The sequence below is a fragment of the Niabella sp. ZPM-14 genome, from assembly GCF_055693045.2.
In genome coordinates, this window is record NZ_CM181148.1 from 631054 (window position 1) to 686836 (window position 55783).

Sequence of the window (55783 nt, forward strand, 5' to 3'; positions counted from 1 at the left end):
TCTTGTATGGTTTTATGTGTCTTAACATGTCTGAATCAATTTGGAATCGATTGAATCAATCTGAATCGATTTTAAAAAAATCGATTCGTTATAAATACTATCTAAATCAATCTCTTATAAAAGACGGAATCAATGAATCGATTTTTTGAGAAAAAATTTTTTCCGCCGCGAAAAAAAATATTTGTGAGAGTAAAAGAGTATAGAGGCAAAAAATCGATGTAATCAATTCGGAGAACCCAACCAGTTGATTTTCAACACTAACTTTGTAATCCATTTTTATATTTTTTGATTCCAAGCCCATTTTTAATTGATCCCAACCTCCATTTTTACAAAAAGCTGCCTACTTGCGTCGATATTTTTGTCGTCAACAATGGTCCGTCCGAAATATTTTGCCGATGTCCTTAGGGCTTTGGAGAACTTTTTTGAAGAATAAATCTTGCTGTCTAAATCAAACTCCATTAAAAATTGCTCTCTCATGTCCTTAAAATTTTTGAAAGTCGTGCACCCGTTGTCCTTGTAATGCTCGAACCATTCCGCGAATTCTTCGCCAAACTGCATGCGAATTTTTTTGTACTTGTAGGTTTCGCTTTCTTGGATATCGACGATCCCGTTTTTTAGATAATACCGGATGCAGAAAAACATAAAGTTGTAAAACCGGTTCCATTCGTCTTTATCCCAGTCGTTAAAAAGAAGGTGCCCGAATTCGTCCTGCGGAGTGTGCCCCGGATGAAAGTATCCTGAGAATTCGATTACTTTAATGCGTCGCTTTGTGTGGTTCCCTTCGTCATTGACTGCATAGTTCGTAGTGACAATCACCTTTGGACTGTCCTCAAAAGGGATAAAAAGCTCATCCTGGTTCTTTTTCTCAATGGTGGCTCCTTCGGTGATCAAGTTGTAGAGCGAATGGAAATCAAAGTTTTTTACCACATCTTGTATAATCATTGCCCGGGTGTTGAGCTTTAGCCGCTGGTAAGCAAAATTTTTCTTACCGGGGCTGAATGTTTTTCCGTCCACCGTGACCACCGGCATCATATGATCAAAGGCTTTTGTAAAAATCCCCTTCCCTGTTCCTCCTCCTTTGCTCTCATCTTCCGTTTCCTCACCTAATATTAAGGCGTATGGCCGAGCCGGGTCTTTAAACCGGTGTAAAGTGTAGCCGATCAAAGAAATTGCCTGTAATAGGCGATTCTGTTCGCCTCCGGCTATTTTCTCAACGAATGTTGCGAACTCGCAATCATCCGCGCTATTTTGGTCCACATCTATATTAAAGTCAAGTAGCTCTGATTTCCATATCACTTTGTGTATACTCCCGTGACTCTTTAGTGTGATATCGTCCGCAGTAATTTTAACTATTCCGTTTTTAAATGGAATGTAAGCTGTGTCTTTATCGTCTTTGAGGAAGTCTATGTCAATGGGTTGCAAATACTCCATAATGGAGTCAGAAAACATTTTATCGTTTCTGTAGATCAGCTCTAAAAGCATTTCCTCGGTGTACTGCACGCCTTCAATATGGGCATCCTTTATGTATTCCTCAACCATTTTTTTAATCCGCTCAGTTGAAGTTTCTTCAAGTATTCCGTCTTCAGAGCGCACAATCTTGAAAATAGGACTAGCTTTATCGTAGAAAAACAACCCGATACCCTGGCGGTTCATAAACTCAACAAAACGTGTAAATACTAATGACAGCTTTTCTTTCTCTGTGTCCCATGACCAAAAGGATTCCTCACTCTCCTGCCGGTTTACGGTCTCAATTGCGGCTTTGGCATCCTCGGGTAAAATGCTGTGGGTAATTGATACCTGGTTGATTAAGGCGTCATCTTTAAAGCCTTTTTCCTGCATTTTTACAATGTATGACCTGACGTCCCGGCTCACTTTCTTAAAGGGCTCACCGAACCCGGCATCAAGCAATTTTTTAGCGGCCACCTTCCAGTCATTACCGCACTCCAACATAGCGTACACAGCAGCCGGCTTATATCCTTTATTTGGCTCAAACTCTGACGAGGTCGTGAACACGCTAAACAGGTTCATATCTTTATTGTAATCACCTGAGCTTTTGGAGGTAGTCTCACCAGGGCGAAGCATTACAGTTTTTGCGCCTTGCTGCTTTACAATCCTCCACCCGTGTTGGGTAAGTAGCCCTACCACATCGCCGCGATCATTGTAATCGCTGAAAGGAGACTTTTGAAAAGGTTTCTTTTCAGTATATTCATGGTGCTTATATTCTTCGATCACTTTATTGAAAGACCGGGCTATTTCAAGAATTAACCGACGTTCCTCGGTTGAAATTTCAGGCAGGTTCATTAAGTCACCCTGAGTGATTTTATAACCGGTTGTGGGGGGCGCAATCACATACCCGCTTTGTCCTCGGGTCTCAATCAATACCTTTACTTTTTCGTGTGGGTTTTTCTCGCGCTCTTCCTCGGTAGTGAATCGCTGAGCCAGTTTTTTATTACCTTCAATTTGCTCGCAACGATAGTAAAGGTGATAGCCGCCTGACTTTGTTTTCGCTATAACAAGCCTTTGAGCCAGGTCTGAGTTTGCGTCGGTAATTTCTTGTATAAAATCCTCGAATAATGAACCGGTTAAATCATACTTAGTATCTACGTCTATTACTTCCAGGTTGCCAGACAACTTTCCACAAAGAATTGCAATTCCGTCTGTCTTTGGATGATCGAACATTTCTTTTAGTTCGTGGTCATTCGCGTAATCCTGTTCGTACTTTTTCCAAAGGGTTACGGCCCTTTTATTTGAATCGGTAGCGATAACACTAATTCCGGCCCCGATATACTTTTTCGCTATTTCAATTCTTTTGCTCATTACAGATCGTTAAATTCTTTATCCAATTGACTTAATTTTTTCTTTAGCTCTTTTTTTACTACATCTGCAATCTTACCCCGAAGGGTTTTCTGCAGGTCAACATCTAATTGTGATAAAGACTTGTCGTCGATCTCATCGCGGCTCATAACCGATTCGATGAGATTCTTCAGCCGGATAATATCCTGAGCTTTGTAATACTTTTCGATCTGCATAATATTTTACCTCCTTTTTATATTTTATCTAAAACCAAAACTTCAAACCCTTGCGTTCTTAATTGCTTGTGCCGGTGCTCCTGCAATGGCGTAGGTCTTTTACCTGGCTGCTTTACTTCGATAAAAATGGTCCTTCCATCTTTCAGGCACATTAAATCCGGTATGCCGTTAAAATTGCTCTGAATGATCTTAACCACTAGCCAGCCAGCCTTTTCGTAGGACTTAATTATTTTCGCCTGTATTTGTGATTCCAACATAACACCAGTTTATTTCACAACTATTATCGCAAATGCCGCATTCGCCGGCGCATTTAATTTCTTCTTTCATATGAATTCCTTCAACGTTTTCAAATCAGCCAACCTATTAAACACATAGGTTTCATCTCTCCAATATTTTTTAACCAGCTCGAATGATTTAGTGATAAAATCTTTTTTTATTTTGCTGCACTTAAACACGATGGTATCAGGCAGGCTTATTTTGTCGTAGTACTCTTTCAGATCCTTTGCTGCCTCAAACTTTGATTTGTAGGGGTAGAGGTAGAAGTACTCCACATCATCGCTTACTGAAGCAATAACCGGTTCCCGGACCACCTCTTTCACTATATGCACTACTTCCATCTTAGGCGGCTCAACCGGCGGGGGTTGGTCCAGTAATGATTGCAAACTTTTAATCGAACTCACGCCACTACTTTATTTTCTGTTAAACCAAAATCTTTACGAAACCATTTAAGAGAATAATCCATTTTGCCAAGTACTCGTTCATAAACTTTATGTTCAATACCATCTTTTGAGAATATCCAATAAAGCAGTGCTGGCTTTGTTCGATCTTTAGACTGCATGCGGTCTTTCCCCTGCAAGTACGATAGCGCGCTAAAATCAATATTCATCATAATTAGCGCATCAGCGGTGCTTAGGTTAACTCCTTCGCGTCCGGATTGTATTTGTGAAATGAATACCAGGTTATCCGATGCGTTGAATACTTCCGGACTTTCGGTAATACTGCTACCAAACGCGCGGCGCAACATTTCGCCTTCTGCCTGAAACTTGTAAAAGATTGCTATCTTTTTCCCTTTGAAGTATTGCTTTATGAATGAGGCTTTACTGATGTCGAATATGATCGATGACCCATCCTCACACTTAACTGTTCCGCTGTAAATCTGGTGCAGCTTATTTTGCAGTTTAACCTCGGTATCAGCTATCACTTCCTCGCCTTGCTTTCCGATAAATACACGATCTTTTAATAATTTATCTGCTAACCAGTAAGTCTTTTTATCCATCTCTAATAACAATACTTCTTCTGCAATCTCCTGGTTGAATCCGGCTTGCTTCTGTGTATAAGTCAAAAACAGGTGCTTGATCGCGCTCTTTACTTTCTCTTCATTAGCGTGGCTGTAATCATTTGTCTCCCGGTTAAAGAAGTAACGCTTTTTTAAATACACGTAGTCTTTTGCCCAGGCATAGAAGTTTTTATACTCTATAAATGGTGAATGATTACTAACTGATAACTGGTGATAAATTTGGCTGTAAGATTCAGGCGTAAATGTTCCTGACAGCATTATAACCGGCTTATCCTTGCAAATCTTTTTTAACTGAGTTGTGCGTAAAGAAGGTTTAGGAAACGCTCCGTTCGTGTGTGACTCATCAATGATGATCAGATCAAAGTTTATATCATCAACATACTTATGCAACTGCTCATAGTTAGTTACAGTCAACATTTCTATCAGGTTCGACTTTTCATTATCCGCCTCAATACTGCTTATTGCTTTCTTCTTGGTAACGAACAATACCATTTTTGCGCCGTATAGGTTGGCTGCTTTCATGGCAGTTAAAGATTTGCCAGTGCGGGTTTCCATCGACAAACACGCTATCATGTGCTTTTGTAGTAACTCGCACGCCTTAATAGCTAAATCTTCCTGGTAGTCTCTTAGTTGCATAAGGTAAAAAGTAAGCGGGGCTGGAACCCCGCTAGGTTATAAAATATTAAAAAGGCGCCTCGTCACTTTCTTCTGCATCACCAGCATGCGCCGGCTCTGCTTTTTTAATCTTTGGTAAGATTTCGGTGTTTACCATGTTTTCGAGGAACTCCATCATTTCGCCGTCATCCCAAACCATTTGTCCCTTTACTTTAACTTGCTTCATTGGTGGCAAACCTTTTGGGTCATCCTTAGTGTAGAAGTGCTTTAGAGCGGCGCCATCCTGGCTGATGAATAAGGTAACGCGTTTCTTATCGCCGTCCATTTTCATGTAAGGAATAAGGGTTACTTTTTGCGTTAGGTCAGCGTTTGGCAATGCCTTCAAAAAAGATGAAGAATAACCGCTTGAGTAATTCATTTGTAGCAAGAAAGCCTCGCCAGCGTCTTCAATTTTGATGTTCCACTTTTTACCGTACTGTTCGTGTGTGGTCACTTTAATGTCGGTGATCATTCCGGAAACTTTGTCAAATATTTCCTCATGGATAATACGACCTTCTTTTGTGGTACGTTGTACACTTGAGCTAGTTTGCTCTTTTACTCGCCTTGTGATTTTGCCGTCACCAATTGACAGAAATACAGCATTGTTGTTTGTTTCGAGTCCCATTTTTTAAATTTTTATTGAATTGATATTGATTACTTCCTTTTCTGTAGCCCACTTAATATATGACCCGCATGATCCACAATTGATAGTAGCGAAGTGAGGCCCCTTACCATCGGCAACAACTACATCGTCAACCACCCCACACTTTTTACAAATAAGCGCAGCGGGCTGTGCTTTTTCCGTAGGAGATTTTAAGGAAAGCGAATAGGTTAGTTGTTTAGGCTTCATGGATCCATTTTCAATATTCCATAGGTGCTTAGTGGCTTGGAATGCTTTGAGATCGTCAGTCGTGTCGATCTTGGTTAACAGTTGACAACCGGGGCCTTGCAGGTCCTTTGTTGTCCTCGTTTTTGCGTTCAGCCAAAGAATACCGACCTTATCAATTTTTATATTTAGCTCCGTCTCGGCCATCTTTTTATAAGCAGCTACCTGAAGCCAATAAGATTGATAAATAGCGTTGGATGTTTTTATGTCAATCAACCATATTTCACCATTAATCTCTATGATCCTATCGATTGTTCCAGCAAATCCGAGAGCATCAGACACAATGTTTTGTTCACTATAGATAATGCTAAAGCCTACTTGGTCCCTGAATTCAGCGTATCTGGATAGCATCGTCCATTCTGACAATTTATATCCGATATTACCGTTGTTATCCAGCAGGCTAATCTCTAGGCCTTGGTCGTACATTTCGGTTAGCTCATGCACCACAGAGCCGCGACGCCCGGCTTCGTCTCTTATTTCGTCACTATCCTGCCCATTCTTTTTAAGCCACTCATAATATTGTGCTCCTTTCGGATACGCCTCCAATATAGTTGTGACAGATGGCAGGAAGTTTCCGGCAGGGCTGTAATAGAACCTGCTGTCCAGGAAGGTGATTTGCTTACCATCGATTCGGTAATTCTTATTGTTGTGTTTTATTATTGCTTCCATGATTACTTAATTAATACTGCCTACTTAACGGCTTACTATTTACGAACCTGGTTACTTTGATTCGCCACCTGTCGCTTACATCTTTTTTCACTTCTTTGTCCTCACAGTCTCTTAGGAACGATGCGACTTTTGGCCGTGCGGATTCTAAACTTTCGTTGTCGTTCACCTTTTCGATGATTGCTTTTATTTCGGTTGTCATGGGGTTATGAGTATTTCTATTTCTTTAATATTATTCTCTAGTGATTCTAATTGCTTTTTGAGTTTTTCGATTTCATCCCTTTTCTTCTTCACATACTCACCATACTCATGGTTCTTGCAATCTTTCTCACTGGTGAAATATCTTCTGTCGTTATGCCAGTAGTATTGCTCATTGTCTTCATCCTCATCAAGCATCTGCACATATTCAAAATAGTTGGCATTATCATGCTGCGATACGATAAGCCTGCAATTAGCATGGTCTTTACATTCTAGGCACTCCACTTCATATAAAGTATTTTTTTCGTATTGACGAAGTCCAACGACTTTATATTTGAATACGCCTCTAAATGGAACGTATTTATATAGAATGTCTCCAATAGATAGATTTATAATTTCTTCCTTTCGCATACTTATATTTTTAAATGGTTGTTGCGCGGGTGATGAGATCTTCATAGTTCATGCACATATTACCAACTGTTTCGACATACTCTGATGGAGTGGGCATCTGTTTCAGGATTTCAACACAGTGCGATAAGGCTTCGAGCAACGCAGGCGCGTGCGCTATAAGTTGGGCGTTGGCTTTATCTTCTTCCTTATTCCCGCCGGATATGTGCACCAATTTAGATCCAGCATACACAGCGGAACATATTTGTGACCTATTGTATCGCTCCCACGTTCCTTTGGTTCCTTTGAACTCCATAATTATTTTTTTAAAGTGCCGGTATAACGCTACCGGCGGTCGCCCGTTAGATTATGCTCTCTGGACTTTATGGGTAAGCCCTGATATCCGTAAGCATTTCGGCTGATCTTCAACTCAACTACAACCTGAGATCAGTTTTTCTTTTCGTTGTAGCCTTGCTATGCTTCCGAGGCTGGATTCGAACCAGCGACCAGCATTTCTGCTGCGCTCTAGCCAACTGAGCTACTCGGGAACCAAACAATTAATAAAGAACTACGGCTGTTGACAGGTCAGCTCCTGATTATGATGTACAACAGATATACCGTCACGATAGCGCAACACGCGTATATTATACAACCCCATCTCATTTTGTAACAATTAACACTACGAAAGCAATAAAGAATATGATCAAAGCAAACCATTCTAAAGCCGACATCGGTTTTGGCTTATAGCCTTCGTCTAATAAAGAGTACAAGTAAATAAGGTTGTGATTCTTTGTAATGATCTCATTAGTTATGTCGTTCGTCTCTTTCTCGAATTGGTAGCTACAGCCTCCTTCGTAGTCATGAAGCTTTCGCGCAAGTTCCATTTTTTCTGATTTCTCTTTGCTGATTTGCAGCAGGATTTCGTTGCGTGTCATGGGATTAAATTTTAATTCCAGTAATTGAAAAAAATATTTCTGCGTCAAAGTTTTCCAGGGTGGTGAAGTGCGCTTTATTCTCATCAGATAGATTGTGCCAGAAATTTGACCATGCCTCCTTAATGGGAATGGTTTTCAAATACCCTTCTTGTAACTCATACTTTGGATTTGCTTTTCTTTCATCTTCGCTCATCATTGACCACGGTATCCATAGTGTAGTTTCAATTCTATACATCAACTCGCACGCAGGATGATCCTCCCATTGCCTGACAGTCATGGACGACGGCTTGTCAAATAACATTAGCACAGGGTTGGAATCTGTACAAAATGCGCCGCTATTCCTGTAGCCGCTGTTACTGTCGCCGCTGTTCCTGTCGCCGCTGTTCCAGTTGCCGCTGTTCCAGTTGCCGCTGTTCCAGTCGCCGCTGTTACAGTCGCCGCTGTTCCTGTAGCCGCTGTTCCTGTCGCCGCTATTCCTGTAGCCGCTGTTCCAGTTGCCGCTGTTCCAGTTGCCGCTGTTCCAGTTGCCGCTGTTCCAGTTGCCGCTGTTCCTGTCGCCGCTGTTACAGTCGCCGCTATTCCAGTTGCCGCTGTTCCTGTAGCCGCTGTTCCTGTAGCCGCTGTTCCTGTCGCCGCTATTCCTGTAGCCGCTGTTCCAGTTGCCGCTGTTCCAGTTGCCGCTGTTCCAGTTGCCGCTGTTCCAGTTGCCGCTGTTCCTGTCGCCGCTGTTCCTGTAGCCGCTGTTCCAGTTGCCGCTGTTAGAATGTCCCGTATTACTGTGTCCCGTATTGACAATCCTCAGCACCTCATCCCAGGGTATTTCTCTGATGAATTTGATCTCGCTGCACACACTTTTGTCGTCACCATGTTTGACGATGCCCGACGCTTCAATTTCGAAAACCCTGTTCTCGGTGTTGAAATTATAGTAGGTAAAGCAGTGTTGCGGCTGCTGGCAAAAATGGAACCCTTCGTCGCAAAGCTCAACATCTCCGTTGTGCGTAAATGTTTTATTGAGTTCGTATTGATACCCTCGACATTGCATCTCAGGGTCGGTGACTTTGAATCCTTTGGTCATGATCGGTTATTTGGTGGTTAATAATTATTACGCCGCTATTTCAGGTTTAAGAATGGATTTTAAACTCTCGAAAGCAGCAGTCAGGTTTGGTAACTTGGCCCTGGCTAATCTCTTCCGGCGCTCGACGGCTTCAACCTCATGATCAATGAAGTGAAAGACAGAGTCAAAATTGTTGTGTGGCCCCCGAATGTCGAATGACTCATACTCCGCTTGCTGGCTGTCTTCGTTGCCTTCATAATCCTTTACAAATCCGTCGTTCTTTAAGAACTCGTAGTACTCATCTTTCGGAAACTGCAGCACTTCGTCAGATCCTTTTATGTAGACCTCGATCATGCGGCCGTTGATGATGGCTTCTTCGATCTGAGTATTTTCCACCACTGATTTCATTAATTGATAATTATTCATGGCTTTAAGATTTTGTTGTTAAGCTGATTTTTTATTAAAGGTTCTTTTGGAAAAAAAATTATTCCAATCTGACTGCTTTACATACCAGTCCCTCCCGATTTTCGTCGCAGTCAATCGACCATTTTGTATTTCACTCCATATGACCTTCTTTGGAATATTAGTGTCTGAGTGTATATCTCGTATGGTGATCATTTTTGCCATTATGCTGCCGGTTTTAACTCTTTGTAGTGAATGAATGTGTTGAATGAAATAACCTTCGCTGCTTTAACAGGAGCTGGTTCTGTCGGTGTCTTTCTGATCAGCCAAAAGTTAAGCTTGTAATACTTGCTTGAAAGATCTATTTGGCTCACCGCATTGAACTTTCTTCGAATTTTAGACAAGTGATTATTTACAGTATTCTCACTCAACTTTAAGTAGTAACTTATTTGTCTCGCCGTCATAGCACCCTCAATATGCATTTCAACAATCTCTTTTTCCCGTCTCGTTAAACCAGGATCGTCGTTCAATTTTGAATTCTTCTTCATTTGGTAATATTTAATGGTTAATGGTTTTTTAAGAAGGGGCTTTTTGAAGTGAAGCCCTAAAACACTATTTTTGAATCGCCAAAAACAAAAATTATGTTAACCCGATTTGCCATTGGGGATGTTGTTAAGCATAAAGCACATCCTGAACAAGAACTCACCATTCACGCTTTCACTAATAAAGGAGACGCGTCTACTATTGATGACTTAGCGACAAGCGCATTTCCTATACCCGGAGCCGATGACACGGAAACTTGGAAAAATCTACGATTCGTTATATGCACCTACTTCTATAAGGAGAAGGGCTTTTTTAATAAGGTCTTGCTGAGTATTAATGAGCTCGAATACGTTCGATCTTAATTTTTCACACGCCTTTTTAAAATCTTCTTTCACCAACCCCTCCCCGGTTTGCTCTAGTAAATCTGCCTGATCTATCATTCCCTTTATGGCGTGGTTTATAAAAACTTATTTGTTCTTGTATTTTTTTTCATTGCCTGATATTTTAATTTGTTCTTTTTAAAAGGGAGGGAGTAAGACTAAACCCTCCGTTTCCTTTTCATGACCTAGTCCCAAATATTAGTGTAACCGAATTCTAAAAATGCCTCCTCGATTATATCAGCATCACGGTTGTTGGATATCACCTCTCCCCTCATGCGCGCATAGAAGGCTGGAGAGCTAAATGGAATGCGACTTTGAATTAATTCCCTCAGAGGCTTCATGTCAATGTTTTTAACAGCGCCCCAGCCTTTTTTAAATCCTCCGCGTACTTTAGTTGATGTGGTCATTTCTTACTATTTTTTAATAAATGCTTTATATTTATCTTTGATTCGCAATTGTATTGTAATGATACAGACATCTTATCTGTATTTCCAAATATTTTACAGATAATTTATCTATTATTTTAGCAACAATGTTGCATTTTTATAAGAGTTTAGTGTAAATCAATTAGTTATAATGTATACCAAGCGTGACGTTAAAGTGATGGATATGCTGTTGCGTATTTTGGCATCTGCGCCTCCAGAGCATTATATTGACGTTCCTGAACTTCACAATCAGGTAAAGGGCGAGGCTACAATTGAGGAGGTAAGGCATTATGTTGCCGAGTTGAAGAAATACTCACCCTGCGTCGTTGATACTTATAAGGGCTTTAGTGAAGATCTAATACCGACTAGCTACACTGCGGCGTTTATAAAGGAGGGAGGTTTCATGCGCTTACGTAAAATGCAGTGGCGCAAATGGTTTTACGGAATTTTGCCCGATTGGGCCGCAGTACTCATAAGCTTGGTTGCTTTAGGGGTATCAATACTTTCATACCTCAATTCAACCGGAAAGTTATAATTGATATTATTAAAGCTATGATAGATATGCAGAGTGGGCCGAGCCAACAGATACGCTCTTTTGGTGTCTTCTCAGACCATACTTCTTTTAGGGACTGAAGTAATTCCTTCATGTAATATAAATTTTAAACAAAAATACAGAAAACTTATCTGTACAACATGAATAGTTTCAAGGATAGATTACTGCAATTTATTGACACTCTACCTGGGGGGCAAGCGGCATTTGAAGATAAAGCCAACCTGTCGAACGGGGCGGTAAACAATGTGCGACGTGGAATGAGAGAAGAAACGATTCAAAAAATAGTGAATGCATTCCCCCAGTTAAACAAAGTTTGGCTCCTTACAGGTGAGGGAGAAATGCTGAAGCAAGCCCAAAAAGTCGAAAAGGGGTCTTCCTCTAGTATCGACCTTTTGATACAGTCCATTACACAAGCTATTGAAAGCAATAAAATGCTAGCTGAAAGCAACCGTATTTTAGCTGAAACAAATAGGGAACAATGGCTTGCGCTTAGTTCCGGTGGATTCGGCAAAGCTTCTTCACACGATCAGAAGAAAGAAACAAATATTTACGACGCGGCTCGCGGTGAAGAGTTTCAGCTCTCGGGCAATAGTGCACCTCCTTCAGATGATCAACAGAAGCGAGAGAAAAAGGGCAAAAAGTCACATGCGGACAGTTGAGGCAGATTGATTTTGTGTTGGGGCTCGTAGTGCTCATTACTTACTTAATACTTTGGTTGAATAATACTGGAACGAATATAAAACAAAATTAGAAATACTAAAACAATTAGCAAATATTTTAATTAAATGAAATCATTATTACTATTCCTTTTACTACCGACGCTTTGCTATTCTCAGGCAAAGCCAAACAAAAACGATAATATAATTATTATAACAGGGAAACACGACATTAATAGCTTTGCAAGGTTCCTTGTATTGAATAACTATGAAATAGACAAGAAAGATGAAGAGTTGGGCTATTTGACAACCCCACACATAAAGGTGAAAAAAAGAACCTCATCTACGTTTAGAATTAAAGCAGTTTTTACTGATCAAACAATTGAGCTTGTCGGGCTTGTGCAAATAAGCACCTTCGATAAGTCGCAAAAGAATGCTAAAAAATTCGTCGAAGAGTTAGCAAGAGTTACCGTTCTTCCTTCTTTTAATAAGGACGCATTTGAGCAAATACTGGCAGTTGCGGCCAAATATGCCAAAGAGCATGGGGCGGAAGTAAAAACTGAAAACCGATAATTAATATGCTTAAAACAATCTTCTTTTTAGCGTTATTGTCGCCAACTATCTGCTTCGCGCAACTGAACGAGCACAGTAAAATTATCAAGGAAAAATTCCCAACCGTATACTCGTATTTTAAACAGAGAGGAGAAAGGGAGTGGAAAGATGACTATAAGATGATTATCTATGAGATCAATATACAGGCTGATGCGTTTTATTATTTTCTGACTAATAAAGAGGTGAACAATTACTACACCATATTTCTAAAAAGCTTACAAACATGGCTTGACCCAAGTGAAGACGATTACAATCTCAGAGTTTTGAAATTAGCAAAGCAAGAAAAAACTATCACCGAGATTGTCACGATGCTGCTTTTGTGTAAAGCAGACTGGCGGATGGTTAAGTATGAATACGATAATCAAGTTAACGCGCACAACGAAATATAAATGCAAACGCCCGAAGGAACAAAAATAGCTTTACGATTTATTAAGATGATCAACCAGCTCATCAAGGAGGGTGAATTGCGCAGTAAATATCAAAAGTCGAGGGAAATAATAAATCCGTCAGAAGAACGAAAATAAAATATCTAATATAGATGAAATTGCTAGTTTTAATAGGCTTTACAATATTGCCTTTTTGGGGCTTCAGCCAAACCTTCGCTATCAAGGCCAAAGACAAATACAGTTATAACCAAATAGCAGAGAAAGTGAAGGAGTTAGGGTACGCCGTCTTGGATACCTCTGCGGACTACACCTTATCGTTAGATGTGTGGGTGACCAGCAAATTTAATAGCATGTACAAGGGGCATCTGATTGTATTAGATAAGCTCGGCAAAGAACTTGCCAGGTCTAAAGACATTCGCCGAGGGGCGGTAGCGGTGAACGGCTACAATGCGTCTTATAATATTGCAAAGGTGATTGCCGACAAGGAGTTGTCCACAATGATCCATAAGGTTTTATCGAAGTAAACAAATTTGCAAGAATGACGATTTTAAGATACATAACGATCTGCAAGGAGGCTTATCCGGATGACCTCGTAAATCTAAAAGATGTTATGCAAACGTTTAATATTATCAAAAAGGAAATAAAAATTTAAACTTGTGAAAAAACTAATTTTTTTAATTGCTATATATACACCGATTATTTGCTTCTGTCAAAAGTTCAGTAAGAAGATGGAGGTGGATAGTATTGTCACAAAGTCGGGATGGGTGATTCATAAAGGGGATTCAGTTTATCTGGGATCGGGTAAGAAAGATGATGGCACATTCAAAGCCGTTAAAGGTATTGGCTGGATGGACGACTCAAACAATACCGGACATCAATCCTTAGCAAACGGATATTACAAAGTATATCAAGTTTTAAAAGACGGAACCTTTCTAATGACCCGTAAAAATAAATACGGCATCGGAAATGATAAACTTCGAGTGTACTATGAGCAAGCAATAGAAATTGGCGAACTTATCCCCCCTACAGAACAACTAGCGACAAAACCATCCTCACCCACCCCATCCAAGGCCGACGAAATAGCAAAACTGAAAAAGCTTTTAGACGATGGAGCGTTGACCAAAGAAGAGTTTGAAGCGGAGAAAAAGAAGGTGCTGGAGAGGTGAGAGTTGATTTATGAATAGATCAATGGTTGCATATCCAAAAATATATTATATGATTACCTACAACTTTATTCACAAGCCCATTTTCGAAGATCCGTTTGGATTAAAAAAAGGTATAAACGAAAAGTTGGAAGAGGCCATGAAGGCTAAGATACAAGAGAAGGTTGAGGCAATTCCGGATATTGTAGAAAAATATGACCTAACTTTTACATATGACGCTATAAACCAAACTTCAAACATTGGGCTTGAAGATAACATACCTGAAGATATTAAAGTAAAAATTCTGCAAGCTCTAGGGTTAAAATAGGAAAATATCCGGCTTATGTATTTGATGTACGTTGACGAAAGTGGCGATGTTGGCAAAATCAAATCCCCAACAAATTACTTCATTCTCTCAGCGCTTATCGTCCATGAAAATTCATGGAAGAACCTGCTAGATGATATAATTACGTTGAAGCGGCAATTAAAGACAATTTTCGAGCTATTGATTAAAGAGGAAATACACGCTTCCGAGTTCCTTCAAAAGCGGATTAAGTTCAAGAGCACAATATCTAGGAATCAGCGGCTTGATTTATTGAAAAAATGTCTCGATTGGTTAAATCTTAGGACAGATATATCAATTGTTACAGTTCGAATTGATAAGTCAAAACATGCCGACCCATTTGCTTATGCATGGGACATCCTGATTCAGCGATTTGACAATACACTCGCTGATAAAAACTTTCCTGGAGGATCAAATACTTCAGACGATAAAGGGATGATTATTTGCGACAATACAGACGGGGAGAAACTAAAAAAATTACTTCGAAGAAAAAGAAGATACAATGAAGTCTGGAATAGAATGGATGTCGATATGGGAACTCGAAACATACCTCTTAGAGCTGTTATAGAAGATCCTGTTTTTAGAGACTCTAGGGATAGTTTCGTTTTACAATTGGTGGATGTTGTCGCTTACTTCGCCCGACAAATTTACGAGCCGAATAAATATGTAAGGCAAAAAGGAGCAAAAACGTTTTATGGCAGGCTTTCAAGTGTTATAAATCCACACGTTACAAGAAATAGCAAAAACCACTACATTGTCGAGCTATAAAAAAAGGGGCGGTATTAACCGTCCCGGGGGAATCCTACTTACTTATGGGGCGTCAGCCCGACCACTGGGGTGTTTCAGATTCAAGACAAATATACAACAAAATGAACGGATATCCCAAAAACGCTAGGCCCCATAAATCTTATTAATTTCATCATTGATCTTTTTATCTGAAAGGGACTTAAGATAGGCGTTTGTCGTACTGAGGTTTGTGTGACCTAAAGATTCCTTAATAACATCTGTACTCACGCCGGCTTCGTAAGCTACGGAGGCGAAAGAGTGCCTACTATTGTGAAAGCTAATCTTCTTTTTTATGTTACAAAGGCCAGTGACTATAATTAAGTATCTGTTCATTAAGCTATTTGCCGAACTGATCGTTTCTTTTTTTGTCCATTTGCTTGTCACCTCCTTCTTCACTACCGGAAAAAGATAAATGCTATCGTTGGCTATGTATTTATCGATTATGGCCCTTAGCTTCGGATGAATGACAATTTCGCGGTGCTTCATACCTTTATTCATTTGATAGGCCAAAATGCCGTCTTTTATCCATTCGCGCCGAAATGTAGCGACGCTTTCAAATCTGGCTCCATGTGTGTAAAAGGCGAAAAGCCACATATCCCGGGCCACATCTTGCAATCCGCCTAGCTCAATATTTTCAATTCTAGTGATTTCTTCTAAGGTTAATTTTTCACGCTTCGCTGGTGGCGCTACTATGCCTGTAGCCTTCTTGAAGAAAGGATCTATGCCAGTGAATCCGGCAAATTTTAAAACCGTAGATATATCCTTTAGGTTCTTTTTTATCGTAATCGCCTTATTACCTTTTCGATATCTGAATTCTACATATTTTTCTACCGTTGCTGCATCAATGTGCGATAGTTTGATATCATTTGGAAAAACCTCTTTTAGGTAGCCTAGATTAGTCAGGAGCCGATTAAATGTTGCGGCCTTGCCTGATACCTCCAGCTCATTCAACTTCGCTTTGACGGCGGCAAATAGCGTTATATCATTGACCTTCTCCCCCAATATATCGGCCTTGTAGTATTTCTCCATCAACTTAGACCTCTGAGCCTCCAACGCCTGGTTTATCATATGAGCGTCCACGTGCTTGATTACCTGCTCTCCCTTAAATTGATCCTTAGTCACATAATAACCAGTCTTATGATATACTGGTTTTCGTCCGTCGATAATCCTGATATAAATCTGACCTTTCCCATCAGACCGGAGATGTTGCATCACAAATTTTACGCTTGGCATAGATCTAAGGTAAAAAAATGTTTAGAATTTTTCTAAACGACTTCTAAACAAATGTCGGCATAACTGGAAAAACAGGCATATTCCGGAAAATAATTTTTTGCATAAAAATAGGCTATAACCCTTTTCTGTATTGGATTATAGCCTATTTAGTTAGTTTCTAAGGACTCTTAAAAGTCGGGAAGACAGGATTCGAACCTGCGACCCCCTGGTCCCAAACCAGGTGCGCTACCGGCCTGCGCTACTTCCCGGATTAGCATATTCAGCTAATGGGTTGCAAATGTAAAGGAAATTATTTTAATTATCAAAAAGCAGGCAACTTTTTTATCGCTTTTCAGGACACCCGGGAAAGCTTTTCTTCTTTCTCCATCAGCCTGTCTAACAGGATCTTTTGATTGGTGGCGCGCACCAGGTTGTGCTTCGGATATTTTGCACCATAATAAATATCATCGTTGATATAATCCGTCAGAAATCTCAGGGCCTGCATGTAGATCATGAATTTCCCCGAGTAGAAGAAATGCTTCTTTTCCGCCTCCGTCAGTTCACTTTCCATGAAGGTTTTGTAGCCCTCAACAATCGCGAAGTAAAAATCGTCCCGTATCTCGATCTTTGAAAAGTCAGACTCTTCTTCACTTACCGGGCACAGGTAAGTACGCATCATATCTCCCACATCGCTGATAAAGTAGCCGGGCATCACCGTGTCCAGGTCGATCACACAAATGCCGGCATCGCTTTCATCAAACAGCACATTACTGATCTTGGTATCGTGATGGGTCACGCGGAGCTTGAAGTCCGGGCTGCTTTTGATCTTGTGGAATTCATCTACGATATCAGACCGTTTCTTTAATTCCGCGATCAGCTCAGACACTTCCTTTTGCCTTTCTGCATTGCCGTTCCCGAGCGCCTCCAGAAACTGTTGATAACGCAGGCCGAGATCATGAAAATTAGGTAATGTAATATTGAGTGTATTGATATCAATGCCGGATAATACTTTGGTAAACTTTCCAAACTGCTTGGCCGCTTCAAAAGCCTGTGCGGGCGTTTGCACCACGTCGATGGTATGACTATTTTTTACAAACGGAAACACGCGGTAATATCCGCCATCCATTTGCACCATCGAGTCTCCCTGCAAGGTATAATGAGGGCTCGTAAAAAAATAATCATTTTGGTGCGCAGCCAGGTAGGCTTCAATCTTTTCTATATTGTCCGAAATAAGAAGAGGATTGGTGAATACTTTGTGGTTGACTTTTTGTAAAATGTATTTTCCTTTTCCGTTTTTTACAACGCAAGTGTCATTGATAAGCCCGCTGCCGAATTTTTCAATAGTATAGCTGCTTTTCTCAAAACCATAGTTGGCAAGCACCTTGTGCATAAAATCCATTTTGCAATTACATTTCGAATAAAGGTAGAACTTACTCCGTTAGTAAACTTGCGCAAACGATTGTATAAATTTTCACATGGCCTGAAATGCGCAGACTGCGGCGGTCTCTGCCAGCCGGCACACTGCTTTCAGCTTCAGGCCGCTCCTAACTGTATACAAGCGTTATGGGCACTTCGATCTTCTCAAACTGGTCTTCATCGCCATTTCCGGATTGTTTCTTGTCCAGTATGTTCATGAGTAAATTCATCGCCAGTTGCCCTTGCTGGTAGGGAAACTGATCCAGCGAAACAGCCGGCGGAAAGGCCGCATGCTTGTTCGCAGAAATATTAGCATAGCTGGCAAACAGGATATCATCATTCACATTAACGCCTTGCTGCAAGGCATACTTCACGGCATCGAGGTGCACATAATCGTTAAAGCTGATGATCGCATCCGGTGGCTTCCTGAGGCCCAGCAGTTTTTTCATGGCCAGTTGTGTCCCTTCTTCCGACAGATCGGTCTTTTCCACCATCTGCATATCAATCTTCAACTTTTTCTTCGACACGCCGTCCATATACCCCCGCAATCGTTCTTTACTGGCCGCTATTTCATCAGGTCCGTTGATAAAGGCAATCCGTTTACGACCCTGGCGGAACAACCATTCAATCATTTGTTCCGTGCCCTTGTAGACGCTGCAATACACTTTATTCGCCTTTTCAAAAGAAGGCACCCGGTCAAAATAAACGATCGGGATATTGTATTTATTAAGCGACACCAGGTGGTCATACTTATTGGTCTCTTTAGAAAGAGAGATCAGCAGTCCATCAATGCGCTGTTTGACCATCGCTTCAATAACCGTCTTTTCTTTTTCAATGCTGTCGTGGCTTTGGCCAAATAAGATCGTGTAGCCATGTTCCATAGCCACATCTTCAATGCCACTGATGCTTTTGGAGAAAAAATCTTCAGATATCAAAGGAAGGATCACGCCAATGACAAAGCTCTTTTTTTGTTTAAAGAAGATCGCTTTGGGATTCGGTTCATAATTCAATTCCTTGGCCAGGTTTTGAATCGCTTCTTTAGTTTTCAAACCGATCCGCGGATGATCGTTCAAAGCTCTTGAAACAGTAGAAACAGAAACATTAAGTCTTTTTGCAATTTCTTTGATAGTAGGGATATCGCTCATAACACAGACGCTTTCGAAAATCTAAGATGACTAAAGGTAGACAAAAAAACGAGGCAACATTATATTATGATTAATTTTTTATGAGGCAAAACATCCTGCCGCAATTAGCAAAGACAGCTGTTCCACGCCCTGAACACCGCACAGGCCTTGAATTGCAGGCATTTCCCTATATCGAATCTGACGATCGGATATATACCTAAAAAATAGCGCGCGATACAATGAATGGCTCTCCTGGTGCGCTAATCGCGGATCAGATCTCTTTCGATGTCTTCCAGCGAGACACCTTTAGTTTCCGGCACTTTCACCAACACCCATATCAGCTGAAGCAGCATCATGAAAGCAAAGAAGGAAAAGATCGGCCAGGGATTGTCACGAAAAATGCCGCTTTCGCTATCCAGGAAAACCGGCGTGATCAGGGTAATGATGGCCGCAAACACCCAGTGCACACTGGCACCAAAAGCTTGTCCGGCGGCCCTGGTACGGGTCGGAAATATTTCAGAGATAAAAACCCATATCACCGCGCCTTGTCCGATCGCATGCGCTGCGATAAACAACATCAGAAAGATCAACAAAGGCGTGGCACCCCAGCCCGCGTAAAAGGCCAATGCCACCATGGCCAGACTAACGATATAACCGATGGAACCCAACAGCAGCAAGGTTTTCCGGCCAAGGCGGTCAATGAGGTACAACCCCACAAAAGTGAAAATCAGGTTTGTCAAACCGATCAGAATAGAGTTGCCTAACGAATCTTTCGCGGCTAAACCGGCGCGCTCAAGTATTTCAGGCGCGTAGTATAATATAAAATTGATTCCGCTCCATTGATTGAAAAAGGCGACAAAAAAAGCGAGCCACAAGACCACGCGATACCGGGAAGAAAAAAGTCCTCCCGTGCCGGCCACCGCTCCTTCCCTGCTTTCCGCCTGGGCAATAGCCGCCACTTCTGCTTCGGGATCGGCAACACCCAGCCTGGACATGATGCGCTTGGCGGCCGCTTCATCTTTTTGTACCGCCAGCATCCACCGCGGACTTTCGGGAATGCTAAAGACCATAACGGTATAGATCACAGCAGGCACCGCCATCACTCCTAGCATCCATCTCCAGTCATTGGCCCCGTCTACACCCTGTAAAAAATAGTTAGACAAAAACGCGATCAGGATACCGAATACAATGTTGAACTGGTACATGGCGCCAAGGCGACCCCGGGTTTTCGCGGTGGATATCTCAGAAATGTAGGTCGGCGCAGCTACGGAAGACACGCCAATCCCCAATCCTCCGATAAAGCGGAAGAAGGAGAACGTGTAAGGATCCTGTGCTACTGCGGTACCGATGGCAGACAATGAAAACAAGACCCCGATCCACAACAATACTTTCTTACGACCATAACGCTGCGTAGGGATGCCGCCAAAAATGGAGCCTGCTACGGTTCCCCAAAGGGCCATGGACATAATAAAGAAGCCATGAAACAAGGGCGATGTATGCCACAGCTCTTTAATAGGAAGGTTGGCACCGGAGATCACAACGGTGTCGAAGCCAAAGATAAAACCGGCCAGCGCCGCTATCAATGAAATGCCAAAGAGATTGCTTTTTGATGTGGCAAGCGGATCGGTAGATGAATGAGATTGCATATATATCGACGTTTAAGTTATTGAAGGATCCCGGAAGTTAAAGTGTTTCGCTCTTCACCAAAGGAATTTTGTGATATGGCCATTGACCGTTTTCTATCGGATAGGTCACCAGCTTTTGCGGATCGATTACTACATGTTTGATCCGCTTCCGGTGCCAGGTATACACGATATGAACCAGGCCATCCTGGCTTTGAATGACTGCCGGATACGAGAACTGCATTTCTGGCTGATCGATATAATCCAGTACCAGAGCGGCCTCCCAGCGTTTCCCATCCTCGCTTATCGCAACGTTCAAGACGCCGCGCCCTTTGTGACCCATGCCCTTTTGGGTACGCGTAGCATGATTGTATACTAATAGCTGGCGTCCATCCCTCAGCGTTACGGCGTCAATACCTGAATTGTTATTAGGGAGTGTGGTAGCCGTCATTTCCGACCAATGCAGGCCATTATCTTCCGACCAGCTCTGCGCGATATAACCGTTCGCTTCATAGCGGGTACGCGCCAGGAGCTGAATACGTCCGTCTTTATAAGTAAGCAAGGTGGGCTGTATAGCGCCGATTCTCTTGCCGTCATTCAAAGGACCAATAAAGCTCCAGGTCTTCCCCGCATCGGTGCTGCGCTCTATATGACATTTCCAGCCATCTTTCTCCGAGCTGGAACCGGAGAGGATGGTACCGTCTTTCAGCCGGATCGGTTTGTTCTTAACTGGCCCGACGATGGGAAGCTTCAGGCGAGAAGCAGCGCTCCAGGTGGCGCCGCCATCGGTGGAGGTTTTATACTCACCCCACCAATCCCTGGGGTTTGGACCCACTTTATAGAAAAGCGTTAACATGCCGCCTTCAGCCTGGAATAACACGGGATTCCACGTAGGTTGCCGGCTGCCGTCGGGTTGCACCCCGTCAGCGACACTTACCGGGGCCGTCCAGCTGCCTCCCGGTTTCTTGCGACAGAGCCTGATCTCCACGTCGGGATGTCGTTCCCGGGTACCTCCGAAAAAAGCGCATAATAACTCACCGTTCGTCAGCTCCAATATAGTAGCTGAATGGGACTGCGGAAAGGAGGCCCTGGTGTACACAAATTCTTCCAGCACTACGCCCGACCGGTGCAGTCTGGTTTGCGCATGAACCGGTGCAAGACTGATCGTCGTAGCAATACAACCTGCAAAAAGGGCCTTGATTATTTTTTTCATCTGGCAATATCTTTGATCCGGGGTCAGGCAAACATAAAAAAATATACTGGTAACTGCGTGCTACTGCACGGTTCAATCTATAAACGCAATCACTCCCAGGTTACCGGTAATGTAACGCAAAATTCCTGAACACAGCCTGCTCGTTATCCTTGCCTGAAAAATGCAAACCGCCTCTGGAGCTGCGATCCCAGGGCGACAGATCGCTGAAGGATACTGATTCTTTTAATGACAAATGCTGCCAGTCTCCTTTCTGACGATACGACACCTGCAAGGCATCGCCTACCACCATCTTCAGCCGCACAGGACCGCGGTTCACTGTTGCACTGCTCAGGACGGTACGGGTCTCGCCTTTCACCTGCCACAGCTCTACGCGATCATTGATCACGCCCAGCCCAACCGCCATGTTGGCATCGCCATAGACCGTTAATCCTTTGACCGCGGCATTACTGTTTTCTACTGTCACTTCCATTTCGTAATGAGGCAATGCAGGCCGTAGTGTAAGCGCCACGCCCGATCGATTCGAGCCCTTACCAGTGCCTGAAAGATAGAGTTTGCCGTCTTTTTGTTGGATCACCGGTGTAGCGTTGCGAAAATCCCATTGCCAATGCAAGGCCGGAACACTACCCGCAAAGTCATCTTCAATACCCTTCGGATAGGCCGGCCCGGAGACCTCCTGTAATGCCGGCCATTGCTGATGTCCCGGCCAGGTAAGCCGGGCCAGCATGCCCTGGCGACCGGTACGTACCATGGATGCGCGATTGTAGGCATGGTACAGATAATAAGTGCTGCCATCTGGCGCATCCACAAAAGTGCCGTGGCCCGTGCAGGTCCAGTCAGCATTTCCGCTTAGCAAAGGATTTTTTTCATAGTCTTCATACGGACCTTCAAAGCGCTTCGCTCTTGCCACGCGCACATTGTAGTCGCACTTTACACCACAGCAGGCACCGGCCGAATAAAAAAGATAATAATGTCCATCCTTTTTGAGAACGCTTTGTCCTTCGATGCCCACACGCCTGGTATCTTTCAGCAAAGTAAACGCCTCCCCTTCCAGGCGAAGTCCATCATCTGACAATTTCGAAGCCACCAGTTCTATCGGCCGGTCGTCCAGCCCGTAGGCTTTCCAGCTGATATATAGCTGTCCGTTGTCATCGAACACAAAAGCATCGATGGCTTCTTTGCCATGCTCGATGATCATCCCATGATCCACGAAGTCGCGGTCGGGATGGGAAGACGTTGCCACGCCGATACACGAAACATTATCAGATGCACGCCGGGCCGTATAATAAATGAAGTAAGTATTATTATGATAAAAATACTCCGGCGCCCAAAAGGATGAAGAAGTCCACTCCGGCGCCTTTTTAAAAAGATAACCCGCTTGCTTCCAGCTCCGAAGATCTTGAGAGGAAAAGATGGGAAAGTGAGGCGCCCATTCAGAAGAGGTTCCCACCGCAAAATACCGCGCACCTTGCCGGACAATAGAGGGATCAGGAAAATCGCCGGGGATGACGGGTGTGACTTGCTGCGCTTGAAGCCGGATAGAGAGCAGGCAGAGGCAACTCAATTGCAGCATTCGTTGTTTAACTGTCATTTCTTACATTTCTCAGCCAAAGAAAAGACATTTACCCCTAAACCGGTTGAATAATTTGCACGGATTCCCAATGCCGGATCCGGCCACTCACGCCAGCGCATGTAATGTTATTCATACCAGGCTGCAACCTGATCACCGATAGTGTTCACGAATTTCTGCGGCTTCACGCCGGTCATGCGCCAGCCTTTATCCGTACAACGAAGGATCCCCAGGTGCTCATCATTCAAGGTGACGTCCAGATCCCGGCAGGCTCCGTCGGCACAAGCGGTAAACATAGGCACAGCGCGGCCCTGATAGCGCTTTGACTGAAATTTAAAATCAAGCGGAACTGTTTCGAAACTTTCCGGCTCCTGTTCCAGACCGGCTATAAAGTCTTTTAGCATTTTGATCAGCAGTTTCCGCTTTGAAGCTTCGGACCTGCTCCATTTATCTTTGTCCGCTCTTTTGTGAGCGATCTTCAGTTTAATGCCCGTCATCGCTGTGCTGTAATCATCTTCATTCAACTTGTGAACAAACTGGTGCGATAAAATAAACCAGTGATACCCTGTTCCTACCGGTACCCCCGACCCCTTCGGTGCTTTACCCGCACGCCGCTTCACCACGGAATAGGTGATATCCCATTGATCCGGGCTGATCTTTCGTTCGCGCCACACACCCTGGTCATAATTCCATTTGTGACTGCGGCCTACTTTCATACCTGTATAAAACTGTCCTTTAAATTCTTTAAAGGAATTGTAGTCCTCCACTTTAGGCTGAACCTTGGTTCTTTTCGTAGCTTCTTTTGTTGGCATAGCTTTTTGGACGATATGGCAAAAATGCTGCCTATAAGCATGTTTGTCGTCACAAGGTATGGTGAGGTTTTTGAAGGTCCGACCTTATGGGCGCAGGAAAAATATATATCGGAACATCCGGATGGCACTATAAGCACTGGAAGCAAACGTTCTACCCGGAAGCTGTCAGTGAACCCGAACAATTGTCCTATTACCAGCAGTTGTTCCATACGGTAGAAATCAATAACTCCTTTTATAAATTGCCTGATGCAGAAACGTTTGAGCATTGGTCAGCGACCGTTGCTCCAGACTTTATCTTCGCCGTCAAAGCAAGCCGATATATTACGCACACCAAGAAACTGAACATGGACAGGGCTTCCATGGAGCTGTTTTTTAAAAGCGTCCGGCATCTGAAAGATAAAACGGGTCCGATCCTGTTCCAGTTGCCGCCTCAATGGAAGATCAATGCCGAACGTCTTGAAGCGTTTCTGAAAGAGCTTCCTCCGAAACACCGTTACTGTTTCGAATTCAGAAATCACACCTGGTATGACCCTGCCGTCTATGATTTGCTCCGCGCACATGATTGCGCATTTTGCATCTATCATCTCGAAGGCCATTTATCTCCGGTCATTTCTACAGCCGGCTTTGTCTACATTCGTCTGCACGGACCCGGTGGCAAGTACCAGGGCAGCTACCACCATAATACGCTGAAACGTTGGGCCACACGCAGCCGCGAATGGACAAAGGAAGGGAAAGACGTGTATATCTATTTTGATAATGATGAAAAGGCATACGCACCCAGGAATGCACAAAAACTGATGGACATACTAAAGGATTAACAACGCTCCGGCCGCGGCTGATGGGCTTATTCCTCAGGCGCAACGGAGTCGTGGCATTTTTTCCACAACTCTGATTTTAGAAGCGAGCCATCTGCTTTTATTTACCATAAGCATCAATAAATAACTGTCCCTGTCATATCCGGCACAGCAATTGTTTCATATTAGAGAACGAAATAAAAGCATACTGTTAAGTATGCCCTTTTTAATCACTCTAAACTCTTGACCAATGAAACGATACTTTACAGCCTGTATCTTATTAGCATTAAGTGTGGCTGCCTGCGAAAACAGGCAAGCTGAAACCGATCCCAAAGAAATGGCGGAGGAACAGAACGAAGCCAAATTTGACAAAGCGCCTACGGAAGACGACGCGGAGTTCGCCGTGAAGGCAGCCGACGGAGGCCTGATGGAGGTAGAGCTGGGAAAGCTCGCACAATCCAAAGGCGTTGACCAGCAGGTAAAAGATTTCGGAGCCATGATGGTAGCCGACCACTCTATGGCTAATGAAGAACTGAAGAAGCTGGCGCAGGCAAAAGGCATTACGCTTCCTGCCACGCTCAGCGAAGACAAGCAGCGCAAATACGATGAGCTGAATAAAAAAGGCGCCAAGGAATTTGACAGTGAGTATATCTCTTTTATGGTAAAGGATCACAAAGAAGATATTGAAGAATTCAGGGAAGAAGCGGAAAAAGGCAAGGACGCGGAACTTAAGAGCTTCGCCGCTTCCAAAGTACCAAAGCTGGAACACCACTTGGCCGAAGCGCAGAAAGTAGACAGCTTATTGTCTAAGAAAAAATAGTCACACGGTTACACAAATACACTATTGTATCATTAATAAAATCAGAAAAGATCATGGAAAAAAATAGCAGCTTACCAGGCATGGAAAACAGTGAGTTCCACCAGTTTTTTGTAGAAGAACTGAGAGACATTTATGGCGCAGAGTTATCGCTGGTCAAGGCATTGCCCAAAATGCAATCCGCCAGCACCAGTGAAGAACTGGCCAGTGCTTTTTACAAGCACACGAGCGAAACAGAGCAGCATATTGAAACCCTGGAGCGCATCTTCGATCTGCTGGATGAAGAGTCTGACAGCAAGAAGTGCGAAGCAATGGAAGGGTTGATCGAGGAGGCCGAAGAGATCATCAGTGACACCGAAAAGAATACCTACACCAGGGATGCCGCATTGATCCTGGCCGCCCAGAAGGTAGAGCACTACGAGATCGCGACCTACGGTACGCTGCGCACTTTTGCCCGCCTCATGGGACACACTGAAGTGGCCGAGCTTCTTGAAAAAACACTGAGCAACGAGAAAGCTACTGACGAAGCGCTCACAGAAGTAGCAGAAAGTTTTGTAAACAATCAGGCGGTCGCTGAATAGGGATATAATATCCCTGCCGCATTATTTTCATCCCCGTTTTTTGCCGAAAAAACGGGGATATTCTTTTGGTCCATACAAGCTTGGCCGTCTCAGCTTTGTTGGTGCCTGCTCTGCAGGATGACTTCCAGCGCTTCCGCCGCGGTTAAAAAACCGGTGGGCAGAAACTCGCGTCCTTCTCCGCGGTTATAATTGATGAAGAATTCTGAAAGCTCTTTAAGCACCGCCGCCGGAACGTCCGTAATATTTGCAATGACCTGCTCCGCATGATGCGCCAGTGGCACAAACAGGAAACGATCATTTCTTATCTTCTGTCCTTCATGATGCATCTGCTCCGCTTTGATGGCGCCTACCAGCCGGCAATCGATCAGACAGCCCGGAAACGTTGCCAGGTCAGAAAGCACACAAACATCGAGAGGGTCCCCATCACCTCCTTTTGTTTCCGGCAAAAAGCCGAAGTCGTACGGAAACACCATGCCTGCAGGCAGGATCTTTTTCAGATAGAAGCGACCCGAGCGCTGGTCATAATTAAATTTTTGGCGGCTGCCTCGCGGCGTCTCCACGGTAATCGTTGTTGTAAACATTGTATTGAAGCGAATTATATGAAAAATAGATCCTCCTACTCTTTGCATATTTCGCGCCAGTTCCTCCTGTCGTAGCCGTGCGCATCGCCAGTCGATCACGGTGGCTTAGTCTTTGCTGTACACAGGTGAAAATTTAGCTACGGCCTTTATTATAAATTTGCTTAAAGCTCTGATCTGCATTTTCGAACCATGAGCGCGTCCTTCCCATGAACAACTTAAATCCCACGCCTCCGGAGAATGATCCCGTCCATGCGACGGGGAGTCACGCCGATCCGCAGTCCGGCTCTGATAAAGAGTTGAGCAATGCGCGCGATGTGGCGCTGCTGGCGGAAAATTACAAGGCTATCGTGAATCAGAGCATCGCAGGGATATTCAAGATCGACCTCGAGGGGCGGGTCATTTTTGCTAATGATCACTTTGTGAAGATGCTGGGCAGCACCCTGGAACATGTATTACAATTAACGGTAAAAGACCTCGTCCATCCGGATGACCTGAGAAAGACGCTCCAGGCTTTTACCCGCCTCGTCAAAGAAGGCACACCTTTTGAGATCGAAAAGCGGCTGGTTAAGATTGACGGCGGAACGATATGGGTGACCAATCATATTGCTCCGCTTTATGACTATGACAAGCTGGTGGGCGCGGTAGGCGTATCGGTAGACATTTCTCGGCAGAAAGTGGTGGAACAGCAGAAGGACGAGTTCATCAGCGTGGCCAGTCATGAATTAAAGACCCCGCTGACCAGCATCAAAGCCTTCGGACAGCTGATCAGCCAGGCCCTGAAGGACGAGGATAACACGGTCCTGGCGGGCATTACAGACAAGATGAACCGGCAGATCGACCGGTTGGTGAGCCTCGTGTACACGATCCTGGATACCACCCGGATAGACCGGTCAGAGTTTGTCCTCAACCTGTCCGCATTCGACATTGTTGATCTGCTGGATCAGACCACCAGGAAAAGCAGGATGATGGCCCCGGGCTATGAATATGTGCTGAACACCTGTGCACCTACTGACGTTGTCGCCGACAAAGTAAGATTGGGACAGGTGATCCATCATTTCATTTCGAATGCCGTGAGATTTTCTGAGCCAGGCAGCGTCATTTCCATTTCCTGCAACACTTGTGAAAACGATGTGCAGATCATGGTATGCGATAAGGGCACGGGTATTGAAGAGCAGGAACAAGACAAGATATTTGATCGCTTCTACCGGTCGCCGGATGCCGAGCGTGATGTTCGCTCAGGGCTGGGGCTGGGACTTTATATCAGTTCGCAAATTATTAAAAGTCATAACGGAATCATTGGCGTTGACAGCAAGATCAACGAAGGGTCCTGTTTTTATTTTAAAATTCCTACGAGCAGTATTAAGCAACAATGAAAAAGCTAATTTTTGTAGAAGATGATTACGGCATTCTTGAAGTGGCCCGTTTTATTTTCAAAAGAGCGGGTTATGATTTAACACTTTTTCCCGACGCACACAGTTTGCTGAACGACGGGCCGCCGGAAGCAGACCTGTTCATTCTTGATAAACAACTTCCAGATATGGACGGCATAGAACTTTGTAAATTATTGAAAAGTGGTGAACGAACGCGGGCTACGCCTGTGCTCATGTTATCCGCTAACCCCCAGATCAAGTCACTGGCTAAGGGAGCCGGGGCGGATGGCGTGCTCGAAAAACCCTTCGAGATCAGTGATATCCTTTCCATGATCGCCGCGCTTACCTCCACTAAAGATTAATAAATACACCTCATCCTGTGGAAAATATTCCACAAGAAGAAAGACCAAAGAGCGGCTTTAAAAGGCACTGAACTTTTTTTAGCTGACAGTTATATAGAGGTTATAATACCTTCGCCAAGAGATAACGCATTGATAAAAAATATCTTCTCTCTACAAAAATTAAAAGCATGCCTCAAAAAGAAGCCCGCCTGGAAGAAAAAGAGCCTTTAAGTCTTCTGTTCCATGACATTAAAAACTGCCTGAACAATATTGCGCTGGCCACTTCCCTGCTCGAGGTCGAGATCGCGGCTGCAGAAAACTGCGAAAGCTATATCAAGGAGATCAAGGATAATTACCTGAAAATAAAAATCTTGATCAGCCAATACCAGGACCGTCCGTAACCGGCTTTCACAATCATTATTAATACGGACACCAATCATTCATACTCCAACACGAGAGACTAAGTGATGAAGCCGTGGCATGTCTTTTTTCCAAACGGTATCAAGTTTGTGTGAAGTATATAGTCACATGCTGAACAAGTAACATAAGTATTTTAAGATTTAGAGTAAATATCCGCCTCCTGTTTCCACAGGAGGCGTTTCGTTTTTCACCAACATGCCTTCGTGTTGTTGAAAGGTTCAGCTGTCCTTAAAGATCCATGCTGAAAAATATTTGGTTCTTTTTTCTAAAAACCGCTGCGCCAACATTTTTTGGTATACTAATTGAACTTTTATCACCACTAAAGAATTCTTTACCCTCCAATTTATTTAACCTCTAAAGACTCTAAACATGGAACACGCAGCTTGTATCAGCGCTTTGAACGACCTTATCAAAATAAACAATGACCGGATTGCCGGTTACCAGAAAGCTATAGACGAACTAAAAGATCATCAGGACTCAGATCTGAAAGCATTTTTCAGTGGAATGATTGCAGACAGCCAGGAGTATAAAAGAGAACTGGAAGACCTCGTAGTAGAATATGGCGGCACTCCCGCCGACGGCACCACAGTATCTGGCAAACTTTACCGCGGATGGATGGACGTGAAGGCACTCTTCACGGGAGGCGACAGGGAAACTGTGCTCAACAATTGTGAAGCCGGCGAAGACGCTGCGCAAAAGGCCTATCAGATGGCGCTGGACGATGAAGACCTGATGCCGAGGACCAAAGAGCTGATCAGAAGTCAGAAATCAGCACTCCTGGTTTCCCACGACGGGATCAAACGATTGAGAGATGTGGTGGCACAATAGCCACTGCGGGCAGCAGCGACACCATGAGTTCACTGCTTTTTTATTACCCTGAAAAAATACGATCATGAGAATCTTCAATACCGATTCCAATTTTAACAGCGAAGAAGGCAGAACCATGCCCGTCCTGTTTACAGGCAGCGCTATCGCGTTTCTTCCTACAGTAACCGCTTCCATTAACTTTTCTGAATGGCAGTGGCATGAAGAGCTGGTCAACGGCCGGCGCACCAGGATCATCACTGATAAGAAGACCAGCGACTACGATGGTTTTACCATGGAAGCTTTTTAATCTTGTTTTTTAATCATTATCCTTAAATAAATTCTATTGTATGGCAAAAGCAAAATCGGCACCCAAAAAGGCCGCTTCCAAAAAAGCAGCTCCTAAAAAAGCAGCCGCCAAGAAAGCCGCTCCTAAAAAAGACGCAGCAACTCAATTGGCAGATCTTCTTGAACACGGTTTGAAAGACATTTACTGGGCTGAAAAAGCGCTTGCAAAAGCATTGCCTAAGATGTCCAAACAAGCGTCATCTCCCGACCTTAAAAATGCTATCGATACCCACCAGAAAGAAACAGAAGGACATGTGAGCATGCTGGAAGAAGTATTTGAATCGATGGGTAAAAAAGCACAAGCCAAGAAATGCGACGCGATGCAGGGCCTGCTCGAAGAAGCGGAAAGCATCATGAAGGAAACCACACCCGGCGCTGTAAGAGACGCAGGTATCATCGGCGCTGCACAGAAAGTAGAGCATTATGAAATTGCTACTTACGGCACCTTGGCCACCTACGCCAAGGCGCTGGACATGAAGCCCGCCCTGGATCATCTCCTGAACATTTTGGAACAGGAAAAGAATTGTGATCAGCTTCTTACCGACCTGGCCAAACAAGATATTAACCTGGAGGCTATGTAGCCAGCCCGATGTATTCAGTAGAAAAGCCGTCTTCGAAAGCATGGTTTCACACAACAGATAATAAACAACAGAGGGATGCGGTAAATCACTAGCTTTGTGCCCCTTGTACCCGTTGCAGTAGTGTGAAAATAACAGGCTTTCAGGAGACAGCTTTTTTAGCTTTATAGTAAGTGAAGGGACTGCTTAACTGCCATTTAAATTGACATTTGTATGAGTAATGATCCACAGTATTCTCACTCCGCCACGAAGACGATCGCTCTGTTTGATGACGATCGGGCGCTGATTTCCATATGCCAGCGCATCATTAGTGAAAACGGATGGCACCTGCAAACTTTCACCGACAGTAAAAATCTTCTTCAGAAAGTGAATGATTGCCAACCCGCTTTGATCCTCATGGACAATTCTCTTCCCGGTGGCGGAGGCATGGCCGCAACGCTGCAGCTCAAAGACAATGACCAGTTAAAGCATATCCCCATCATTTACCTGTCGGCCGATGACAACATCGCCGGGCTGGCTAAAAAGGCCAAAGCAGAATATTATTTGCTGAAGCCTTTCAGCATCGAAGAGCTCTTGTTCACCATTACCGGGGCTACCGGTAAAGCGCTTGCCTGAGCCTTGTGGGCCGGGCAACATACTTCTTTAAAACGACGCTTCCTTAAATGTTAACCATCGTGCGTGTGTGAGTCACTCACCAGGTCTCAAAAGAATGAGTATGAAATATGATGTAGCTATTGTAGGTGGAGCATCGGCAGGCCTGTCCGCTGCACTGACATTGGGCCGTTTCAATGTCAAAACCGTGGTCTTTGATCATGGTAAGAATCGCAACCGTTTTGCCAGCATGGCCCATAACATTTTCAGCCGGGACAGCATTGCTCCTGCAGCATTATTAAGCACCGCCAGAGAACAGGTGAAGCGTTATCCCAGGGTTACCTTACAGGAAGACTTTGTAATTGAGATCCGTCAGACAGATACCGACTTCCTGCTTCAGACCGCAGCAGGCTATGAATACAAGTCCCGCTTTGTCATGCTGGCCACAGGCGTGACTGATAAACTACCGGACATTCACGGTCTCCGGGCGTTGTGGGGCAGCGAAGTGATTTCCTGTCCCTATTGTGATGGATGGGAATTGCGCAACGATGCAATGGCGGTGATGATGAATGGCAAAGAGTTGGAAGAAACGCTGCCACTACTGCATTCGCTGCACAAAAATCTTTCCGTCCTGAGCGATGGTGCCTTACAGGTATCTGAGCTGTTTTCAAAGTGGCTGGATCAAAATAACATACAGGTGTACACCGCGCCGGTGAACGAGATGATCAAAGCAGATAAAGCAGTTGAAGTACTCTTTGATAACGGGCAAAGCGTTGTCGTCCGGGCCGTTTACATCAAGCCTGAGCTGCAGTTCAACAATCAGCTGGCAATCGACCTCAACTGTTTGCTGACGCCCCACGGATCCGTTGAAGTAGATCGCAATTTCAAAACCACTGTAGATCGCGTGTATGCTATCGGCGATCTGGCAACACCTCATATGCACCAGGTCATCTTCGCCGCTTCAGGAGGCACACGCGCTGCCATGTCTTGTCTTACCGAGCTGGTCAGGTACCAATTACTCCACATGAAGAATGAAGATGAAATTTCTCATTAGCACAAGAGAACCAACCGATGATCTACCTACGAAAATGAGGCTGGCACTGACTTTAAAAAAGATCAATATGTTGAAAACACTGGCTTGCAAGGCAAAGTACACCTGTCGTTGGTCACTGTTCAAACACTGATCATCGGTCGATATAAACCAGCAAATTTTCGCAGGTAATCTCAGCATCATTTCTTTCTTAGACATTTGTTAATAGACGCCTTTTAATTTGTTTAATCGACAATTTTTGCGTTACTTACGGTTTAGTACTGAATAAGTAGAACCCTCCAAACCCCATCCATAATGAAGAAGATATTGATCATTGATGATGATGTCGCGACCTGCAAGTTACTTTCCACGTTTCTCACCAAGCATCACTACGAAACAACAACGGCACTCTCCGGGAAAGAAGCGTTGCGGCTGTTGCAAACCAAAGAATTTGATCTCATTTTTTGCGACTATGTTTTGAATGACATACAGGGCAAAGAAATGTTTGAAAAGATCAAAGCAGTTCAGCCCAACACTTCTGTCATCTTTATCACCGGCTATGCCAGTGTGCAGGTGGCAGTAGATCTGATGAAGACAGGCGCTTTTTATTATCTCGAGAAGCCATTGCTTCCCGAAAAGATCCTGGAATTGATTGATAATGTATTTACGCGCAAAGCCAAGCCTGTAGCCGCTTCGCAAGCCAGGCGCACAGAAACTACGGAAGCGACTTACGTAAAAGGGAAAAGCCAGGCTGCAGAGATGCTCTATACCAATCTCAGCCTTATCGCTCCCACCAATTACAATGTTATCATTATTGGCGAAACCGGTACAGGTAAAGAACGCCTGGCCCGTTTGCTACACGATGAAAGTACCCGGGCATCCGGGCCTTATATTGCCGTTGACTGTGGCAGCTTGTCCAAAGAGCTGGCAGCGAGCGAATTGTTCGGGCATGAGAAAGGCGCCTTCACCGGCGCTGATCATGTGAAGGCTGGCGCCTTTGAGCTGGCTAACAAGGGCACCTTATTTCTTGATGAGATCGGCAACCTTTCCTACAACGTGCAGGCCTTGTTATTGCGGGCCATACAGGAACGTCGTATCCGGAAAGTCGGCAACAGCAAAGAAGAGCCTGTTGACGTACGTATTATTGTCGCTTCCAACCAGAATTTATACAGTCTCGTAAAAGAGCAAAAATTCCGGGACGACTTATTTCACCGGCTGAATGAATTTACAATCATTGTTCCGCCGCTGCGCGACCGGGTTGAAGACCTGCCGCTATTCGCCAATTACTTTATTGAAATGGCAGAGAAAGACCTCGGCAAAAAGATAGAACCACTGTCTGATGCGGCGCTGGAGATCATACAGGAGTACTCCTGGCCGGGCAATGTGCGGGAATTGAAAAACATTATCAAGCGATTGTGCCTGTACACGCCGGAAGGCGCGGGGATTGATCCCGATCTGTTAAAAAGTGAATTGATGTTGCTCAAGGATGTAGCTGCATCAGACCCTGACGCTTTAACCGTGTCAGAGAGCGATGCTAATGCTACCAACCTGAAAGTGGTAACGCAGAAAGCAGAGTTCACTAAAATAATGGAAGTGTTGAAACGCGTCAAATACAATAAAACGAAAGCAGCAGCAATCCTGAATATCGACAGGAAAACGCTGTACAATAAACTGAAAGTGCACTGATCCAGTGCCTTTCAGCTTTTATTCGGCTTTGTATTGATCAACGTCCGAATTTATCAGCCGCCTGCGTTGCCTCCTGGCGCTTATCGGTGATGATGCAACAGGGATATCCCTCTACCTGCCCTTCATGCCACTCCCACTCTTCCAGCGAAACCGGCATTTTCACTTCTCCGAGATAATCTAAACTCTTTCCGGTAAACCATACTTTAGGACCAACATCCGGCTGACTTTTTCTTTCATGGCTAAGCTTGTTCATAACAAATTGTTTTTTGTTAAGTATTTTTTTTTGTGAGTCCTGGGCTGTCAGGATCTCAGCTACAATACAGATGCCGGAAAAAGAACGCCCTATATTCAATCATTTATATCTTTCAACTTTTACCGCATTGTGGAACTTTTTCCCCATCGTCCCGGTCCTCCACACATAGTCCACATAAATCAGTCCGCGTCCGGAATTTGCTTCGCATGCGTTGGTATAGAAATTGCCATTAACTCTATCTCGAAAACAGTGAAAACGTGCTGATCTCTAACCCATAATGATCTTCATTTGTCTTCGTCGGGAATCCCGTTATCGACCTGTAGAATATTATGATGCTTTAATTGATTGTAAACGATACATGGCGTTATCACCCCATCTTTCATTTTTTAATTTGTAAACTATGCCCAAACAAAAACAGCCACAGAAAGTAGCCAATGAAAAGATCCTGGATCTTTCTAAGCATACCAGTGATGCCACGGAACAGATCATGACCACCGATCATGGTGTCAGGATCAACGATGATCATAACTCACTGCGTAGCGGTGAGCGCGGAGCCACTTTGATGGAAGATTTTATTTTCCGTGAGAAGATGACACACTTTGATCACGAACGTATTCCCGAACGTATTGTACATGCCCGCGGCGCCGGAGCTCACGGCGTCTTTAAATTACACACCTCGCTGGCGCCTTATACAAAGGCCGGATTCTTAACCGACACCCATCGAGAAACGCCGGTGTTTGTGCGGTTTTCCACAGTGGCCGGTTCCCGGGGCTCTACCGATCTGGCGCGTGACGTGAGAGGATTCGCCGTAAAATTTTATACGCAGGAAGGCAACTTTGACCTCGTAGGCAATAATATTCCTGTCTTCTTCATACAGGACGCGATGAAATTTCCGGATCTCATCCATGCAGCAAAACCTGAGCAGGACAACGAAATGCCACAAGCCGCTACCGCACATGATACGTTCTGGGATTTTATTTCCCTGATGCCGGAAAGCACGCACATGATCATGTGGGCTATGAGTGACAGAGCGATTCCCCGCAGCCTCCGGATGATGGAAGGTTTTGGTGTGCACACTTTTCGCCTGGTCAACGAAAAAGGAAAAAGCACCTTTGTAAAATTTCACTGGAAACCCTTGCTGGGCGTACATTCCGTGGCATGGGATGAAGCACAGAAGATTTCAGGTAAAGACCCGGACTTTCATCGCAGAGACCTTTGGGAGGCCATCGAGCAAGGACATTTCCCCGAATGGGAATTAGGCGTGCAGCTGGTGCCTGAATCAGACGAACGTGAATTTGACTTCGACCTGCTTGACCCGACCAAGATCATTCCTGAAGAGTTAGTACCGGTTCAACGTGTCGGCACATTGACGCTGAACAGAAATCCGGATAACTTCTTTGCAGAGACCGAACAGGTAGCGTTTCATCCGGGGCATATCGTTCCCGGCATCGATTTCACCAATGATCCCCTGTTGCAGGGAAGGCTCTTCTCTTATACAGATACACAGCTGTCCCGCCTGGGCAGTCCTAACTTTCATGAGATCCCCATCAACCGCCCTGTGGTTCCCGTACACAACAACCAGCGTGAGGCACATATGCGGATGCAAGTCAACAAAGGGAAGGCCAGTTATACGCCCAACAGCATCGGCGGCGGATGTCCTTATATGGCGAAAGCAGCTGAAGGCGGCTTCACGAGCTTCCAGGAAAAGATCGACGGTCACAAGATCCGCGGAAGGAGCAGAAGCTTCTTCGATCATTTCAGCCAGGCTAAACTTTTTTACAACAGCCAGAGTGAGCCGGAGCAACAACATATCAAAGATGCGCTGAGCTTCGAGCTATCAAAATGCACGATTCCCGCGATCCGCGAGAGAATGTTGAACAACCTGTCAAATATCGATCTGGACCTGGCGGGCTATGTGGCAAACCAACTCGGTCTGCCCAAACCCAAAAAGGCAATGCCCGTGCAGAACGGCGCAATACCGGCCGATGGCAAGCCTAAAGATTTTGAATCGATTAAAAAGGAACCTTCTATTCCACGATCCGAAGCTTTAAGCATGGCGGGCACGGTAAAGAACACGATCAAAAGCCGGCAGATAGCGGTCATTGCCACTGATGGCGTGGATATATCAGAGCTGAACAAATTGAAGAAAGCGTTGGCAGACGGCGGCGCATTGATGAAGCTGATCGGTCCAAGGTTAGGCACGATCAAGGCCAGCGACGGCTCGGCTGTAGCTGTGGACATGACCTTGTTTAATACGGCTTCTGTGCTTCATGATGCTGTTTATATCCCCGGTAATGAACAACATGCCCAGGCGTTGCTGAACGAACCGGATGCAGTCCATTTTGTAAACGAGCAATATCGCCATTGCAAAGCGATTGGAGGGTCCGCCCAATCCCGGGTATTCTTCGATGCCACTTACGTAAAGGATGGTCCAGGTGTTTCACTGAAAGGTGATCCCAAAGCCTTTATCGCGGATATCGCAAAGCATCGCGCATGGGAACGCGAGATGGAGCGCAAGGTTCCGGCTTAGTCATAACCAGTCATACTTTTCAAGAGCCTGTTCTGACGTCTGTAGTTTCAGACCGAAGATACACGCTCTTTTTTACGGAGGTCTGAGACTGGCAGTAATATTGTCAATATAAGAAGAGTTGAACGACCGGTTCAACAGTTAATAAAAAATTTGTACAGGCATATGATGAACGACACCCTTCTGATTTTAGTAAAGGTCCTGATCGCCGGTGTAGTCAGCACATTGGCCATGACCCTTTTCATCAGGCTGGTATCCACAGCAGGTCCCGAGACATTTAATGTACCGAGAATACTTGGGAATCTTTTAATGATGAAAACACCCGCGCTTCAGAAGGCTTTTGGCGTGGCCATTCATTATGCCATCGGTGTGGGCTTTGCAGCAATTTTTTTCTACCTGTGGCATTATTTCCCCAATTCAGACCGCCTGGAATATGGCCTGCTGATGGGGGCTATATGCGGCGTCCTTGCTGCGTTGGTTTGGCGCGTCACCCTCCTCGCGAGCGCCCACAGGCTGGTAGTCCACAAGACGCGCTACCTCTTGCTGATCTTTTTGGGACATGTCGTGTTTGGCCTGGTTTGCTGGTGCTGCCGGCACTGGATGGTTCGCTGATGCTGCATGCACCTCGGCACACATGTTGCAGTAGCAACGGGGAATTGATCCGCACTATGCCTTCGACCGTCATAGCCAAATTCGAGTATGATGCCTCTACCCTTTCTTTAAGGATACAATATGTGTCCGGGTCAGTATACCTCTATAAGGACGTGCCTCCCGGGGTGTACGAAGAAATGAAAAAAGCCTTTTCCAAAGGCCAGTACCTGAATAGCCGGATCAAGGGAAATTACGAATACGAAAAGATCGTCTGAAGCACAACAACACAGACGTGCGACATACATCACATCAGGCAGGCACGGGGCTGCTGAAGTAACAGTTATGCCGGTGACCGGTACAGGTAAGTGTGTTCAGCCTTAAGATAGCTTTTTATCATTAAAGCCAGAATATATATGCGTCGAAGCAGTTTCTTTTATCGGAATAGTCTGAGCATTGTACTGCTCACCTTGATGTTACTTTTTTTAGTAGCCCAGTTCATTTCCGGCTGGAAGACAGACAATGAGCAACGCCGCGAAGAAGGACGACCGGTGATAGCACTCCGCGAATACGCGACCAGCGGGCATTTTATCCAGGCAACGTTTGAGAACTGGGAGAGTGAATTCTTACAAATGGCATTGTATGTAATGCTGACCGTTTTCCTTCGCCAGAAAGGTTCCAGCGAGTCCAAAGGATTAGAAGGCGAAGAGGATGTAGATAAAGAGCCGGAACCTCATCCCAATGCACCCTGGCCGGTTAAAAAAGGAGGCTGGTGGCTGGCGTTATACAAGCACTCTTTGTCTATCGCGTTTGCCCTGCTCTTCATCATTAGCCTCTGTCTGCATTTTGCAGGAAGCCTGAAAGATGCTAACGAGGACCGGTTAGAAAAGGGGCTGTCACCGGAAACCTGGCAGCAGTACATTACAGGTCCCCGTTTCTGGTTTGAGTCTTTTCAAAACTGGCAAAGTGAATTCCTGGCGGTGGCGTCTTTAGTGTTATTATCCATTTGGCTCAGAGAAAAAGGGTCTCCCGAATCGAAGCCCGTCGATATGCCGCATAGCGAAAATCCCTAATCGAATCACCTAAAATATATGATATGAATGATCTGAAAAAATATGTACTTATTACCGGAGGCAGCCAGGGCATTGGCTTTGAGCTGGCCAAACAGTTTGCCATCAACGGGCATAACCTTGTGCTGGTAGCCAGGCATGAAGCCGAGCTGAACCAGGCGAAAGTGCAGTTGGAAACCACCGGTGTGGATGTCGTAACGATCGCGAAAGACCTGTTCAACCCATCGGCGGCATTTGAACTTCATCGCCAAACAAAGGAGCAAAATCTATACATCGATATTCTCGTGAACAATGCCGGCCAGGGACTATACGGTTTGTTTGAAGACACGGATGTAGACCGTGAACTCGCTATTGTGCAGTTAAACATCTCTTCACTGATTGTATTAACAAAACTGTACCTGCAGGATATGTTGCTGCAAGGCAGCGGCAGGATCCTGAACCTGTCCTCTATCGCCGCGAAAACACCCGGTCCCTGGCAATCCGTATATCACGGCACGAAGGCATTTGTGCAATCCTTTACAGAAGCGCTCCGCAGCGAGGTGAAAGATAAAGGGATCGTAGTGACCGCACTGCTGCCGGGCGCAACGGATACCGACTTTTTTAATAAAGCAGAGATGACTGAATCCAAAGCGGTTCAGGACAAAAGCAAACTCTCCAATCCGGCAGATGTTGCACAAGACGGGTATCGCGCATTGATGAACGATGACGACAAGGTGGTATCCGGCTTCAAAAATAAAATGAACGTCGCGATGAGCAATATGATGCCGGACAGCGCCGCAGCCGACAACATGAAAAACACACAAAAGCCTGCAGACACATAGGCTTACTATAATAATTTTCATCACCCTCTAAATGACACTATCCCATGAAAGCAGCAGTTATACATGGACCGGGATCTATAAAATTCGACACCGTCGATGATCCCACGATACAAACCGAGCGAGACATTATATTAAAAGTAACCTCCACCGCCATCTGCGGATCAGATCTGCATATCTATTCCGGAGGCATTCCTCAACCACGAAACATGGTGCTCGGGCATGAGTTCATGGGCATTGTAGAAGAGGTCGGCAAAAACGTGAAAAACCTGCAGCGCGGCGACCGCGTAGTGGTTCCATTTCCCGTAGCCTGTGGCCACTGTTTTTTCTGTGATCATCACCTGCCGGGACATTGCGAAAACAGCAACCCGGAAAACTACGGACCGGAAGGCGGCCTCGTCTCAGAGAAAGGCGGCGCCTTATTTGGCTACACAGATCTGTATGGTGGTTATGATGGCGGACAAGCGCAATATGTAAGAGTCCCTTATGCAGACTATGGTCCGCGGAAAGTGCCGGACAACCTGACGGACGAACAGGTATTATTTCTCACCGATATATTCCCTACAGGTTATACCGGCGTTGATTGGGGCGAGTTGAAAGGCGGTGAGAGCGTGGCGATTTTTGGTGCGGGGCCTGTGGGCATGATGGCACTGAAGTCAGCACACTTACGCAATGCCGGGAAAGTGATCATCGTAGACACCGTCGAGTACCGTTTAAATAAAGCGAGCCAGGTCGCTGAGTGTGATACCGTGTTATGGAATGACGGCTCTAAAGACGTGGTACAACAGATCCGCGATCTGACTGAAGGACGAGGTGCCGATGTATGTATTGATGCGGTTGGTTTTGAGCCTGATCGGAATATCTGGGACCGGGCGAAAGCCGTAGTGAACTTTGAAAAAGGTTCACCCAAAGTACTGGAAGCTTGCATGAGCGCTGTACGCCGCGGAGGTATTGTATCTGTGTTGGGCGTATACCCTGCACATTACGATAACTTTCCGGTGGGGCAATTTTTTGATAAAGGTATTGTGCTGAAAGGTGGGCAAGCGCCTGCACACAAGTACATCGATACGCTATTGAATTATGTGGTGGAAGGAAGAGTGAAGCTGGATGATATCATTACGCATCGGTTGTCCCTGTCGCAGGTGGATCATGGATACGAGATCTTCAAGCAAAAAGAGGACGGCTGTGTAAAAGTGGTGATGGATCCGTGGGCATAGCAGCGCATAACAAATCGTAGCGATACAAAGAAGCCAACCTTTTTGGTTGGCTTCGCCTTTATGTCAACACTTGGTGTCTGTATCGGTGTGTAAGTGATCCTGGTTGAAATGCATGATGCGGAAACAAAGATCTTTCAATATATCCGGCAAACTGGTGGTGGTGGCGGGTTCCTGCACGGCGACCGCTTCCGTATTATTATCAACGATGATGTCTTCGTAGAAATAATATTTATGCAGGAGGTCTTTAATTTCCTGGTAGTGATTGTCTGAAACATCTTCCTGCTCCATCACTTCTATCTCTGATAACGCCTGATCAAACCGGTTCTCTGAAAGATAAGTGAGAACGTCCTGGCAGATTTCAATTCCGTATTTGTAGCACATAATCGTTTATTTTAAATAGGTTTAGAGAACAACTTATGAATCGCCCATTGATCACCGCCTGCATGATACTGTCTCCTGACTGATATTACCAAACACTGTATAATTTGTATGATTGTAGGTTATTGATTCGTCCATATCCAACAGACATGATACTTTGTTTAGGGCTATTAACAGATGATAGGCAAGGATTATGCCATTTGCGGCCCCTAAACATAATAGCGACGCATAAAAAATGCGATCAATGCCACGGATGGCCGGATCATATGCCTGGTCTGACCCTACCCGAAAGGTACAGGCGAGCGTCCCGGGTCTGACCAGCAAAAAGCCACTCGCGCTCGTACAAGTACCAAAAGGTCCTTCTAAATAAAATCTCCCCGCGTGTGTAAACGTTAGGGCGAACTGTAACGACGAAGGCAATGCACGTATGACCCAATAGCGTAGTTGATGATTCGTCCTCTCATCAGGTAGTTCGACGCCTGTATAATATGGGTAAGGAAGTCAGACAGCAAATTTGGTCATGTTCCTGGTTGAGCGCAGTTCACTAATTCATCGAGGATCTTGGTATAAAGTTCTAAGAGCAGCGCTTTGGCTTTGATCCTGTAACGGAGCAGGTCATCCATGGAGGGGCTTGATCATTGCCGAAAGCGCAGACTATCATTGACGCAAAATAACACCCCCGATCTTTCGACCAGGGGACAAAGCATTCGAGCGGAGGGCAAAGCAGAAGACCGGGTATAGATAGGGAAGTATTATGAAGTATGTGTAATTGTATCTGCTAAAAGGTGGTTTTCGCAGGCCCAAACGATTGGTGAAAGTGTTCGCATGAAGAAAGCATAATATATATTTACAATGTCATTTCCAAAACCATTAACTGTGACCAATGAAACAATCTGCTTTTTTAAATCAAAATTCAAATCAAGATGAAAAATGCCATTTTGCTCGTCAGCGCTGCTTTTGCAGTGTTGTTGATAAGCTGTAATAAATATGAAAATGCTCCGGTGGAGCAACCGGTACAAGCGAAGACCGGAGACTATCAAAAAGGAGATTTCGCATTTAGTTTGTCGAATCTTCGCAAACTTACCTCAGCTCGTTCGGTGACTGGCGGAGAATCGCAAATCGTGCCTTCACATCTTTACATGCGATTTAAACCGCAGACTCAGGCACATATGGATGCCCTGGAATCGGCCCATATTCCCACTTATCCATATCCTCTCGCGACCGATTCATTGGACATCAGCAAAATCGACTATACCTCCCTGTATACCTTTTTACCATATCATAAACTGAAGCCTAACTGTCCTTATGAAATTTTGGACACGGTGATGATGTTGGATCTTGAAAGCCGTGGTGCTCAAATGGCGTTTGCGGCCGCTGGTAAGGATATCAACTTGCTTTCCAGCGCTGGTGAGGCCACAATACCAAGAAATATCAATATACCTCTATTGCCGGCATATTGTGATCAATGGAATGATGCTCTATACGAAGATCGCACTGGTGTAGGCAACCAGCAGCTCATTAATGACATTGACTGTCAGGGCACACCCCCACTACCACCACCGCCACCGCCGCCACCACCACCAGCGCCCACTCCCTTGCGGCCGGCTGACCCGCGCCCTGTACCCAATACGGTTACTTATAATAGTTGTAGCAGAAATACGGACGTCAATTACCCGAGCGGAAGGATTACCGTTGAAGAAACGCAATGGGGCAATGGCGGAGTGGCTTACGAAGGTGTGGCAGACGTTAAGGTAGAAATATTGGGTCCAAATGGTCAACGGGTAATCGCTCAAACCAACCGGTTTGGCTGCTTCAAAGCTACCGGATCAATTAGAGGGTTTAGATTGCCCTTTGGCATTCGCCTTCCCGTAATTCAAAATGTTGTTTTTACAAGCGACAGAAAGGAAATAAGAGGAATGAATCGGACAGTTATAGATCAATATACCAAACCGCTGTTACATATTTACGGCAATATTGCTGAACGAATGAATAATGCTGACATCTCCTATGAGCGGCACACGAGCAACGATGGAGACGATACCAAGTACTATGTAGCTGCTACAGTAAATAACGCGCTGTATGAATTTGACGAATACGCGGCTGATGATGGCATACTTCCTCCACCTGACAATATCAAGATATTGGTAACACCCTTTGCGGAGGCTGCCTCGACGCCTATGCTGAATGACTTAAAAAACAGGAATATCTGGGATGCGGCTGCGGTGACCAACTATCTAAACACCCGCGTGGGTGGCCTGGCAGGTATTTTAGCGCCCAGCGCACCGGATGTTATCATCGGATACAAATGGGCCGGTACAACAACATTAGGAGATTTTGCGACAGATAAAATAAAGGAAATTGCTTATCATGAGTTTGCGCATGCCAGCCATTATCGAAAGACGACTACCGAAATGTGGATAAACAATATTAAGTACATTGCAGACTATGGAGTTGGAAGGGGAAATCCTTATGGTCTCGCCGGTGATCCTGGCGTCGAGCGCACCGATTTAATAGAAATGTGGGGATATTTTATGGGGAGGGAGTATGCGCATAGGAGATATGGTCCCAATGCGCATAGTCAAATCACCGAATTTTTTGGCAATCACGGAGCGTCAGTTTTTAATAATAGCTGGTATGCCGTAGGTGAGAACAGAGGAGCTGAGACGCGAAGTATTTTCGATTGGCAGCATATTCCAGCAGGCTTTTTACATGATTTGCTCGATAATAACGATTACAACCAGGCTGCAGAATCAGTATTGAATGAGACTATTACAGTTCTTGATACAGTTAGCGGATATTCAATCGGAACAATATATGGGTATTTGGATGGCAGTACTTCCTCACCAGCTACTTTGATAAATAAACTTAGAAATAATTTGCCTAACAATACTACTCCGATTAATACGTTGACCGGCTATGATGCATTAAGAGCCTCCTATGGATATTAAAACTTCAAAATATGAATAAGCCTGTTATTGGAATTTGCCTATTAGTTTCTGTTTTGTTATTTGCTTGTGATAAATCTTCAAACTCAAGGAAGATAATTCAGAATTCTTCGACAAAGAGTATTAAGGTTTTGATATTTGATAAACCTTACTCCGGAAAAGAAAGGGAAAGTTATACTATCGAAATGAATAGTGAAACTGTAATTGAAAATCTCACGTCTAAAAGCGGACCGCTCTATGCAAGTTCAGAAAATTGCATTTTTTCAAATAACGACTCTGTAGCCATCGTTATTCCAAACAATAACAACTTGAAAGTTACAAAAAACGCTTCCAACAGTAACAATTGGGTGTTCTCGAAAAAATCAAGCTCTAACGGTATTGATGTAGAATGTAAGTTAACAATAACAGACGCCGACATTGCAACTAAGTAGTTTCAGCGATTTCCATCTGGCAATACATTGCAAACTTTGATTTATTAAGAGCGTCCTACGGATATTAATTCATATGTAAAATACTTTTATGAAAGCATACATATTCAACATTCTTGCTATTACTCATTGACATTGATTGGCTGTAGTCGAGACTTTAATTCTAAAAAAATCGTTGAAAATGATCGACGCATGAGCTTAAAATTAGCTTGTTTGGTGAACGACCTTCTAGAAAGCTTAGGGAAGTTTTTTTGGTCTCTTCAAATAGTCAGGCCACTATTTTTGAGTTTAATTCTTCAAGTGATCTTTTCTACGCAGAAGGGCAATGTGCTAGAATTGAGGTAGACTCCCTTTCCGTCGAGATTGTACAACGCAATGTTAAAAGTGGCAAAAGATTTAAATACAGATGCAAGCTGGACTTCCAAAAAGGATGCGGGCGCACGTAAAACAGAAATTGAATGTCGTACGGTAATCACAGACGCCGACATTGCACCTAAATAAGTTTACCGATTTTCATAGGTAATTAGTTTAGTAAGGATTCCTGGTCCATTAGCGGATATTTTCCTTGCGAGCTGCGAACCTTTGATAATGAACATATTCCTCCCGGTTTTTTACAAGATATTTGCGATGATAACGACTATAACGAAGACAATAATCTCAATGATAACCTAACGGACAATATTCAAGGGTATTCAATTGGTATCATCTATAGTCAAATGGATTGAAACACAACGACTGCAGCATCATTGATGGCAAAATTGAAATCTTTTTTGCCGTCCGGCTTAGGTAATACTTCAGCAGGATATGACTCATTACGAATGTCATATGGTTATTAATAATACTTAAAAATATGAAAATAAATCGGTTGCACCTTTATTTGTCAGTAATCTTATCTTTCGGTTTCATTTCATGCGATCCTTACAATGACTATAAGATGATCGTAGAGAATGAATCATATTACGAAATCCTTGTGAACCAGAAGGTACGAGTTCCTTCAAATAGTGAAAAAATTATCTATGAGTACGGTGGGCTAGGTGTTTCAGGAGCGAATAAATGTGAGCCGCCGTTGGGAGATGGGCAAATTTCAGTTGAAATACCGTCCCGGGAGGATTTGAAAGTAACTAAGAATTTAGCGGACATGAGTATGTGGAGGCACCCAAAGACAGGTAATAAATGGAAAGGATATAAAGCAATTTGCACGATCGCCATCACAGACGCCGACATTGCACCTAAATAAGTTTACCGATTTTCATAGGCAATTAGTTTAAGTAAGGATTCCCTGTTTCAACGGGGAGCCTTTTTGTTATTTCACAAAATTATTTCCAACGTACCTCTAAAACGCTCTCACCTCCCAATCTCCCTCAACCAGCCGAACGGAAATAAACCGGAACGGAAAAATCTCAGTAGCCGTTTTGATCTTGACGAGCGGTAAGAACGGAATACTTGAAGGTTTTGAACAAGATGGATCAATATAATCCTTGAGAGTTTTTAGTTTAGTCAGTCGACTGATAAATTCACCATGAAGTGATAATAATTTGGAGATTTAATACTCGTTGCTTATTTTCATGTCTCGAGCCCAAACTTATATGCCTTCAACCTTAAATTAATTACTTCAATGAGTTCTACCAACTTACTTGTGAGAATACTATTCTTTTTTTCATTATTGGCCTGTATTGCGTCTTGCCGACGGTATGACGTCAGTTCCAGCCCTCAAAATCTCACTAATGTGTCGGCTGATGCAGAAAAGATTCGGGATTGGCTTCATGCTTCTGGAGGTGTCTATAAAAATGAAACGATGGCGATTAATGTTCAAGGAGGATCTTCAATCGTTAGGCTCGATTGGAGTCAGGCAAAGCAAATCGATTGGCAAGGCAAAGTGTTCCTTGAAATCCCGTATTGAAGACAACATAACGAAATGCCCTTTGAGACAACGGGTACCTGTCTATAAAAGGTCTAGTTTATGATGAAAAAGACGATCTTAATTCTTTTGCATATGCGCCTATTCAGCGATATTATTTGCGCTCAAACGGAAGCAGCACAACAAGCGCAGCAAGAATGGATCTACCAACATCGTAGTGATTATATAGGTAAACCTTTTTCTTTGCTGTATAGTGCGTTGACGCTGAAACCACAATCAGTGCGGGGAGGGATTGCTCATTCTAACAGGTCTATTGAACCTGATCACCAGTTTTTTTACAGGGATACGGCTAATTATCAGGATACTGCTTATTACTTTTATATAGAATGGCAAACTCCTATCGCTAGAACGGAAGCCCAAAAATATCAAAAACATTTGTTTCGTGCTTTTAATACACAGGAGTATCCAGCCTATAAGGATTTAATTATTGAGAAGCTCGAAGTATATAGAAAAGTGGGCGAACCCTGGTAAACCACGAAGACTAAATTAATATTCGATTCGAAAAGTCGCGTTTGTTAACCTTCGGGTTTTTGGACATCGGTATGAGTCGGCTGCACACCGATCGCTATCGGTCGCAAGCGCCCGTTTGAAATAGCTAAAAAGTGCTTAAAAAAACCATTAGGAAATGCCCATTGAGACAACGCGTATCTATCTATAAATTCTGGTTTATGATGAAAAAGACGATCTTATTTCTCTTGCAAATGCTCCTGTTCAGTGGTATTACTTGGGCTCAAACGGAGGCAGCGCAACAAGCGCAGCAAGAATGGATCTATCAACATCGTAGTGATTATATAGGTAAACCTTTTTCTTTATTATACAACGCGTTAACACTTAAACCGCAATCAGTGTGGGGAGGGATTGCACATTCTGATATGTCTATTGAACCCACTCATAAATTCTTTTATCGCGACACAGCGAACTATGATGATACAGCCTATTTTTTTTATATCACTTGGCAAACTCCCATCCCTATAGCAGAGTCTCAAAAATATCAAAAAGATATGTTTCGAGCTTTTAATCAACAGGAGTATCCAGCCTATAAGGATCTAATCATTGAGAAGCTCGAAGTATATAGAAAAGTGGGCGAACCCTGGTAAACCACGAAGACTAAATCAATATTCGATTCTAAAAGTCGCGTTTGTTAACCCTCGCGTTTTTGGACATCAATACGAGTCTGCTGCACACCGATCGTTATCATAAACAATGTGGTCGCAAGCGCCCGTTTGAAATAGCTAAAAAGTGCTTAAAAAAACATAACGAAATGCCCCTTGAGACAACGGGTCTCTATCTATAAAATTCTGGTTTATGATGAAAAAGACGATCTTAATTCTCTTGCACATGCTCCTGTTCAGTGGTATTACTTGGGCTCAAACGGAAGCAGCACAACAAGCGCAGCAAGAATGGATCAACCAGCATCGTAGTGATTATATAGGTAAACCTTTTTCTTTATTATACAACGCGTTAACACTGAAACCACAATCGATATGGGGTGGTATTGCACATTCTAATATGTCTATTGAACCTCATCACCAGTTTTTTTACCGGGATACCGCAAACTACGATGATACTGCTTATTATTTTTATATAGAATGGCAAACGCCTATCACTATAACAGAAGCCCAAAAATATCAAAAAGGTATGTTTCGAGCCTTTAATACACAGGAGTATCCGGCATATAAGGATTTAATTATTAAAAAACTGGAAGTGTATAGAAAAGTTGGTGAGCCCTGGTAAAACTGGCATTTCAGAACTCTTAAGTCAATCTCCAGAGCAGCCACAACGACGAGAAGGCAATACCACGAACCATACAACTGGCCTGACCGCCCCGCCCGCCTGCACCTTTCGGGCAGAGTCAGACGAACCACGCCCCCCTGCCCGTACAAAGGCTGCATATGTTTCCTGAACAAAATCCCCTTGCAGTCTACAGGCAACAGGGCGCATTCGTGCATAAACACATCTGCGTCTGCGCCGCCACAACCCCTTTAACTTTTCAACTTCCGGCGTCTTTCTATTTTCTATGATTGCCAATGCCTTTATGGTCTGAATTTTGAAAGTTAATACAGCATGAACAACACAAGAAAAGAACATCGGCTGAAAGGCGCGACGGTAGTGATCACCGGCGCTTCCAGCGGTGTAGGCAAAGCCACTGCACAGGCATTTGCTAAATGTGGCGCTAACCTGGTGCTGGCAGCAAGAGGGAAAGAGTCTTTAGAGTTCGCAGCTTCTATCTGCCGGCTGTCGGGCGTAAAAGTGATGGCAGTACCTACCGATGTATCCGTCGCTTCCGAAGTACAACTATTGGCGACAGAGGCTTTGAAACTCAATAACCGTATCGATTATTGGGTGAGCAACGCCGGGGTATTATCCTTCGGACCTTTTGAAGACACGCCTATCGAGGTGATCGATCAGATCATCCGGATCAACCTGATGGGCTATGTGCATGCAGCACATACAGTGTTGCCTGTTTTCAAGAAGCAGGGAAAAGGCGTATTGATCAATAATATTTCGATTGGCGGATGGATGCCTGCACCATATGGCACTGCCTACACCGCATCGAAGTTTGGCATACGCGGATTGGTAGAAGGACTACAGGCAGAGTTTTCGGCCTATCCTGATATTCATATCTGTGCGATGTATCCGGGCTTCCAGCAATCAGCGGGCATCGAACATGCAGCGAATTATTCGGGCATTAAATTAAGCACGCCGCCACCGGCGTTTGACCCCCACGATCTGGCCCATGCCATAGTAAGGGTGGCGCTTCATCCCACGCAGGCAACGTACCCTGATTGGTTTTCTTTTATTTCTAAAAGGCTCTACCAGTTTACCCCGGGCCTGATCCGCGGACTATCTGCGATGGCCATGAGAGGCATCATGAAAGTGGCCAACAAAGACGAAGACAGCCCGGGCAATGTACTACAGCCATCGGGCGGCAATATGGGCGTTCATGGCAAGACCCTGCTTCCTAAGATCCCTAAAGCCGTCCCCACGGCCCTAATGATGCTGGCGGGCCTGGCAGTATGGAAGCTGCTGGGACGTAGTAGCAGCAGGTAATCCACCTATTATCAGCAAACATCTTTCACTGCTGGCAGCGGACGAAAAGCACTGTTATTCTAAAGCGGCACCAGTGCTGATTGCCCATTGATCATTAAACACCTACAAATACTATTAAACCTTATTTACTATGAGCACACAAATGAATAAAAATTATTTATCCAGGATCACTTTAGGCGCCATGTTGATCGGAGCCGGAATTGGCCATCTGACCATCGGGAGAAAACCCTTCCGGGCGCAGGTGCCCAAAAGCCTGCTCCTTAAGAAAGACACGGTAGTGATCGGCTCCGGGATCGCAGAGATCGCTTTGGGAACGGCCGTCATTGCGGCGCCGCAGCCCTACCGGCAGATCGTGGGGCGTATTGCTGCTGCTTTTTTTGTTGGCGTATTTCCCGGCAATGTAGCACAGTATCAAAACAAGAAAAGCGCTTTCGGGTTGAACACTAATAAGAAAAGATTCGCGCGCCTCTTGATGCAGCCATTGCTGGTGGCCTGGGCCTTAAAATCCAATCAACGATGAATCACACAAGCAACTTGTCCAGGTTCCTGGACGCGCAGGAAGGTATGTATGAAACAGCCCTGAGGGAAATCAAAAGCGGGCGAAAGATGAGCCACTGGATGTGGTTCATCTTTCCCCAATTGTCGGGCCTGGGCCGCAGCCAGACAGCAACATTTTTCGCGATCCAGGGAAAAGACGAAGCGGTCACTTATCTGAAGGACCCTGTATTAGGCCCCAGGCTTTTAAACCTGTGTAAAGAGTTACTGGCGCTGGAAACGAGCGATCCTGTGCGCATTTTTGGAAGCATTGATAGTATGAAATTAAGATCTTCTATGACGTTGTTTGCGCAGGTGGCTCCGGCAGAGCCGTTATTCGAAAAAGTGCTTAACAGGTTTTACGGCGGGCATAGGGACGATCTTACTTTGCGGCTATTAAACGAAGCCTGACCAGGCTTGTTCAAAAACAGGAGCTCTATCCGGGTCTGTCTTACAGGAAAGGCTAATAAGCTACATCATTGATATACCTAAAGGAAACTTTCAACCATCGACTTGAATGAGTCAATATTGAAAGGTTTGGCGATAAAAGCGTTGGCGCCGCTTTTCAATGTTGATTCGTTTTGATGTGCAGACATGAGCAGCACCGGCACATGGCGGGCGTCCGGATCATTTTTTATCTGCTGGCAGATGTCCATCCCGTTTCCATCGGGAAGCATGATATCCAGGACGATGACATCGGGCAGGCCTTTGGTCATCTCCGCGTTGAAAGCACTGGCAGTGGGACACATGGTTAGCTTGTAGGAATCCCCGTCCAGCACCAGGGAGATCACCTCGCGAATGTCCATGTCATCTTCAACTACTACAACATTTTTATATTTCATCAACTTCCTGCTTTAAATTGGTCTTTTGTGAATACTTAGGAAGTATAAACTCAAAAGTGGAGCCTTTTCCTTTTTCGCTTTTCACGCTGATTGTACCGTTATGACGTTCAATAATTTGTTTTGATATAAATAAACCCATCCCTAATCCCGGAATATTATGGGACGGCTCCACAGCCCGGTAGAACTGGCTGAACAGATTACCTATCAGTTCCGGACATATGCCTAGTCCATTGTCCGTTATACTAACAAAAACATTGCCATCTCTGTCACCTGCCTCAACTTTTACCACGCCGCCGCCCGGAGAGTACTTAATGGCGTTGGAAATCAGGTTTACAATCACCTGTTCCAGCCGAAGCGCATCCGCCTCTAACGGGAGCTCGTCAGGCCCCTGAAACTCAAGAGTATGCGAAGCTATGCCTTTATAGGATTCGAGGATATCTTTTAACAAGGTAATCACATCAAAAGGGGCACAGCGGAGCCGCAACTGATCGGCGCTCGCCTGTGAAAACTCCAGCAGATCGTTGATCAGCAAGGACAATTTATCCACCTGTTTGATGCACCGGTTTACCAGCCGGTCGGCGGTAACAGCGTCCTCTTTGTGCGCCTTCAGCAGCTGCAGAAATCCACTCAATGAAGTGATGGGCGTCTTGAGCTCATGGGTCGTCATGGCGATAAACTCATCTTTTCGCTCATTCAATCGTTTCACTTCGGCGTATAACCGTTCCTTTTCCTCCAATACTGCCAGGCGCTCGGTAATATCGCGCGCGATCTTCGAAGCACCAATAATAGCTCCCTTTTCATCCAGGATCGGGGAAATGGTCAGCGAGATCGGGATCAACACACCGCTTTTACAGACCCTCAACGTTTCAAAGTTGACAATATTATTACCCCTGGTGATCTCGCCCATGATATAATCCTCTTCAGGCAAACGATCTTCAGGAATGATCAGGGAGATATGCTGGCCAATGGCTTCTTTTTCCGTATAGCCAAAAAGCCTTTCGGCTGCCTTGTTCCAGCTCGTGATGATCCCTTTCAAAGTTTTGCTGACAATCACATCGTCTGTATTATTAACGATGGCGGCCAGCATATTTTGCTTCTCGGCTGCCTTTTTCTGAGCGGTGATGTCACGGGCAATTTTGGACGCACCGATCACACGTCCGTTGCTGTCTTTTACCGGCGATATGGAAAGCGACAAGGGAATCTCCGCTCCCCCCTTGGTCTTCCTGATGGTTTCAAAATGTTGTATCCGCCGACCACTGCTCACCTCGCCGATGATATACTCCTCTTCATGCAGCCGGCCGGCCGGTATGATCATAGAGATATGGTTTCCGATCGCCTCCGATTCCCGGTAACCAAACAAGCGCTCTGCCGCCGCGTTCCAACTGATAATGATTCCCTGGAGCGTCTTACTGATAATGGCATCTTCGGATGAGTCAATGATGGCCGCGAGTAATGCTTGCTTTTCTTCCCCAGGAGATAATTCAAAATCACTCATTCAGTAAAACTAACTAAAAATCCATTCCAGTGATATAGCCATTTATAAAATATTTATATCCCTGGGCGAGGGCGGATTAGCCTTTACACTGGCATCGTTATTGATCGTTTTGGGGAAGAAGCCCCGGATGATAGCAATATAAATGCTAACGGAAGAAGGTCAACATCTGTTGAACACTTTAATGATATCTGCAATACCACGAACGCGAGCCGTTACAGTGGTGGGTTTCTTAAAAACGAAACGCTGTCAGCAGCACAAAACCGACTATGAAACTTTCCGGGATCGGCAATAATGCATAGAGATACCGACACGCCGTAGGTCACCGGTACTGACGCCTGCATAGGGGAAAATGGTACCCTGTTGAGCAAATAATACGCGGTTTTCAAAGGGTGTTAAAATAAAAAAACTATGAAGAAAAAAAGCGGCTTCGAAAAAATAGCGAACAAAATCACGTTATGGACCGGATCTTCCTGGGCCTTCGGCATCGCAGCAGGAACCATCCTCGTTTGGGTGATATCCGGCCCTATTTTTGGATTTTCAGATACCTGGCAACTGGTCATCAACACGGGCACAACGATTGTTACCTTTTTGATGGTATTCCTGATCCAAAAGACACAAAATAAAGACAGCAAAGCGATTCAATTAAAATTGAACGAACTGATCGCGGCCAGTCACCGGGCCAGCAACCGGATGGTGGATATTGAAGACCTGACCGAAGAGGAGCTGGATACGCTCCACCAGTTTTACCAGCGGATTGCAGACAGGGCAGAGAAAGAAGGAGACATTCACCGCTCCCACTCTATCGACTCTGCCGACGATCTGCACAAAAGCAAAAGTCATAACCTTGAAAAGAATGAAAGCGATGAATAATGTATTGATTGAAGAGTGCAGCCGCCTCCTTTCTGAACGGGGGCTAACGATTGTGTTTGCCGAAAGCGCCACCGCAGGGAGGCTGGCGTATGAGTTTTCGCGGACTGATTACTCGGGTGATGTGCTGAAAGGCGGTCTGGTATGTTACGATGCTTGTGTAAAAAAAGACCTGCTCCGGATCAGCCCTGAGCTGATCGAAACATATACAGCGGAATCGCCGGAAGTCACCCGCGAAATGGCTAAACAGATCAAATCCCTGATACCGGCTGATATCTCGGTAGCCATTACCGGTTTAACAACGCCCGGCGGAAGCGAGTCCCCGGATAAGCCTGTCGGCACTATGTTTTATTGTATTTTGTCGGGGGATCAGGTTATCGAGCGTAAGAAAGTATTCGACGGAGCGCCGGCAGAGATCATCTGTATGACGATTGATCAGATCGGAAAGAACCTGCTTCAGATCTTATAAGGTAGCACCATCATCACGCATTAGATCATAAGGTCAGTGAAAAGGGAATGATTAATCCTTTTGCTTCTCTTCAATGATATTATCGATTCTTTCTTCGCGGGCTTCCTGGATCAATGTCTCCTTACTTTTTTTACCGCCTTTGACGATCTTCAGGATCACTGGAAGCGTGGTGATGACCACGATGCCGATAATGATGATTTCAAGGTGTTCTTTTAAGTCGAACCCGAAAGCGCTCATGAGCCATTTTTGCAGGAAGTGGCCGGCAAAGATCATACTGAACACCCAGGCTACACAGCCGACAATATTATAGAACATGAACTTCGCACGCTCCATGTGTACAATACCGGCGATGATCGGCGCAAAGGTCCTGATAAAAGGAAGGAATCGCGCGACGATGATCGCGCCGCCACCGTTCTTTTCGTAAAAATCGTGCGCCTGCTCCAGGTATTTTCTTTTGAAGAAGAAGTTTTCTTTCCAGTTGTACATAGCCGGACCTACCTTGCGTCCCGTCCAGTAACCTACCATATTCCCAACAATACCGCAGAACGAAATCAACGCCCACAAAACAATCAGGTCGACCCACTCATTCTGGATATGCCCGAGTCCAAATAGTTTCATGAACTGGTAAGCAAGGCCTGGCTGGGCTGTAACACCCTCACCGATCTTATGCGCATAAATACCTGCTACGAACAACAGGGTATCTCCCGGGAGGAAGAAGCCGGCGAATAAGCCTGTTTCTGCGAATACAACAAATAACAACAGCCATAAACCGCCATTCTCAATATACCACTGTGGTTGTAGTAAATCTGTCCACTGAAATGCTGTGCTCAATAACTCAATCATGACTTTGTTTTATCGTTCTGTTCCAATTTTTTAAGCAGCTACAACCGGTTTGGGCAGCCGAGGGTATCAACAAACATCTGCATAAATAGTTTATGACACCCTGATAAATATTATCTAATTTCTACTGATCGGTGAATGTCTGCGCTTTAAGATCATCAAATTCCCCTTCCCACCTGGCAATTACGCAACTGGCTAAGGTATTTCCCATCACATTGACACTCGTTCTGGCCATGTCCATCAGCTCATCGATCCCGTAAATGGCCATAATGGGCCACAAAGGTAGTCCAAAGGTGTGAGCTGTAGCAATCAAAATCACCAGTGAAGCCCGCGGTACAGCGGCCACCCCTTTGCTCGTAAGCATCAGGGATAAACCGATCAGCAATTGCTCACCGAAAGAGAAATCGATACCTACCGCCTGGGCCACAAATATAGAAGCCAGGGATAAGTACAGAGTAGTACCATCGAGATTGAATGTATAACCCGTGGGTATTACAAAGGATACGATCTTGCGGGGCACGCCAAATTTTTCCATGTTTTCCAAAGCCTTGGGCAAGGCGGAGTCGGAGCTGGTAGTGGCAAAGGCGATGGACACCGGCTCCCGCACAGCCTGGATAAATTTCTTTACCGGTATTTTGGCAATAAAGAGCGCCACCGGCAGCAACACAAACAGGAGGAAACAAAAAAGAGCAAGGTATAAAGTGACCAGCAGCAAAGCGAGGTTTTTTAAGATATCAATTCCCAGGTGACCTACTGTTACCGCAATGGCTGCCCCCACGCCAAAAGGCGCAAAGTACATGATGATATTGGTGAACTTGAACATCGTCTCGGCCAGGCTTTCGGTAAACTCGATGAGCGGGCGCTTGCGCTGCTCCGACAACATGGCGAGCGCTATACCGAATATCACGCTGAATACTACAATCGGTAATACGTTGCCTTCATAGATGGACTTGATGATGTTTTCAGGAAAAATGTCAATGATATGATCCTGCCAGGTCTTGGGAACGGCTGTTGGCAGATCATGTAACAGCGCTTCGGGAACCACAATGCCTGAGCCGGCTTGCGTCAGATTAATAAAGATGAGCCCGATGATCAGTGCGAAAGTGGTCACTACTTCAAAATACAGCAGCGATTTCCATCCCATCCGGCCTACCTGCTTCAGGTTGCTGTGGCTGGCGATGCCCACGACGAGCGTGGCAAACAATAATGGAGCAACTATGGTTTTGACCAGCCGCAGGAATATCTTACTAAGAAATTGCAGGTTTTGTGAGAATGCCGGAAAGTCGACCCCTATCTCCACTC

Annotated in this window: 66 protein-coding genes and 2 tRNA genes (1 of these 68 cut by a window edge); 37 read left to right on the plus strand and 31 right to left on the minus strand. The window is 44.7% G+C overall.

What is annotated here, in order from left to right:
* Positions 1-303: 303 nt before the first annotated feature.
* The 16 genes from ACU37H_RS02525 to ACU37H_RS02600 all read right to left on the minus strand — a co-directional run bounded on the left by ACU37H_RS02525 (position 304) and on the right by ACU37H_RS02600 (position 10838).
* Positions 304-2817 carry a bifunctional DNA primase/polymerase gene (locus ACU37H_RS02525; RefSeq protein ID WP_472702787.1) on the minus strand — a complete coding sequence of 838 codons (2514 nt, stop codon included), beginning with the start codon at positions 2815-2817 and terminating at the stop codon, positions 304-306.
* Positions 2817-3029 carry a hypothetical protein gene (locus ACU37H_RS02530; protein ID WP_472702788.1) on the minus strand — a complete coding sequence of 71 codons (213 nt, stop codon included), beginning with the start codon at positions 3027-3029 and terminating at the stop codon, positions 2817-2819. The genes ACU37H_RS02525 and ACU37H_RS02530 overlap by 1 nt, the downstream gene beginning before the upstream one ends.
* A gap of 17 nt (positions 3030-3046) precedes the next feature.
* On the minus strand, positions 3047-3286 hold the full coding sequence (locus ACU37H_RS02535; RefSeq protein ID WP_472702789.1) for a VRR-NUC domain-containing protein: 240 nt from the start codon (positions 3284-3286) through the stop codon (positions 3047-3049).
* A 66-nt stretch (positions 3287-3352) separates the two neighbouring features.
* Positions 3353-3709: a hypothetical protein gene (locus ACU37H_RS02540; RefSeq protein WP_472702790.1), complete on the minus strand. Its 357-nt coding sequence runs from the start codon at positions 3707-3709 to the stop codon at positions 3353-3355.
* Entirely contained in the window at positions 3706-4962 is a 1257-nt protein-coding gene (locus ACU37H_RS02545) for a DEAD/DEAH box helicase (protein WP_472702791.1), read from the minus strand. Before ACU37H_RS02545 ends, ACU37H_RS02540 begins: the two co-directional genes overlap by 4 nt.
* Positions 4963-5008: 46 nt before the next feature.
* Positions 5009-5605 (minus strand): hypothetical protein, encoded by a 597-nt coding sequence (locus ACU37H_RS02550; protein WP_472702792.1) that lies wholly within the window; start codon positions 5603-5605, stop codon positions 5009-5011.
* 3 nt (positions 5606-5608) lie between these two features.
* Complete coding sequence (locus ACU37H_RS02555; RefSeq protein ID WP_472702793.1) at positions 5609-6535, minus strand: PD-(D/E)XK nuclease family protein; 927 nt, start codon at positions 6533-6535, stop codon at positions 5609-5611.
* Between the two features lie 10 nt (positions 6536-6545).
* Complete coding sequence (locus ACU37H_RS02560) at positions 6546-6734, minus strand: hypothetical protein (RefSeq protein WP_494407581.1); 189 nt, start codon at positions 6732-6734, stop codon at positions 6546-6548.
* Positions 6731-7141, minus strand: a complete 411-nt coding sequence (locus ACU37H_RS02565; protein ID WP_472702794.1) for a hypothetical protein — start codon at positions 7139-7141, stop codon at positions 6731-6733. The genes ACU37H_RS02560 and ACU37H_RS02565 overlap by 4 nt, the downstream gene beginning before the upstream one ends.
* A 10-nt stretch (positions 7142-7151) precedes the next feature.
* Positions 7152-7433 carry an XkdD/Y8K6 family phage-associated protein gene (locus ACU37H_RS02570; RefSeq protein WP_472702795.1) on the minus strand — a complete coding sequence of 94 codons (282 nt, stop codon included), beginning with the start codon at positions 7431-7433 and terminating at the stop codon, positions 7152-7154.
* A 163-nt stretch (positions 7434-7596) separates the two neighbouring features.
* Positions 7597-7665, minus strand: a tRNA-OTHER gene (locus tag ACU37H_RS02575).
* 111 nt (positions 7666-7776) lie between these two features.
* The gene (locus tag ACU37H_RS02580; RefSeq protein ID WP_472702796.1) at positions 7777-8052 is read right to left on the minus strand and encodes a hypothetical protein; all 276 of its coding nucleotides are present in this window, start codon (positions 8050-8052) and stop codon (positions 7777-7779) included.
* Between the two features lie 4 nt (positions 8053-8056).
* Positions 8057-9127, minus strand: a complete 1071-nt coding sequence (locus tag ACU37H_RS02585; protein WP_472702797.1) for a DUF7666 domain-containing protein — start codon at positions 9125-9127, stop codon at positions 8057-8059.
* Positions 9128-9154: 27 nt separating this feature from the next.
* The gene (locus ACU37H_RS02590) at positions 9155-9532 is read right to left on the minus strand and encodes a hypothetical protein (RefSeq protein WP_472702798.1); all 378 of its coding nucleotides are present in this window, start codon (positions 9530-9532) and stop codon (positions 9155-9157) included.
* A gap of 200 nt (positions 9533-9732) precedes the next feature.
* Positions 9733-10056 (minus strand): helix-turn-helix transcriptional regulator, encoded by a 324-nt coding sequence (locus tag ACU37H_RS02595; RefSeq protein WP_472702799.1) that lies wholly within the window; start codon positions 10054-10056, stop codon positions 9733-9735.
* Positions 10057-10616: 560 nt separating this feature from the next.
* Positions 10617-10838 (minus strand): hypothetical protein, encoded by a 222-nt coding sequence (locus tag ACU37H_RS02600; RefSeq protein ID WP_472702800.1) that lies wholly within the window; start codon positions 10836-10838, stop codon positions 10617-10619.
* Between the two features lie 169 nt (positions 10839-11007).
* Here ACU37H_RS02600 and ACU37H_RS02605 point away from each other — a divergent pair, with 169 nt between their 5' ends.
* The 8 genes from ACU37H_RS02605 (at position 11008) to ACU37H_RS02640 (ending at position 15316) form a co-directional block, all read left to right on the plus strand.
* Positions 11008-11391 carry a hypothetical protein gene (locus tag ACU37H_RS02605; RefSeq protein ID WP_472702801.1) on the plus strand — a complete coding sequence of 128 codons (384 nt, stop codon included), beginning with the start codon at positions 11008-11010 and terminating at the stop codon, positions 11389-11391.
* A gap of 158 nt (positions 11392-11549) precedes the next feature.
* Entirely contained in the window at positions 11550-12068 is a 519-nt protein-coding gene (locus ACU37H_RS02610) for a hypothetical protein (protein WP_472702802.1), read from the plus strand.
* 126 nt (positions 12069-12194) lie between these two features.
* On the plus strand, positions 12195-12638 hold the full coding sequence (locus ACU37H_RS02615) for a hypothetical protein (protein ID WP_472702803.1): 444 nt from the start codon (positions 12195-12197) through the stop codon (positions 12636-12638).
* Positions 12639-12643: 5 nt separating this feature from the next.
* The gene (locus ACU37H_RS02620; RefSeq protein WP_472702804.1) at positions 12644-13066 is read left to right on the plus strand and encodes a hypothetical protein; all 423 of its coding nucleotides are present in this window, start codon (positions 12644-12646) and stop codon (positions 13064-13066) included.
* A 149-nt stretch (positions 13067-13215) separates the two neighbouring features.
* The gene (locus tag ACU37H_RS02625; protein ID WP_472702805.1) at positions 13216-13587 is read left to right on the plus strand and encodes a hypothetical protein; all 372 of its coding nucleotides are present in this window, start codon (positions 13216-13218) and stop codon (positions 13585-13587) included.
* A 132-nt stretch (positions 13588-13719) separates the two neighbouring features.
* Positions 13720-14229 carry an SHOCT domain-containing protein gene (locus ACU37H_RS02630; protein ID WP_472702806.1) on the plus strand — a complete coding sequence of 170 codons (510 nt, stop codon included), beginning with the start codon at positions 13720-13722 and terminating at the stop codon, positions 14227-14229.
* A 49-nt stretch (positions 14230-14278) separates the two neighbouring features.
* A complete protein-coding gene (locus ACU37H_RS02635) occupies positions 14279-14533 on the plus strand; it encodes a hypothetical protein (RefSeq protein ID WP_472702807.1) in 255 nt (84 codons plus the stop codon).
* Positions 14534-14548: 15 nt separating this feature from the next.
* On the plus strand, positions 14549-15316 hold the full coding sequence (locus tag ACU37H_RS02640; protein ID WP_472702808.1) for a DUF3800 domain-containing protein: 768 nt from the start codon (positions 14549-14551) through the stop codon (positions 15314-15316).
* Between the two features lie 123 nt (positions 15317-15439).
* Here the strand turns inward: ACU37H_RS02640 and ACU37H_RS02645 are convergent, their stop codons facing one another.
* The 8 genes from ACU37H_RS02645 to ACU37H_RS02680 form a co-directional block, all read right to left on the minus strand.
* Positions 15440-16567, minus strand: a complete 1128-nt coding sequence (locus ACU37H_RS02645) for a tyrosine-type recombinase/integrase (protein ID WP_472702809.1) — start codon at positions 16565-16567, stop codon at positions 15440-15442.
* Positions 16568-16741: 174 nt separating this feature from the next.
* A tRNA-Pro gene (locus ACU37H_RS02650) sits at positions 16742-16815 on the minus strand.
* Between the two features lie 83 nt (positions 16816-16898).
* Positions 16899-17936 carry a phosphotransferase enzyme family protein gene (locus ACU37H_RS02655; RefSeq protein WP_472702810.1) on the minus strand — a complete coding sequence of 346 codons (1038 nt, stop codon included), beginning with the start codon at positions 17934-17936 and terminating at the stop codon, positions 16899-16901.
* Positions 17937-18090: 154 nt separating this feature from the next.
* Entirely contained in the window at positions 18091-19107 is a 1017-nt protein-coding gene (locus ACU37H_RS02660) for a LacI family DNA-binding transcriptional regulator (protein ID WP_472702811.1), read from the minus strand.
* 239 nt (positions 19108-19346) lie between these two features.
* A complete protein-coding gene (locus ACU37H_RS02665; RefSeq protein ID WP_472702812.1) occupies positions 19347-20732 on the minus strand; it encodes a sugar porter family MFS transporter in 1386 nt (461 codons plus the stop codon).
* Positions 20733-20769: 37 nt separating this feature from the next.
* Positions 20770-21921 carry a sialidase family protein gene (locus tag ACU37H_RS02670; RefSeq protein ID WP_472702813.1) on the minus strand — a complete coding sequence of 384 codons (1152 nt, stop codon included), beginning with the start codon at positions 21919-21921 and terminating at the stop codon, positions 20770-20772.
* 100 nt (positions 21922-22021) lie between these two features.
* Positions 22022-23509, minus strand: coding sequence for a family 43 glycosylhydrolase (locus ACU37H_RS02675; protein ID WP_472702814.1), 1488 nt, complete (start codon positions 23507-23509; stop codon positions 22022-22024).
* Positions 23510-23616: 107 nt separating this feature from the next.
* Positions 23617-24300 carry a hypothetical protein gene (locus ACU37H_RS02680; RefSeq protein WP_472702815.1) on the minus strand — a complete coding sequence of 228 codons (684 nt, stop codon included), beginning with the start codon at positions 24298-24300 and terminating at the stop codon, positions 23617-23619.
* 86 nt (positions 24301-24386) lie between these two features.
* Between ACU37H_RS02680 and ACU37H_RS02685 the strand changes: the two genes are divergently transcribed.
* The 3 genes from ACU37H_RS02685 (at position 24387) to ACU37H_RS02695 (ending at position 26492) form a co-directional block, all read left to right on the plus strand.
* Positions 24387-25118 carry a DUF72 domain-containing protein gene (locus ACU37H_RS02685; RefSeq protein WP_472702816.1) on the plus strand — a complete coding sequence of 244 codons (732 nt, stop codon included), beginning with the start codon at positions 24387-24389 and terminating at the stop codon, positions 25116-25118.
* A gap of 226 nt (positions 25119-25344) precedes the next feature.
* The gene (locus tag ACU37H_RS02690) at positions 25345-25914 is read left to right on the plus strand and encodes a DUF4142 domain-containing protein (RefSeq protein WP_472702817.1); all 570 of its coding nucleotides are present in this window, start codon (positions 25345-25347) and stop codon (positions 25912-25914) included.
* 53 nt (positions 25915-25967) lie between these two features.
* Positions 25968-26492, plus strand: a complete 525-nt coding sequence (locus ACU37H_RS02695) for a YciE/YciF ferroxidase family protein (protein ID WP_472702818.1) — start codon at positions 25968-25970, stop codon at positions 26490-26492.
* Positions 26493-26581: 89 nt separating this feature from the next.
* Here the strand turns inward: ACU37H_RS02695 and ACU37H_RS02700 are convergent, their stop codons facing one another.
* Positions 26582-27073 carry an inorganic diphosphatase gene (locus ACU37H_RS02700; RefSeq protein ID WP_472702819.1) on the minus strand — a complete coding sequence of 164 codons (492 nt, stop codon included), beginning with the start codon at positions 27071-27073 and terminating at the stop codon, positions 26582-26584.
* A 206-nt stretch (positions 27074-27279) separates the two neighbouring features.
* Here ACU37H_RS02700 and ACU37H_RS02705 point away from each other — a divergent pair, with 206 nt between their 5' ends.
* The 9 genes from ACU37H_RS02705 to ACU37H_RS02745 all read left to right on the plus strand — a co-directional run bounded on the left by ACU37H_RS02705 (position 27280) and on the right by ACU37H_RS02745 (position 34241).
* Positions 27280-28446, plus strand: a complete 1167-nt coding sequence (locus ACU37H_RS02705) for a sensor histidine kinase (RefSeq protein ID WP_472702820.1) — start codon at positions 27280-27282, stop codon at positions 28444-28446.
* Entirely contained in the window at positions 28443-28805 is a 363-nt protein-coding gene (locus ACU37H_RS02710) for a response regulator transcription factor (RefSeq protein ID WP_472702821.1), read from the plus strand. Before ACU37H_RS02705 ends, ACU37H_RS02710 begins: the two co-directional genes overlap by 4 nt.
* 167 nt (positions 28806-28972) lie before the next feature.
* Entirely contained in the window at positions 28973-29185 is a 213-nt protein-coding gene (locus ACU37H_RS02715; RefSeq protein WP_472702822.1) for a hypothetical protein, read from the plus strand.
* Between the two features lie 388 nt (positions 29186-29573).
* On the plus strand, positions 29574-30032 hold the full coding sequence (locus ACU37H_RS02720) for a ferritin-like domain-containing protein (RefSeq protein ID WP_472702823.1): 459 nt from the start codon (positions 29574-29576) through the stop codon (positions 30030-30032).
* Positions 30033-30096: 64 nt separating this feature from the next.
* A complete protein-coding gene (locus tag ACU37H_RS02725; RefSeq protein WP_472702824.1) occupies positions 30097-30318 on the plus strand; it encodes a hypothetical protein in 222 nt (73 codons plus the stop codon).
* A 40-nt stretch (positions 30319-30358) separates the two neighbouring features.
* Positions 30359-30937, plus strand: a complete 579-nt coding sequence (locus ACU37H_RS02730) for a YciE/YciF ferroxidase family protein (protein WP_472702825.1) — start codon at positions 30359-30361, stop codon at positions 30935-30937.
* Positions 30938-31147: 210 nt separating this feature from the next.
* Positions 31148-31549, plus strand: coding sequence for a response regulator (locus tag ACU37H_RS02735; protein ID WP_472702826.1), 402 nt, complete (start codon positions 31148-31150; stop codon positions 31547-31549).
* A 100-nt stretch (positions 31550-31649) separates the two neighbouring features.
* Positions 31650-32579, plus strand: coding sequence for an NAD(P)/FAD-dependent oxidoreductase (locus ACU37H_RS02740; RefSeq protein ID WP_472702827.1), 930 nt, complete (start codon positions 31650-31652; stop codon positions 32577-32579).
* Positions 32580-32870: 291 nt separating this feature from the next.
* Positions 32871-34241, plus strand: coding sequence for a sigma-54-dependent transcriptional regulator (locus ACU37H_RS02745; protein ID WP_472702828.1), 1371 nt, complete (start codon positions 32871-32873; stop codon positions 34239-34241).
* A gap of 37 nt (positions 34242-34278) precedes the next feature.
* Here the strand turns inward: ACU37H_RS02745 and ACU37H_RS02750 are convergent, their stop codons facing one another.
* The gene (locus tag ACU37H_RS02750) at positions 34279-34494 is read right to left on the minus strand and encodes a hypothetical protein (protein ID WP_472702829.1); all 216 of its coding nucleotides are present in this window, start codon (positions 34492-34494) and stop codon (positions 34279-34281) included.
* A 400-nt stretch (positions 34495-34894) separates the two neighbouring features.
* Here ACU37H_RS02750 and ACU37H_RS02755 point away from each other — a divergent pair, with 400 nt between their 5' ends.
* The 6 genes from ACU37H_RS02755 to ACU37H_RS02780 all read left to right on the plus strand — a co-directional run bounded on the left by ACU37H_RS02755 (position 34895) and on the right by ACU37H_RS02780 (position 40714).
* Positions 34895-37024 (plus strand): catalase, encoded by a 2130-nt coding sequence (locus ACU37H_RS02755; RefSeq protein WP_472702830.1) that lies wholly within the window; start codon positions 34895-34897, stop codon positions 37022-37024.
* Between the two features lie 162 nt (positions 37025-37186).
* Positions 37187-37633 carry a DUF6789 family protein gene (locus ACU37H_RS02760; protein ID WP_472702831.1) on the plus strand — a complete coding sequence of 149 codons (447 nt, stop codon included), beginning with the start codon at positions 37187-37189 and terminating at the stop codon, positions 37631-37633.
* 56 nt (positions 37634-37689) lie between these two features.
* On the plus strand, positions 37690-37887 hold the full coding sequence (locus ACU37H_RS02765; RefSeq protein WP_472702832.1) for a KTSC domain-containing protein: 198 nt from the start codon (positions 37690-37692) through the stop codon (positions 37885-37887).
* Between the two features lie 138 nt (positions 37888-38025).
* Positions 38026-38682 carry a DUF6766 family protein gene (locus ACU37H_RS02770; protein WP_472702833.1) on the plus strand — a complete coding sequence of 219 codons (657 nt, stop codon included), beginning with the start codon at positions 38026-38028 and terminating at the stop codon, positions 38680-38682.
* A gap of 23 nt (positions 38683-38705) precedes the next feature.
* Positions 38706-39500: an SDR family NAD(P)-dependent oxidoreductase gene (locus ACU37H_RS02775; protein ID WP_472702834.1), complete on the plus strand. Its 795-nt coding sequence runs from the start codon at positions 38706-38708 to the stop codon at positions 39498-39500.
* A gap of 44 nt (positions 39501-39544) precedes the next feature.
* A complete protein-coding gene (locus tag ACU37H_RS02780; RefSeq protein WP_472702835.1) occupies positions 39545-40714 on the plus strand; it encodes a zinc-dependent alcohol dehydrogenase in 1170 nt (389 codons plus the stop codon).
* Positions 40715-40777: 63 nt separating this feature from the next.
* Here ACU37H_RS02780 and ACU37H_RS02785 read toward each other — a convergent pair whose 3' ends face one another.
* The gene (locus ACU37H_RS02785; RefSeq protein ID WP_472702836.1) at positions 40778-41095 is read right to left on the minus strand and encodes a hypothetical protein; all 318 of its coding nucleotides are present in this window, start codon (positions 41093-41095) and stop codon (positions 40778-40780) included.
* A gap of 920 nt (positions 41096-42015) precedes the next feature.
* Here ACU37H_RS02785 and ACU37H_RS02790 point away from each other — a divergent pair.
* The 9 genes from ACU37H_RS02790 (at position 42016) to ACU37H_RS02830 (ending at position 50379) form a co-directional block, all read left to right on the plus strand.
* Positions 42016-44040: a hypothetical protein gene (locus tag ACU37H_RS02790; RefSeq protein WP_472702837.1), complete on the plus strand. Its 2025-nt coding sequence runs from the start codon at positions 42016-42018 to the stop codon at positions 44038-44040.
* Positions 44041-44051: 11 nt separating this feature from the next.
* The gene (locus ACU37H_RS02795; protein WP_472702838.1) at positions 44052-44468 is read left to right on the plus strand and encodes a hypothetical protein; all 417 of its coding nucleotides are present in this window, start codon (positions 44052-44054) and stop codon (positions 44466-44468) included.
* A gap of 931 nt (positions 44469-45399) precedes the next feature.
* Positions 45400-45702, plus strand: coding sequence for a hypothetical protein (locus ACU37H_RS02800; protein ID WP_472702839.1), 303 nt, complete (start codon positions 45400-45402; stop codon positions 45700-45702).
* 723 nt (positions 45703-46425) lie between these two features.
* Entirely contained in the window at positions 46426-46854 is a 429-nt protein-coding gene (locus tag ACU37H_RS02805) for a hypothetical protein (RefSeq protein WP_472702840.1), read from the plus strand.
* Between the two features lie 197 nt (positions 46855-47051).
* Positions 47052-47480: a hypothetical protein gene (locus ACU37H_RS02810; RefSeq protein WP_472702841.1), complete on the plus strand. Its 429-nt coding sequence runs from the start codon at positions 47052-47054 to the stop codon at positions 47478-47480.
* Between the two features lie 208 nt (positions 47481-47688).
* The gene (locus tag ACU37H_RS02815) at positions 47689-48117 is read left to right on the plus strand and encodes a hypothetical protein (protein ID WP_472702842.1); all 429 of its coding nucleotides are present in this window, start codon (positions 47689-47691) and stop codon (positions 48115-48117) included.
* 330 nt (positions 48118-48447) lie between these two features.
* Positions 48448-49434 (plus strand): SDR family oxidoreductase, encoded by a 987-nt coding sequence (locus tag ACU37H_RS02820; RefSeq protein WP_472702843.1) that lies wholly within the window; start codon positions 48448-48450, stop codon positions 49432-49434.
* A gap of 130 nt (positions 49435-49564) precedes the next feature.
* On the plus strand, positions 49565-49954 hold the full coding sequence (locus ACU37H_RS02825) for a DoxX family protein (RefSeq protein ID WP_472702844.1): 390 nt from the start codon (positions 49565-49567) through the stop codon (positions 49952-49954).
* The gene (locus ACU37H_RS02830) at positions 49951-50379 is read left to right on the plus strand and encodes a DUF1810 domain-containing protein (protein WP_472702845.1); all 429 of its coding nucleotides are present in this window, start codon (positions 49951-49953) and stop codon (positions 50377-50379) included. Before ACU37H_RS02825 ends, ACU37H_RS02830 begins: the two co-directional genes overlap by 4 nt.
* 77 nt (positions 50380-50456) lie before the next feature.
* Here ACU37H_RS02830 and ACU37H_RS02835 read toward each other — a convergent pair whose 3' ends face one another.
* Together ACU37H_RS02835 and ACU37H_RS02840 are read right to left on the minus strand one after the other, a co-directional pair.
* Entirely contained in the window at positions 50457-50810 is a 354-nt protein-coding gene (locus ACU37H_RS02835) for a response regulator transcription factor (protein WP_472702846.1), read from the minus strand.
* Complete coding sequence (locus ACU37H_RS02840; protein ID WP_472702847.1) at positions 50800-52305, minus strand: PAS domain S-box protein; 1506 nt, start codon at positions 52303-52305, stop codon at positions 50800-50802. The genes ACU37H_RS02835 and ACU37H_RS02840 overlap by 11 nt, the downstream gene beginning before the upstream one ends.
* Before the next feature lie 408 nt (positions 52306-52713).
* On the opposite strand from ACU37H_RS02840, the gene ACU37H_RS02845 reads away from it, so the two are divergent.
* Both ACU37H_RS02845 and ACU37H_RS02850 read left to right on the plus strand, forming a co-directional pair.
* Positions 52714-53175, plus strand: a complete 462-nt coding sequence (locus ACU37H_RS02845; protein ID WP_472702848.1) for a low affinity iron permease family protein — start codon at positions 52714-52716, stop codon at positions 53173-53175.
* Positions 53159-53641 carry a CinA family protein gene (locus tag ACU37H_RS02850; protein WP_472702849.1) on the plus strand — a complete coding sequence of 161 codons (483 nt, stop codon included), beginning with the start codon at positions 53159-53161 and terminating at the stop codon, positions 53639-53641. Before ACU37H_RS02845 ends, ACU37H_RS02850 begins: the two co-directional genes overlap by 17 nt.
* A 51-nt stretch (positions 53642-53692) precedes the next feature.
* Here the strand turns inward: ACU37H_RS02850 and ACU37H_RS02855 are convergent, their stop codons facing one another.
* Together ACU37H_RS02855 and ACU37H_RS02860 are read right to left on the minus strand one after the other, a co-directional pair.
* Positions 53693-54484 (minus strand): DedA family protein, encoded by a 792-nt coding sequence (locus ACU37H_RS02855; protein WP_472702850.1) that lies wholly within the window; start codon positions 54482-54484, stop codon positions 53693-53695.
* Positions 54485-54605: 121 nt separating this feature from the next.
* On the minus strand, positions 54606-55783 hold the 3' portion of the coding sequence (locus ACU37H_RS02860) for a dicarboxylate/amino acid:cation symporter (RefSeq protein WP_472702851.1). The gene runs 199 nt beyond the window's last position; 1178 of the gene's 1377 nt are visible here — the last part of the coding sequence; its start codon lies beyond the right edge, outside the window; the stop codon is at positions 54606-54608.

Bases quoted from the DNA above. Each gene is read 5' to 3' on its own strand.
- ACU37H_RS02660 (WP_472702811.1), bottom strand. From the start codon at position 19,107: ATGAGCGATATCCCTACTATCAAAGAAATTGCAAAAAGACTTAATGTT.
- ACU37H_RS02555 (WP_472702793.1), bottom strand. From the start codon at position 6,535: ATGGAAGCAATAATAAAACACAACAATAAGAATTACCGAATCGATGGT.
- ACU37H_RS02640 (WP_472702808.1), top strand. From the start codon at position 14,549: ATGTATTTGATGTACGTTGACGAAAGTGGCGATGTTGGCAAAATCAAA.
- ACU37H_RS02595 (WP_472702799.1), bottom strand. From the start codon at position 10,056: ATGAAGAAGAATTCAAAATTGAACGACGATCCTGGTTTAACGAGACGG.
- ACU37H_RS02715 (WP_472702822.1), top strand. From the start codon at position 28,973: ATGCCTCAAAAAGAAGCCCGCCTGGAAGAAAAAGAGCCTTTAAGTCTT.
- ACU37H_RS02740 (WP_472702827.1), top strand. From the start codon at position 31,650: ATGAAATATGATGTAGCTATTGTAGGTGGAGCATCGGCAGGCCTGTCC.
- ACU37H_RS02825 (WP_472702844.1), top strand. From the start codon at position 49,565: ATGAGCACACAAATGAATAAAAATTATTTATCCAGGATCACTTTAGGC.
- ACU37H_RS02685 (WP_472702816.1), top strand. From the start codon at position 24,387: ATGGGCGCAGGAAAAATATATATCGGAACATCCGGATGGCACTATAAG.
- ACU37H_RS02690 (WP_472702817.1), top strand. From the start codon at position 25,345: ATGAAACGATACTTTACAGCCTGTATCTTATTAGCATTAAGTGTGGCT.
- ACU37H_RS02830 (WP_472702845.1), top strand. From the start codon at position 49,951: ATGAATCACACAAGCAACTTGTCCAGGTTCCTGGACGCGCAGGAAGGT.
- ACU37H_RS02655 (WP_472702810.1), bottom strand. From the start codon at position 17,936: ATGCACAAGGTGCTTGCCAACTATGGTTTTGAGAAAAGCAGCTATACT.
- ACU37H_RS02790 (WP_472702837.1), top strand. From the start codon at position 42,016: ATGAAAAATGCCATTTTGCTCGTCAGCGCTGCTTTTGCAGTGTTGTTG.
- ACU37H_RS02625 (WP_472702805.1), top strand. From the start codon at position 13,216: ATGAAATTGCTAGTTTTAATAGGCTTTACAATATTGCCTTTTTGGGGC.
- ACU37H_RS02780 (WP_472702835.1), top strand. From the start codon at position 39,545: ATGAAAGCAGCAGTTATACATGGACCGGGATCTATAAAATTCGACACC.
- ACU37H_RS02760 (WP_472702831.1), top strand. From the start codon at position 37,187: ATGATGAACGACACCCTTCTGATTTTAGTAAAGGTCCTGATCGCCGGT.
- ACU37H_RS02745 (WP_472702828.1), top strand. From the start codon at position 32,871: ATGAAGAAGATATTGATCATTGATGATGATGTCGCGACCTGCAAGTTA.
- ACU37H_RS02810 (WP_472702841.1), top strand. From the start codon at position 47,052: ATGATGAAAAAGACGATCTTATTTCTCTTGCAAATGCTCCTGTTCAGT.
- ACU37H_RS02725 (WP_472702824.1), top strand. From the start codon at position 30,097: ATGAGAATCTTCAATACCGATTCCAATTTTAACAGCGAAGAAGGCAGA.
- ACU37H_RS02720 (WP_472702823.1), top strand. From the start codon at position 29,574: ATGGAACACGCAGCTTGTATCAGCGCTTTGAACGACCTTATCAAAATA.
- ACU37H_RS02710 (WP_472702821.1), top strand. From the start codon at position 28,443: ATGAAAAAGCTAATTTTTGTAGAAGATGATTACGGCATTCTTGAAGTG.
- ACU37H_RS02805 (WP_472702840.1), top strand. From the start codon at position 46,426: ATGATGAAAAAGACGATCTTAATTCTTTTGCATATGCGCCTATTCAGC.
- ACU37H_RS02590 (WP_472702798.1), bottom strand. From the start codon at position 9,532: ATGAATAATTATCAATTAATGAAATCAGTGGTGGAAAATACTCAGATC.
- ACU37H_RS02610 (WP_472702802.1), top strand. From the start codon at position 11,550: ATGAATAGTTTCAAGGATAGATTACTGCAATTTATTGACACTCTACCT.
- ACU37H_RS02665 (WP_472702812.1), bottom strand. From the start codon at position 20,732: ATGCAATCTCATTCATCTACCGATCCGCTTGCCACATCAAAAAGCAAT.
- ACU37H_RS02645 (WP_472702809.1), bottom strand. From the start codon at position 16,567: ATGCCAAGCGTAAAATTTGTGATGCAACATCTCCGGTCTGATGGGAAA.
- ACU37H_RS02585 (WP_472702797.1), bottom strand. From the start codon at position 9,127: ATGACCAAAGGATTCAAAGTCACCGACCCTGAGATGCAATGTCGAGGG.
- ACU37H_RS02560 (WP_494407581.1), bottom strand. From the start codon at position 6,734: ATGACAACCGAAATAAAAGCAATCATCGAAAAGGTGAACGACAACGAA.
- ACU37H_RS02600 (WP_472702800.1), bottom strand. From the start codon at position 10,838: ATGACCACATCAACTAAAGTACGCGGAGGATTTAAAAAAGGCTGGGGC.
- ACU37H_RS02705 (WP_472702820.1), top strand. From the start codon at position 27,280: ATGAACAACTTAAATCCCACGCCTCCGGAGAATGATCCCGTCCATGCG.
- ACU37H_RS02800 (WP_472702839.1), top strand. From the start codon at position 45,400: ATGATCGTAGAGAATGAATCATATTACGAAATCCTTGTGAACCAGAAG.
- ACU37H_RS02545 (WP_472702791.1), bottom strand. From the start codon at position 4,962: ATGCAACTAAGAGACTACCAGGAAGATTTAGCTATTAAGGCGTGCGAG.
- ACU37H_RS02765 (WP_472702832.1), top strand. From the start codon at position 37,690: ATGCCTTCGACCGTCATAGCCAAATTCGAGTATGATGCCTCTACCCTT.
- ACU37H_RS02855 (WP_472702850.1), bottom strand. From the start codon at position 54,484: ATGATTGAGTTATTGAGCACAGCATTTCAGTGGACAGATTTACTACAA.
- ACU37H_RS02680 (WP_472702815.1), bottom strand. From the start codon at position 24,300: ATGCCAACAAAAGAAGCTACGAAAAGAACCAAGGTTCAGCCTAAAGTG.
- ACU37H_RS02695 (WP_472702818.1), top strand. From the start codon at position 25,968: ATGGAAAAAAATAGCAGCTTACCAGGCATGGAAAACAGTGAGTTCCAC.
- ACU37H_RS02700 (WP_472702819.1), bottom strand. From the start codon at position 27,073: ATGTTTACAACAACGATTACCGTGGAGACGCCGCGAGGCAGCCGCCAA.
- ACU37H_RS02530 (WP_472702788.1), bottom strand. From the start codon at position 3,029: ATGCAGATCGAAAAGTATTACAAAGCTCAGGATATTATCCGGCTGAAG.
- ACU37H_RS02675 (WP_472702814.1), bottom strand. From the start codon at position 23,509: ATGACAGTTAAACAACGAATGCTGCAATTGAGTTGCCTCTGCCTGCTC.
- ACU37H_RS02565 (WP_472702794.1), bottom strand. From the start codon at position 7,141: ATGCGAAAGGAAGAAATTATAAATCTATCTATTGGAGACATTCTATAT.
- ACU37H_RS02755 (WP_472702830.1), top strand. From the start codon at position 34,895: ATGCCCAAACAAAAACAGCCACAGAAAGTAGCCAATGAAAAGATCCTG.
- ACU37H_RS02815 (WP_472702842.1), top strand. From the start codon at position 47,689: ATGATGAAAAAGACGATCTTAATTCTCTTGCACATGCTCCTGTTCAGT.
- ACU37H_RS02635 (WP_472702807.1), top strand. From the start codon at position 14,279: ATGATTACCTACAACTTTATTCACAAGCCCATTTTCGAAGATCCGTTT.
- ACU37H_RS02735 (WP_472702826.1), top strand. From the start codon at position 31,148: ATGAGTAATGATCCACAGTATTCTCACTCCGCCACGAAGACGATCGCT.
- ACU37H_RS02795 (WP_472702838.1), top strand. From the start codon at position 44,052: ATGAATAAGCCTGTTATTGGAATTTGCCTATTAGTTTCTGTTTTGTTA.
- ACU37H_RS02615 (WP_472702803.1), top strand. From the start codon at position 12,195: ATGAAATCATTATTACTATTCCTTTTACTACCGACGCTTTGCTATTCT.
- ACU37H_RS02525 (WP_472702787.1), bottom strand. From the start codon at position 2,817: ATGAGCAAAAGAATTGAAATAGCGAAAAAGTATATCGGGGCCGGAATT.
- ACU37H_RS02850 (WP_472702849.1), top strand. From the start codon at position 53,159: ATGAAAGCGATGAATAATGTATTGATTGAAGAGTGCAGCCGCCTCCTT.
- ACU37H_RS02835 (WP_472702846.1), bottom strand. From the start codon at position 50,810: ATGAAATATAAAAATGTTGTAGTAGTTGAAGATGACATGGACATTCGC.
- ACU37H_RS02570 (WP_472702795.1), bottom strand. From the start codon at position 7,433: ATGGAGTTCAAAGGAACCAAAGGAACGTGGGAGCGATACAATAGGTCA.
- ACU37H_RS02840 (WP_472702847.1), bottom strand. From the start codon at position 52,305: ATGAGTGATTTTGAATTATCTCCTGGGGAAGAAAAGCAAGCATTACTC.
- ACU37H_RS02620 (WP_472702804.1), top strand. From the start codon at position 12,644: ATGCTTAAAACAATCTTCTTTTTAGCGTTATTGTCGCCAACTATCTGC.
- ACU37H_RS02820 (WP_472702843.1), top strand. From the start codon at position 48,448: ATGAACAACACAAGAAAAGAACATCGGCTGAAAGGCGCGACGGTAGTG.
- ACU37H_RS02750 (WP_472702829.1), bottom strand. From the start codon at position 34,494: ATGAACAAGCTTAGCCATGAAAGAAAAAGTCAGCCGGATGTTGGTCCT.
- ACU37H_RS02535 (WP_472702789.1), bottom strand. From the start codon at position 3,286: ATGTTGGAATCACAAATACAGGCGAAAATAATTAAGTCCTACGAAAAG.
- ACU37H_RS02730 (WP_472702825.1), top strand. From the start codon at position 30,359: ATGGCAAAAGCAAAATCGGCACCCAAAAAGGCCGCTTCCAAAAAAGCA.
- ACU37H_RS02670 (WP_472702813.1), bottom strand. From the start codon at position 21,921: ATGAAAAAAATAATCAAGGCCCTTTTTGCAGGTTGTATTGCTACGACG.
- ACU37H_RS02550 (WP_472702792.1), bottom strand. From the start codon at position 5,605: ATGGGACTCGAAACAAACAACAATGCTGTATTTCTGTCAATTGGTGAC.
- ACU37H_RS02775 (WP_472702834.1), top strand. From the start codon at position 38,706: ATGAATGATCTGAAAAAATATGTACTTATTACCGGAGGCAGCCAGGGC.
- ACU37H_RS02845 (WP_472702848.1), top strand. From the start codon at position 52,714: ATGAAGAAAAAAAGCGGCTTCGAAAAAATAGCGAACAAAATCACGTTA.
- ACU37H_RS02605 (WP_472702801.1), top strand. From the start codon at position 11,008: ATGTATACCAAGCGTGACGTTAAAGTGATGGATATGCTGTTGCGTATT.
- ACU37H_RS02770 (WP_472702833.1), top strand. From the start codon at position 38,026: ATGCGTCGAAGCAGTTTCTTTTATCGGAATAGTCTGAGCATTGTACTG.
- ACU37H_RS02785 (WP_472702836.1), bottom strand. From the start codon at position 41,095: ATGTGCTACAAATACGGAATTGAAATCTGCCAGGACGTTCTCACTTAT.
- ACU37H_RS02580 (WP_472702796.1), bottom strand. From the start codon at position 8,052: ATGACACGCAACGAAATCCTGCTGCAAATCAGCAAAGAGAAATCAGAA.